Source organism: Kitasatospora sp. NPDC034533, from assembly GCF_055575155.1.
In genome coordinates, this window is sequence record NZ_JBVITE010000020.1 from 54,336 (window position 1) to 112,006 (window position 57,671).

Consider the following 57,671-nt stretch of genomic DNA (forward strand, 5'->3'; position numbering starts at 1 on the left):
CGCTCACGTCCTCGATTATCACCCGACGGCCCGGAACGGCGGAGGAGCCGTCCCCTCGGTGGGACGGCTCCCCTCGCGTTCGGTACGGGCTCCGCGTCGTCCGGCGGCGGCGCGGCTTCGTGCGGTACCGGCTCGGCTCGTGCGGTACCGACGCGGCCTCGTTCGCTACCGGCTCGTTCGCTTCCGGCTCAGCCGAGCTTGGTCACGTCGCGGACGGCGCCCTTGTCGGCCGAGGTGGCCATCGCGGCGTAGGCGCGCAGCGCCTGGCTGACCTGGCGGTCGCGGTTCTTCGGCCGGTAGCCGCCCGCGGCCTCCAGGGCGCGGCGGCGCTCGGCCAGCACCTCGTCCGGGACCTCCAGGGAGATCCGGCGGCCGGGGATGTCGATGGCGATGGTGTCGCCGTCCTCGACCAGCGCGATGGTGCCGCCGGAGGCCGCCTCCGGGGAGGCGTGGCCGATGGACAGGCCCGAGGTGCCGCCGGAGAAGCGGCCGTCGGTGACCAGCGCGCAGGCCTTGCCCAGGCCCCGGCCCTTGAGGAAGGAGGTCGGGTAGAGCATCTCCTGCATGCCCGGGCCGCCCTTGGGGCCCTCGTAGCGGATGACGACGACGTCGCCCTCCTTGACCCGCTTGGCGAGGATCGCCTCGACCGCGTCCTCCTGGGACTCGACCACGACGGCCGGGCCGCTGAAGGTCCAGATCGACTCGTCCACGCCCGCGGTCTTCACGATGCAGCCGTCCTCGGCGAGGTTGCCGTACAGCACCGCCAGGCCGCCCTCGACCGAGTAGGCGTGCTCGACGCTGCGGATGCAGCCCTTGGCGGCGTCGGTGTCCAGCGACTCCCAGCGCTCGGACTGGGAGAACGCCTCGGCGGAGCGGACGCAGCCGGGGGCGGCGTGCCACAGCTCGACGGCCTCGGCGGACGGCGAACCGCCGCGCACGTCCCAGGTCTTGAGCCACTCGGCGAGCGAGTCCGCGTGCACGGTGTGGACGTCCTCGTTGAGCAGCCCGCCCCGGTACAGCTCGCCGAGGATGGCCGGGATGCCGCCGGCCCGGTGCACGTCCTCCATGTAGTACGAGCCGTTGGGCGCGACCTTGGACAGGCAGGGCACCTTGCGGGAGATGGCGTCGATGGCCCGCATGTCGAAGTCCAGCTCGGCCTCCTGGGCGGCGGCGAGCAGGTGCAGGATCGTGTTGGTCGAGCCGCCCATGGCGATGTCCAGGGCCATGGCGTTCTCGAAGGCGGCGCGGGTGGCGATCGAGCGCGGCAGCACGGAGTGGTCGTCCTGGCCGTAGTGGCGGTTGGCGATCTCGACGACCGTCTGCCCGGCCTTCTCGTACAGCGCGCGGCGGGCGGTGTGGGTGGCGAGCACCGAGCCGTTGCCGGGCAGCGAGAGGCCGATCGCCTCGGTCAGGCAGTTCATCGAGTTGGCGGTGAACATGCCGGAGCACGAACCGCACGTCGGGCAGGCGTTCTCCTCGATGATCGCGATGTCCTCGTCGGAGACGGACTCGTTGACCGCCTGGGAGATCGCGTCGACCAGGTCGAGCTTGCGCACGGTGCCGTCGACCAGGGTCGCCTTGCCGGCCTCCATCGGGCCGCCGGAGACGAAGACCGTCGGGATGTTCAGGCGCAGGGCGGCCATCAGCATGCCCGGGGTGATCTTGTCGCAGTTGGAGATGCAGATCAGGGCGTCGGCGCAGTGGGCGTTGACCATGTACTCGACCGAGTCGGCGATCAGGTCGCGCGAGGGCAGCGAGTAGAGCATGCCGCCGTGGCCCATCGCGATGCCGTCGTCCACCGCGATGGTGTTGAACTCGCGCGGGATGCCGCCCGCCTGCTTGATCGCCTCGGAGACGATCCGGCCGACCGGCTGGAGGTGGGTGTGGCCGGGGACGAACTCGGTGAAGGAGTTGGCGACCGCGATGATCGGCTTGCCGAAGTCCTCGCGGGCTACGCCGGCGGCCCGGAGAAGCGCCCGGGCGCCTGCCATGTTGCGACCGTGGGTGACCGTACGGGACCTCAGCTCGGGCACTGTGCTCCACTCCTTCGGGGCTCTCGCGGGCACCCCGCTGCTGGAGGGTTCCGGGGGCCGCTGTGGGTACCGAGCCTACGCCCGCCGTCCGGCCGGCGGACGGCCCGTCCGCGATGCGGGCAGCCGGAGGGGTCCCGCCGTCAGCCCGGCTTGACGGCGACGGTGAGGTCGAGGACGTACTGCTCGACCACCCGGCCGTCCGGGAACTCGGCCAGCATCGCCGCCCGCTCGGTGGCCAGCAGCGGTTCGCGGCGCTCGGGCGGCAGCGAGGCGAAGAAGGAGCGGGAGGTGAGGTTGTCGACCACCTGCTCGACGGGCACCTGGCGCTGCCAGCGCAGCACGCCGCGGTGGACGGCCAGCCCGGCGGCGGCGAAGGGGGCGGTCAGCTCGGCGAGCCGGCGGTAGCCGTGGTAGCGGCCGGAGAGCGCGGCGGACAGCCGCTCGTCCCGGGCGCGCACCCAGGGGACGGTCTCGTCGAAGAGGTTCCACCAGGTGGCGAGGGCGCCGCCGGGCCGCAGCACCCGGACCGCCTCGGGGACGGACCGCTCGGGCTGGGTCCAGTGGAAGGCCTGGGCGTAGCTGACGAGGTCGGCGGACCCGTCGTGGAAGGGCAGTTCGTCGCCGCCGCCGCGGACCACCGGGAGGTGCGGCGAGACGGCCCGGAACTGCGCGGCCATCCCGGCCGAGGGCTCGACGGCGACGACCTCCGCGCCCCGGGCGGCCAGCAGCCGGGTGGAGATGCCGGTGCCGGCGCCGACGTCCAGCACCCGGGCGCCGTCGAGCGGGTGGCCCCAGAGCCGTTCCAGCTCGTCGAACAGCTCCTGCGGGTAGCCGGGGCGACCGCGCTCGTACTCGGCGGCCACCGATCCGAAGCTCCCGGCCAGCTCGCGGAAGTGGCGGAGTTCGGAGAGCTTCTGATCCTGCGTCATCTGTCCACCTCGGTAGGGGAGTTCGCCACCGGTTCGGCCCCGGTGGCTCAACCTGCGCGCGCCGGGGTGGCCAGGTGCAGGCGGGTGAAGGCGAGGGCTTCGGCGAGATCGGCTTCGCGTTCCGCGGGGGACGACGAGCGGCGGGTGTTGACCTCCAGCACCACGTGGCCGTCGAAGCCGGTGCGGGCCAGGTGCTCCAGCAGCTCGGCGCAGGGCTGCTTGCCGCGGCCGGGGATCAGGTGCTCGTCCTTGCCGGAGCCGCTGCCGTCGGCCAGGTGGACGTGGGCGAGCCGGTCGCCCATCCGCTCGACCATGGCGAGGGTGTCGATCCGGGAGGTCGCGGCGTGCGAGAGGTCGATGGTGAAGTGCCGGTAGTCCTCGTCGGTGACGTCCCAGCCGGGGGCGTACGCGAGCATCTCGCGGTCCCGGTAGCGCCACGGGTACATGTTCTCGACGGCGAAGCGGACGTCGGTCTCGCCCGCCATCCGGTCGATGCCCTCGACGAACTCCTTGGCGTACTGGCGCTGCCAGCGGAACGGCGGGTGGACGACGACGGCGCTCGCGCCGAGCTTCTCGGCCGCCGCCCGGGCCCGGACCAGTTTGGTCCACGGGTCGGTGGTCCACACCCGCTGGGTGATCAGCAGGCAGGGCGCGTGCACGGCCAGGATGGGCATCCGGTGGGCGTCGGAGAGCCGGCGCAGGGCGTCGACGTCCTGGCTGACCGGGTCGTTCCAGACCATCACCTCGACCCCGTCGTAGCCGAGCTTGGCCGCCAGCTCGAAGGCGACGGCGGTGCTCGCCGGGTACACCGAGGCGGTGGACAGCACCACCTTGGTGTCGGGGATATGCAGGGCCGGGTGCCGGGGCAGCACCAGCCGGTCGGTGGTGCGCAGCAGCGGCGGGCGGGCGGCGTCGCGCTTGGCGGCCTTGACCGAGCGGACGGACTGGACGGCGGCCTTGGCGGCGCCGGCGGCCCGGGCGGTGCGGGTCTCCTTGGCGGTACGGGCTGCCTTGGCGGTACGGGCTGCCTTGGCGGTACGGGTCTCCTTGGCGGTACGGGCTGCCTTGGAGGTAGGTGGCTCCGGGGTGGTGCGGGCCGCCTGGGTGGTGCGGGACTCGCCGGCGGCCGTCCGCTTCGCGGCGGCGCTCTTCTTCGCGGCCGCGGTCTTGGCCGCGCTCTTCGCGGTGGCCGTCCTCGCGGTGCGCTGGGCCGCCTTGACCGCCTTCGCGGCCTGCTTGGCGGCCTGGGCGGCGGTGGCACCCGCGACCGCCTTGCCGAGCCGGCGGCGCGGACCGTCCGACCGCGGCCGCCCGTCCCCGGGAGCGCGGTCCTCCTGCGTTCCGTCCTCGCCCGCTGGTTGCACCACGGGAGACAGCGTAGTTGGAGCGCGCTCCGAACGGGTCGGGACGAGCGGCGCAGTGACCATCGGCACGTTGCCCTGGGGGCGGTCGCGCCCGGGGCGGTCGTCCCGGACCCGGGTACGACTGGCTCCGGCTACGGCGGGCTACCGCCGACTACGGGGTGAGCGCCGGGCGGCGGCGGTCGGCGGCGCCGTCCATGGCGTCCAGGCGGCGCAGGATGATGCCCTCGCGCAGCGCCCACGGGCAGACGTCCAGTTCCTCCAGGCCGAACAGGTCCATCGCGGCGTCGGCGACCAGCGCACCGGCCAGCAGCTGCTTGGCCCGGCCCTCGGAGACACCGGGGATCCGCGCGCGCTCGGCGACCGTCATCCCGGACAGCCGGGGCAGCCACGCGGCCAGCCCACTGCGGGTGAGCCGGCGGTCGGTGTACGGGCCCGCGTCGGCGGGGGCGGCGCCGGTCATCCGGGCCAGCTGCTTGAAGGTCTTGGAGGTGGCGACCGCGTGGCGCGGCGGGCCGAGCCGGGTGATCTCGCCGACCACGGTGGCGAGCTCGGCCCGGATGTGGCGCCTCAGCTGGCGCAGCCCGTCCGGATGGGCGACGTCCCCGGGCAGCCAGCGGGCGGTCAGCCGACCGGCACCCAGCGGCAGCGAGCAGGCGACGTCCGGCTGCTCGTCCAGGCCGCAGGCGATCTCCAGCGAGCCGCCGCCGATGTCCAGGTTGAGCAGCCGGCCCGAGGACCAGCCGAACCAGCGGCGGACGGCCAGGAAGGTGAGCCGGGCCTCGTCCTGCCCGGAGAGCACGCGCAGTTCGACGCCGGTCTCGGCGGCCACCCGGCGCAGCACCTCCTCGCCGTTGGCGGCCTCGCGCACGGCGGAGGTGGCGAACGGGAGGATGTCGACGACGCCCTTGTCCTCGGCGACCCGCAGGGAGGAGGCGACGTGGCCGATCAGCCGCTCGACGCCGGCCTCGCTGATCGCACCCTCCGCGTCCAGCAGCTCGGCCAGCCGCAGCTCGGCCTTGTGCGAGTACGCGGGCAGCGGAGCGGCGCCCGGATGGGCGTCCACCACGAGGAAGTGGACCGTGTTGGAACCTACGTCGAGCACACCGAGTCGCATAAATCTCCACGCTACGCGATGCGTGTCCTGGTGAGAGCGGGTGCGGAGGTATTCGTGCGGGTCCGGAGCCGCTCTCCGGCACCACCGCTGCCGCGCGGGCGGCCGTGGACGGCCGTGGGCGGCGGCCGGCGGCTCCCCGGGGCCGTCAGCTGCCGGGGCTGCTCGCCGTCGGGCGTCCAGACGTACGCCTCGTGCCCGGCCCGGTCTCCGTTCCGGATCTCCGGTCCCGGTCTCCGGTCCCGGTCTCCAGGACGACTCCGCGCTGCGGCGGCAGGTCAGCGGTGCCCTTCGGCGATCGCGCCGCCACGGACTCCGGATCAGCACCATCGGCAGGGGGGGGCGGGCGCGGCGGCGCGGGCCTGACGCGGGTGGTTCGGCGGAGAAGGGGTGGCGGACGACCCGGGCCCCGCTACCGGCGGCCGTCCCGGCGATCCGGGCGATGCCCTCGGGGCGCTGCCACGTGGTCTCCATCGGCAGCGTCTCTGCGGTCACTCCCGCAGCCCGGCGATCACTCCCGCAGTGGCGACGGGCCGGGCGGGGCCGAAGCTCGTGATCAGCACAGCGCAGCCGTCCCGGCGGCAGTCAGGCCGACGACCTCGCCCGTGCCGTCGGCAGCGCGGCCCACACTCTCGCCCTGCCCAGCGCCGGGACGCCGTCCCGGGTGGTGCGCAGGTCGGTCTCCGTCCGGTCGGCGTCGCCCTCGCCCAGGCGGCTCCGGAAAAGCCCGTGGTGTTCTCCGGCGCGCTGCGCGGCCGACCCCGGTGGCCGATCACCACCAGCCGCGCGCAGACCTCCGGTGCGGCGGCCGAGCGCGAGGGCGACGCCAGGCGGGCCGGCAGCGGGCTCGGCCCTCCGGGTTCCCGCGCGGGGCAGTCAGCTTGGCCGACGCGCCGTCACAGGAGACCGTCCCAGAGCTGCTCCACGATGACCGCCCACCAGTTCTCCGGGTCGTCGAAGACCGTGCCGTCCGCCGCCACCAGCGCGCGCTGCAACGCGTCCACCGCCTCGCCCGCCGCCACCGGATCGAGCCCGCGCAGCGAGGGCCACCAGCCGGCGAACACCTCCAGGCAGCTGACGAAGGCGCGCAGGCCCGCGTTGCAGTGGCGGGCGGTCGCGTAGTCCGGGTCGACCGCCCGGACGGCGCCGTCGGCCGGGTCGAGGGCCAGCAGTGACCAGCCGTCCGTCCCCAGCAGCAACTGCCCGGCCAGCGCCAGGCGTTCCCGCTCGGCCACCCTGGTGCCACGGCCCAGCTCGGCCAGGTGCGCGGCGAGCGAGGACAGCGCGGTGCCCTGGCGGGTGCCGTCGGTGACCGCCTCGGCGCCCGGGTGGTGCAGGGCGAAGAACCCCGGCACGGCCACCGGAACGCCCACCGTCAACAGCAACGCGGCGGCGTCGCCGGGCAGTTCGGCACGGGCGACGTCCGCCGGATCGAAGCGCCGCACGCCCGCCGGGCCGAACCGCGCCGTCAGCCGGGCGGCGAGCGCCGCATCGGGCTCCTCGGGCCCGGTCCGCACCGCGCGGGGGAACGGCACCCGGTTGCGGGCCGGACCGTCCGGCGGTGCGGGCAGCGCCCGTACGGCGGCGGCGCGGTGGTCGAAGCGGGGACCGTACGGGAGCTCGAAGTCGATCCGCGCGTACGGCAGTTCGGCGGCCAGCGCGTACGACCAGTAGCCGCCGGGCAGGGCGCTGAGCCGCAGGTCGGTCCGGACGGCCAGCACGTCCTCGGCCGGGACGCCCTGCTCGCGCAGCCACCACCAGCCGCGCAGCGCCGGATGTGGGAGGCCCGCCGCCGAGCGCAGGGCCAGCGAGCGCTGCTCGCCGGTGCCGTCCCGGTAGGTCAGCTCGGCCCGGGCACCACGGCCGGTCGCCGGCGGGCGGGTCGGGTCGTGGCCCCCGGCACCGACGAAGTCCCGGTACAGCGCGACCACTTCGTCCACCGGCACCGAGGGCCACACCGTGAACCGCCCGCTCTCCCGGTCCACCACGGCGCAGGCCGCCCCCACCTCCTCCGGCGCTCGCCGCTCGCCCGTCCGGGGGTCCACCGCCGCCCGGGCGGGCTCCGCCCACACCACCCACCCGAGCTCGAACTCATGGGTGCACACGCGCCGCACCGCCCCGGCCCCCTGCGGCAGGTCCCCGTTGATCCACCGGTGCCCCGCCTCCACCGCCCGCGCCCGATCGATCACCCGGCCACCGCCCCGTTCCGCCCGTTCCCGGCAGGCACCCGTCCCGCCCTGTCCCGGCAGGCACCCGTCCCGCCCTGTCCCGCGACCCTACGCCCCCGGGCGCCACCCTCCGAAGCCCGGTCCGCCTTCGTCTCGTTCGCGCCCGAAGCTCAAGCCGCGCGGCCCGAGTGACCCCTAGGGGAACGGTGGGGTAACCACCTTCCAACCACCCGTGGTGCGCAGCAGATATGACTTATCGTCACGACTTTTCCACAGGCAGTGCCGCCATGTAGCGTGCGCAGCAACGAAACAACCCCCGCCGGTGTTAGCAGCACCGAACGGGGGTCTGACCAGCACGATCGAAAGCAACTCGACCTGTGGCTACCCACGACAATACCGCGATGGCCGCCCCCGGATACGGCAAGCAGTCCGCGCCGGAGCAACTCCCCCGCTCCGCGACCGACTTCGCCCACCTCCCGGTCCGCGAGGCCTACCTCGCCTCGCTCATCGACCACCTCCCCGACGGCGCCGCCATGGACGTCAAGACGCTCGCCGCCCTCCAGCCCCACTACGGGCAGATGGCCTGCCGCACCGCCCTCAACAACCTCTCCACCGCAGGTCACCTGCGCCGCGTCCGCGAGCGCCTCAGCTCCAAGGACTGCCGCTGGGTGTTCCACACCTACTTCTCCCGCACCCCCCGCTCCGACGCCTGGTGGGCTCGCTTCCTCGCCACCGGCGGCACCGGCGACGCGTCAACGCCCGCCGCACCCGATCCCCCGACCGAGCGAACGCCCAACCGCACACCCCTCCCCTCGGCCGCCTACGCCGCCCTCGCCGGCCTCGGCCTCGCCGACCCCCGCCTCGCCCTCTCGGCCGCCGACTGCACCGCCCTCGAACCCCTGGCCGCCGAATGGTTCGCCCGGGGCACCACCACGACGCTCTTCACCGCCGCCCTCACCTGCGGCCTCCCGCCCGACATCCACAGCCCGGCCGCCTTCACCCGCCGCCGCCTGATCGACAAGCTCCCGCCGGAACGCATCACCCCACCCCTCACCCCGCAGACCCGCATCATCGAGTGCACGGCCTGCCGCACCCCCTGCCGCCCCCAAGCCCTCCTCGGCGGCCTCTGCCGCACCTGCCGCGACACCCCCACCACACCCCCACCCCGCACCGGCGCCCTCTCCCCCACCGCCGTACACCGCCACGCCGCCCGAATCCGCGACGCCCTCCGAAGTCACAACACCCCAGCCACACCTGTCCGCTGACACGGCCGCCCACCTCACCAGCCCCAACCAGCCCGGCACCCTCACCCCACCCCCAGCCACCCCCACCGCACACCCCCTCCCACACCAGAAGTCGGCCCCGCCGACTTCCTACGCAGCGCGCACGGAGCCATGCAGCAAGGAGAGGGAAGAACAGCCCTCAAAGGGGCAGAGCCTGCGCACGAGAAGTCGGCCGAGCCGAATTCTCACGCAGCCCCGCCGCACACCCGCCCACAGAGCAGGGCAGGCGACCAAGCCGCACAGGAAGTCGACCCACCCGACTTCCTACGCGAACGGATACCGGCCAACCCAAGATCCACAGACAAAAGGGGAACGGGGCAGAAACCAGCACACAGAAAGTCGGCCGAGCCGACTTCTCACGCGGCCCCTCTGAAAACAACACGGCAAACGACCCACTGCCCGCCTGCCGAGAGGAACCGTGCCACACAGGAAGTCGGCCCGGCCGACTTCCTATGCGAAGGGGGCTGGGCCATGCGCCCCGAGATGAGGACGCGGGCTCAAGGGCCGCACGTAACAGGGGAACAGGGCAGGAATCTGCGCGCAGGAAGTCGGCTGGGCCGACTTTTCGTGCAGAGGCCTGCGCGCGGCAAAGGCCCGCGCGCGAGAAGTCGGCGGGGCCGACTTCTCGTGCGCAGGGGAGTCATGCGGCGGGGGTGAGGTCGAGGGGGCGGCCCTCGGGGGTGAGGGCGATGGCCCAGAGGCCGTGGGTGGCCGGGTGGAGGGGGGTGGGGGCCTGGCGGGCGAGCTGGTGGTCGAGGTAGGTGACGGTGTCCTGGTGGTTGACGGCGTTCCAGGCGTGCGGGCGGCCGTAGGCGTCAAGGGTGAGGAGCACCGCCTGGGAGCCGTGGCCGGCGCGGCGGAGGTCGTCGGCGAGGCGCTCGAAGGCCCGGCCTCCGTCACCCAGGTCCCTGAAGGGCGTGCCGAGTTCACGTTCGGCGCGGTCCCGGCCGCCGCGCTCGCCGGCGTCGCCCTCGGTGGGGATGCGCGGAGCCGCGCAGGTCGGGCGGCCGGTGAAGCACTCGACCGCCGAGAGGGCGATCTCCAGGCTGTTGTTCGCCCGGCCCGGTTCGCGGTAGCCGCCGTCGTTGACCGCCTCCGTCCACCCGCCGGCGGCCGGGTCGGGGTGGCGAACGGGCAGGCCGCCCTCGTCCCGGGGCACCCGGCGTTCCAGCTCGGCCTGGTGCTCCGGGTCGACCGGCGCCAGCCCGCCCGGCAGACCGTACGGACGGCTGTCGGCGATGCTGCGCAGCCGGACCACCGGATCGTCCGGCTGGGCGCCGCGCCGCGCCCGCAGCGCGAGTTGGAGGGCCATCGCGTGGGCGGTCGCGACCGGGACCGCGCCCCAGGCGAGGGTCGGGTCGGCGGGACCCGCCGCGCTCTCCCGCCTCCGGGGCTCCGCCGGGTGCCCTTCGGGCCGGCCGATCACCGGGGTGGTGCCGACGATCGGCGGTGTGGCCGGAGGCGGCGGGGCGCCCTGGACCGGCGGCGGTCCGACGACCGGCTGAGGCGTGCCACCGACCGGAGTCCGGACCCCCGGAGCGCCGGGCCGGGCCTCCGCGCCGGGCTGCGGCCCACCGACACCAGGGCCGCCGGCGCCAGGACCACCGACGGCAGAGCCCCCGACGCCGGGCCCGCCGACGGCAGAACCACCGCCCACGACGCCACCGGCCCCCACGCCGCTGCCGAACGGCGCCGCCACGTTCACCGGTCCGCCTCCGGCGCCCGCCAGCGGCCCGGGCCCGACGACCCCGACCGGACCGGCCGCCTGGTACCCGCCGCCGTACCCCGGCGTGCCGAACTGCCCGGGAATCCCGACCGGCCGGACCGTCACCGGAGTCTCCGACGCCGGCCCGTGCGCGGGAGCACCGACGGACGGCGCGGTGACGACGGGCGCGGCCGGCGCGCTCACCGAGTCCGTCCGCACGGTCACCGATCCACCGCCGCCACCCCCACCGCCGTGCGAGGAAGAGGACGCGGCAGGCGCGGGTGCCTGGAGCGGGTAGTCCCCGTCCGACCAGCCCGCCGCCCCACCGCTCTGGCGGGCCGGCGCGGCGGCGGAGCGCACCGGCGCCCCGTCGTCCCGGGCCGGCGGCGTCCAGTCGGCGCCACCGCCCACCTTGCCCGGCACCGGCGAGCCCCCGGCGGACGCGTACGAAGCCGCGCCCGGGGCCGCGTACGAGGCCACGGACGCCGCCCCCGGCCCTCCCGGCGCACCAGCCGCGACCGCACCCGCCGCGACCGCGGCCTCCGGCCCGCCGACCGCCGCCCCCGGCTCGGCCGGCACGACCGAGGCCACCGTCACCACGCCCGGCGCCTTCGGATCGCCCGGCCCGTCGGCCGTCACCCCCGCAGCCGTCCGGCCGGTGTCCGGCCCGTCCGCCCCCGGCGTCAGCCCGGCGAGCGGCACCCCACGGACGGCCCTGCCGTCCTCGTCGGTGAGCACCGGCCGGCCGTGCTCGTCCAGCCGGACGGCCAGGTCCGCCACCCCGACCACCGGCTTGCCGTCCGGCCCCGGGACGACCAGCAGCCCCGAGGCGTCGGCGACCGGCGTGCCGTCGGCGCGGAGGATGACCGGCTTCCCGTCCGGGCCGAGGACGGGCACGCCGTGCTCGTCCACCTTGACCGCCAGCCCCGGCACGCCGACCAGTTGCCTGCCGTCCTTCCCGGCGAGCAGCACCAGCCCGGAGCCGTCCGCGCCGAGCACGCCCGGTTCGCCGAGGGCGGCGGGCAGCCCGGCGGCGAGCGGGTCGAACGCGCCGGTGCGGTACGAGGCGGCGGTGACCCCCGCCCCCCGGGCGGTGCCGAGCTTCAGCAGGGCGACGGCGGCCGGCTCCTTGAGCACACCGGCCATGGCGTCCTTCATGGCGCGGCCGAGTTCGGCGAGCAGTCCGCCGATCTTCAGCCCGGCGGCCTCGACGGCGACGGCCGCCATGCCCACCGCGACCTGCTCGGTGGCGGTGTTCTTCACCGCGGACGCGAAGCCGCCGACGGCCTTCTCCACTCCGCCGACCACCCCGCTGTCCGCCCGCCCGGCGTCGGCCGCCGCGGCGACCCGGCCCGCCTCCTCCCGGGCCTTGGCCGCCAGCTCCTCGGCCTGCTGGAGGTCGGCGGCCAGCTGCCGCAGGGTCGCGATGATCTCGGCCTTGCAGGTGTCCACGGCCCCGGCGGCCGTGTCGAAGGCCCCGGCGACCAGCCCGACCGCGCTGTGCGCGTCGTCCAGGTGGCCCTTGCCGCCGCCACTGAACCCCAGCCAGTACGCGCCGAAGGCCTCGACCGCGTGGCCGGAGTTGTCGGCCGTGACGCGCCGGACGGACTCGCCGCAGCGGCGGGTGAGCCGGTCCGCCTCCTGGCCGAACCCGCGCCAGACGCCGGCCGCCTTGCGCAGGCCATCCTCGTCGGCCTGCGGCCACTGCCGGCCGGTGCGGGCCAGCACCGGGACCAGTTCCTCGGGCAGTTTCCGGGACACGCGCTTCCCCCTTCGAGCCGGGTCCGTCAGACCGACATGTCCTCGGGGACGACGGGCGCCGCCCCCGGGGTTGCCGACGACGCCGAAGAGACGGCCGACGTCACCGGCGCGGCGCCCGGCCCACCCGGCCGGCCGGGGGCGCCCGGTACCGCCGTCGCCCCGAACCCCTTCGCCGCCGAGGTGTCCGCGTCCGCCGTCCGGGCGGCCATCGTGTGCAGTCCGGCCCCGACCCCGGTCACCCGGTCGGCCAACCCCCGCAGCCCGTCGAGGAGTTCACCGCGCGCCGGACCGTACACGGCGGCGAAGCCGCTGCCCGGCTGGTCCGTCCCCCAGGGGGTGCCGAGCGCGGCGAGGCCCTGCTCCAGAGCCGTGACGGCCTTCGCCAGCTCGCCGCCGATCCTCTCGAACTCCCGCCCCTCGCCGTGCAGTTCCCACGGCTTGAGGACGAACTCCCCCGCCGCCGGGCCGGACGCCCCGGTGCTGCCGCCTGCCATCCCCGTACCTCCCCGTAGCGAACCGGCCGCCATCCTAGGCAGCTCCCGGGCGGCCCCCGCACCGCCCGACGGACCTCTTCACCCCGCCTTCACCCCGCCCGGCCGCGACACCACGAGCCCCGACGGCCGTCCCGCCACCGCGCCACCCCACCCGAAAGCTCTACCCTTGCCGGGTGGCACCAGCTGAAACGTCCAAGAAGAAGGCCAAGGCGAAGCCCGAGGCCTCCCCCGCCCCCATCGACCTCGCGATGCCGACCCTGCGCCGCGAGATCCCGCGCGACGAGGTCCCGCTCGACTTCCCCCGCGCCTGGGTCGAGTTCGCCGACCCCGCCGACGAGGAGCAGGTCTTCCGCTGCGACCTCACCTGGCTGACCTCCCGCTGGTCCTGCGTCTTCGGCCAGGGCTGCCACGGCATCCGCGAGGGCCGCGGCGAGTCGGACGGCTGCTGCACGCTGGGCGCCCACTACTCGGACGAGGACGACGAGAAGCGCGTCCGCTCGCACGCGGCCCGGCTGACCCCCGAGCTGTGGGAGAACTTCGCCGAGGGCACCGACGCCAAGGGCCGGATCGTCGCCGACGGCGGGATCACCATGCTGGACGAGGACGGCGACCGCCAGACCCGCCGGGTCAACGGCGCCTGCATCTTCGTGAACAGCCCGGGCTTCGCGGGCGGCGCCGGCTGCGCCCTGCACGCGCTCGCGCTCAAGGAGGGCCGCGAGCCGCTGGAGACCAAGCCGGACGTCTGCTGGCAGCTGCCGATCCGCCGCACCTACGACTGGATCGACCGCCCCGACGACACCCGCTACCTCCAGGTCTCGATCGGCGAGTACGACCGCCGCGGCTGGGGGCCGGGCGGCCACGACCTGCACTGGTGGTGCACCGGCGCCCCGGCGGCCCACCAGGGCGCGGAGCCGGTGTACGTCAGCTACCGCCCCGAGCTCACCGAGCTGATGGGCGAGGCGGGCTACGAGGTGCTGGCCCGGCTCTGCGAGGAGCGGATCGCCACCAAGGGCGACCGCAAGGTGGCCCCGCACCCGGCCGACCCGGTCAAGAAGGCCGACCCCGGGAAGAAGGCCGACCCGGGCAAGGGCGCCGCCTCGGGCAAGAAGGCCGACCCCGGCAAGAAGGCCAAGGCCCGAAAGGCCTGACCCGCCCCGCCTCGCCCTCCCCGCTCGTCCTACTTGTCGATGTCGCCGACCACGAAGAACATCGACCCGAGGATCGCCACCATGTCCGCGACCAGCGTCCCCGGCAGCAGCTCCGTCAGCGCCTGGATGTTGTTGAAGGAGGCCGAGCGCAGCTTGAGCCGCCACGGCGTCTTGTCGCCGCGCGAGACCAGGTAGTAGCCGTTGATCCCGAGCGGGTTCTCGGTCCACGCGTAGGTGCTGCCCTCGGGTGCCTTGAGCACCTTGGGCAGCCGCTGGTTGACCGGGCCGGGCGGCAGCTCGGCGAGCTTGTCGAGGCAGGCGTCGGCGAGGTCCAGCGAGTTGAGGGTCTGCTCCAGCAGGCACTCGAAGCGGGCCAGGCAGTCGCCCTCCTCGCGGGTGACCACGGTGAGCACCCGGCGCAGCTCCTCGGTGCCGTACGCGAGGTAGGGCTCGTCCCGGCGCAGGTCGAGGTCGAGGCCGCTGGCGCGGGCGATCGGGCCGCTGACGCCGTACGCCTCGGCCTGCGCCCGGGTGAGGACGCCGACGCCGGCGGTGCGGGCGCGGAAGATCTCGTTGCCGAGGACGAGGTCCTCGAAGACCGGCAGCTGGGAGCGCACGGTGGCGACGGCGGTGCGGACCCGGCCGAGCCAGCCGGCCGGGAGGTCCTCCTTGAGGCCGCCGACCCGGTTGAACATGTAGTGCATCCGGCCGCCGGAGGCCTCCTCCAGCACGTGCTGGAGGTCCTCGCGGCCGTTGAAGGCGTGGAAGACCGGGGTGATCCCGCCCAGCTCCAGCGGGTACGAGCCGAGGAACATCAGGTGGTTGAGCACCCGGTTGAGCTCGGCGAGCAGGGTGCGGACCCACACCGCCCGCTCCGGGACCTCCATGCCGAGCATCCGCTCGACGGCCATCACGACACCGAGCTCGTTGGAGAAGGCGGAGAGCCAGTCGTGCCGGTTCGCCAGCATGATGATCTGCCGGTAGTCACGGGCCTCGAACAGCTTCTCCGCGCCCCGGTGCATGTAGCCGATCACCGGTTCGGCGGTGACGATGCGCTCACCGTCCAGCAGCAGCCGCAGCCGCAGCACGCCGTGCGTGGCCGGGTGCTGCGGGCCGATGTTGAGCACCATGTCGGTGGTGCCCGCCGTGCTGGTGAAGTTCTCGGCGCCCGCTCCGATGCCGACCGTGGTCTCCCTCATGGCCCCACAGTCTCCCATCCCGGCAGGTCCGCCAAGCCCACGGCCCTTCCCCCCGTCCCGAGGGGCGGCATCCGGACGGCCTGGAGCAGCCACCCGAAGGCGCCCAGCCCGGACGGGTCGGTCAGCTCGGCCGCCTCCCCCGCCTCGCTCAGCGCCCGCAGGTACCCCACCGGGTCGCTGGAGGCGAGCGCGAGCGCCGGGCGCGCGCCACTCACGCCGAGCGCGCGCAGCGCCTCCCGCTGCGTCGTCCACAGGCTGTGGAGACCGGGCACGGCGATCGAGTCCAGTGCCACGTGCGTGGTGACGTCGCAGGAGCCGTCCGGCACCGGCACGACCTCCCGGCCGTCCCGGAAGCCGGTGCGGGTGCCGAACGGCGGACGCCGGTCCGCCGTGTGCCCGTAGTCGACGGCGACGGCCAGCCCGCGCTCCAGCCCGGCCACGGCCCATGCCCAGGCGGTGTCCCGGGGGCCGCCGAACTCCACGCGCTCGCCGGGCCGTTCGGCCGGCCACCAGCGGGCGGCCCAGGCCGAGTCCGCCGCCGAGACCGGCCCGCCGAGGCGCTCCTCGCCGGTCACGGTGTCCACCTCGACGTAGCGCAGCACCCCGTCCTCGTCCACCTCCCCGGTGTCCAGCGGCACGTTGTCCAGCCACTCGTTGGCGAACAGCAGCCCGGTGACGCCGCGCGGCGGCTCGTCCGTCCACAGGACTGTGGACGGAAGACCGGCCGGCCGGTCGGCGATCTCCACGCCGTACGGACGCAGCCGCGCCAGCACCGGCGCGGGCAGCTCGGCCAGGACGCCGGTGAGCAGTTCGCCCCGCCCGGCCCCGACGTCGACCAGGGCCAGCTCCTCCGGACGGCCGAGGGCCTCGTCCACCTCCAGCAGCAGCCGGGCCACCGCGCGGGCGAACCCGGGCGAGGCGTGCACCGAGGTGCGGAAGTGCCCGGCCGGGCCCTCCGGCCTGCGGTAGAAGCCGCGCTCGGGGTCGTACAGGGCCCGTTCCACGGCCGGCGCCCACCGCATCCACGTCATGGGGCGGGACGCTACCCGGCCGCAGGGGCCGCTCCCAACCGGCGCCCGCCTCGGGGGCGCCCCTCCCAGGTGGGTGAGGTTCCTCTCCGACCTACGGAGTAGTACGGATCGCCCTACCGGCGGACATGGGCATGCGAAGCGACTGCCTACGCTGGAGACGTGCATCGACTCAACGCCTGGCTCCGCCGTCACCCCATGGTGGTCGACGCCGCCTGGGCGGCGATCGTGCTGTTCTTCGGCCTGGTGCCGGACGGCGGCCCCACGGGGGGCGGCTGGCGCACGGGCGCCTCGATCGTGATCGCGGTGCTGCTGCCGCTGCTGATGGTCTTCCGGCGCCGCCACCCCGACGTCACCGTGCCCGCCGCGACCGCCATCGGCGTCGGCCAGGTGCTCGCGGACGTCGAACCGGGCGGCTCCGCGATCGCCTACCTGGTCTTCGCCTACACCGGCGCCGCGTTCGGCCGGAAGTGGACCTCCCGGCTGGCGCTGGCGGCCGGCCTGTCCGCCGGGCCGCTGGTCTTCTGGCAGATGGAGCCGGTGCGGACGGTCGTCGACGCGGCGAACGACATCCACACCCGCCCGTACGGCTTCGGCGAGGCGGCGATGCTCACGCTGCTGATGAGCACGCCGTTCATCCTCTGCTGGGCCTGGGGCCGGCTCACCCGGGTCCGCCGCGCCTACCTCACCGAACTCGAAGACCGCGCCGCCCGACTCGAACGCGAACGCGACGCCCAAGCCAAAGTCGCCGTCGCCGCCGAACGCGCCCGCATCGCCCGCGAACTCCACGACGTCGTCGCCCACAACGTCTCCGTCATGATCGTCCAAGCCGACGGCGCCGCCTACGTCCTCGACAACTCCCCCCACCAAGCCAAAGAAGCACTCGCCACCATCGCCTCCACCGGCCGCCAGGCACTCGTCGAAATGCGCCGCCTCCTCGGCGTCCTGCGCACCGCCGACACCACCACCGAGGAATACGTCCCCCAACCCGGCGTCGAAGAACTCCCCGAACTCCTCGAACAAGTCCGCACCGCCGGACTCGACGTCGACTACGCCACCTCCGGCCACCCCCGCGAACTCCCCCGCGGCGTCGAACTCACCGTCTACCGCATCGTCCAGGAAGCCCTCACCAACGTCCGCAAACACGGCGGCCCCCACGCCCACGCCCGCGTCGCCGTCGACTTCGGCGAACGCGAACTCGCCGTCCTCGTCGAAGACGACGGACGCGGCACCACCACCGACCAGCTCACCGGCGGCGCCGACGGCCTCGGCCACGGCCTCATCGGCATGCGCGAACGCGTCGGCATGGTCAGCGGCAGCCTCGACGTCGGCCCCCGCCCCGGCGGCGGCTTCCGCATCCGCGCCGTCCTCCCCCTCAAGACGGCCCACTAGTCACGGCCCAGGCACGGCCTGGCCCCGTCCACCCCCGTCCAAGGGAGTCCCACCTTGACCATCCGCGTGATGCTCGTCGACGACCAGGAACTGCTGCGCACCGGTTTCCGGATGATCCTCCAGTCACAGGGCGACATCGAGATCACCGCCGAGGCGGGCGACGGCGCGCAGGCCCTGGAGAAGCTGCGGCACACCGAGGTGGACGTGATCCTGATGGACGTCCGGATGCCGCGGCTGGACGGCGTGCAGGCGACCCGCCGGATCTGCCTGGCGGAGGACGGCAGCCCGCTCCCGGACGCCCCGCACGTGCTCATCCTCACCACCTTCGACCTGGACGAGTACGCCTTCGCCGCGCTCAAGGCCGGCGCCAGCGGCTTCCTGCTCAAGGACGTCCCGCCGACCGAGCTGGTGGCCGCGATCCGCGCGGTGCACGGCGGGGACGCGGTGGTCGCCCCGACCACCACGCGCCGGATGATCGACCGCTTCGCCGAGGTGCTGCCCACCCCGCACAGCGCGCCCGGCTCGGACGTCATCGGCCCGCTGACCGAGCGCGAGCGGGAGGTGTTCCTGCTGGTCGCCCAGGGGCTGTCGAACGGCGAGATCGCGGCCCGGCTGGTGCTCTCCGAGGCCACCGTGAAGACCCACGTCGGCCGGATCCTGGCCAAGCTCGGCCTGCGCGACCGGGTGCAGGCGGTGGTGCTGGCGTACGAGGCCGGGCTGATCCGGGCCGGGGCCTCCGACTGACCCCGCCCGTACACTGGGGCGGTACGTCCGGTACCCACAGGTGGACCGGAACGGTCATTCAGGACAAGGGTGGGCGCGTGAGCGAGCGCAGCGAGCGAACCATCGAGAGGCGCGCGTGGGCGAATGCCCCTGCCGAGCGCAGCGAGGCGGGCGCATGAGTTCGTCCGACTTCGCCGACTTCGCCGGCCTCGCCCCGCTCGGCGATCCCAGCGACCCCGGGAACCGCCCGGCCCGGCTGGCCGTCGGGGTGGTCGGCACCGGCCGGGTCGGCCCCGCGCTGGGCGCCGCCCTCCAACTCGCCGGGCACACCGTGGTCGCCGCCTCCGGGGTGTCCACCGCCTCCCGCCGCCGCGCCGAGGCGCTGCTGCCGGGCGTGCGGATCGTCACCCCGCCGCAGGTGCTGGCCGCCGCGGACCTGGTGCTGCTGACCGTCCCGGACGACGCGCTGGCCGACCTGGTGGCCGGGCTGGCCGCCACCGGCGCGGTCCGCCCCGGCCAGCTGCTGGTGCACACCTCCGGCGCGCACGGCGTCGCCGTCCTGGAGCCCGCCACCCGGGCCGGGGCGCTGCCGCTGGCCCTGCACCCGGCGATGACCTTCACCGGCACCTCGGTGGACCTGGCCCGGCTGGCCGGCTGCCCGTTCGGCGTGACCGCCCCCGAGGAGCTGCGGCCGGTCGCCGAGGCCCTGGTGGTGGAGATGGGCGGCGAGCCCGAGTGGGTGCCCGAGGAGGTCCGCCCGCTCTACCACACCGCCCTCGCGCACGGCGCGAACCACCTGGTCACCCTGGTCGCTCAGGCGATGGAGCTGCTCCGCACGGCCGGCGTCGCCGAGCCCGGCCGGATGCTCGGCCCGCTGCTGGGCGCCGCCCTGGACAACAGCCTGCGCTCCGGCGACGCGGCCCTCACCGGCCCGGTCGCCCGGGGCGACCAGGGCACCGTACGGCGCCACCTGGCGCAGCTCAGTACGGTGTCCCCGGACATCCCGGCGGCCTACCGGGCGATGGCCCGCGCCACCGCGCAGCGGGCGCTCGCCAACGGGACGATCGACGAAACGTCGGCGGCTGCGCTGCTGGACGTACTGAACGAGGAGAAGCGGTAGATGGCACGCGGTAAGCAGTCGAACAAGCCCCAGCGGACGCCGAAGGTCCACCGGGCCGTCCTGACCCGCACGGTGGACGACTTCGAGGCCGCGTTCTGGCCGGACGAGCAGCCGGTCGACAACGCCGTCGTGATGACCATGGGCGCGCTGCACGAGGGCCACGCCGCGCTGATCCGGGCCGCCCGCAAGCAGGTCGGCCGGGACGGCCGGGTCGCCGTGACGGTCTTCGTCAACCCGCTCCAGTTCGGCCCGACCGAGGACCTGGAGCGCTACCCGCGCACCCTCGACGCCGACGTGAAGCTGGCCGAGGAGAACGGCGCCGACGTGGTCTTCGCGCCGTCCGTCGAGGAGGTCTACCCGAACGGCGAGCCGCAGGTGCGCATCGTGGCCGGCCCGATGGGCGAGCGCTACGAGGGCGCCACCCGGCCCGGCCACTTCGACGGCGTGCTGACGGTGGTCGCCAAGCTGCTGCACATCACCGACCCGGACTTCGCCTTCTTCGGCGAGAAGGACGCCCAGCAGCTGGCGATCATCCGGCGGATGGTCGCCGACCTGGACTTCGACGTCGAGATCGTCGGTGTGCCGACCGTCCGCGAGGAGGACGGCCTGGCGCTGTCCTCGCGCAACCGCTACCTCTCGGCGGAGGAGCGCGAGCGCGCGCTCGCCCTGTCCAGGGCCCTGTTCGCCGGCCGGGACGCCGGCGCGAAGGGCCCGAAGGCCGTCCGCGAGGCCGCCTCGGCCGCCCTGGACGGCGCCGAGGGCATCACCCTGGACTACCTCGCCCTGATCGACCCGCACGACTTCTCCGAGGCGGCGGACGACTTCCAGGGCGAGGCCGTGCTGGCCGTCGCCGCGAAGGTGGGCGCGACCCGCCTGATCGACAACGTCCACGTCATCGTCCGCTGAAGCACCGGCCGCAGGAACACCGGCCGCTGAAGCACCGGCGCCGGAACCCCCGGCCGCCGGAACCCGGCAAGACCCCCTTCAGGCATGCACTCACAGGAGGCGTGACCCGCAATGCTCCGCACCATGCTCAAGTCCAAGATCCACCGGGCCACCGTGACCCAGGCCGACCTGCACTACGTCGGCTCCGTCACGGTGGACGAGGACCTGCTCGACGCCGCCGACCTGCTCCCCGGCGAGCTGGTCCACATCGTCGACATCGACAACGGCGCCCGGCTGGAGACCTACACCATCGCCGGCCCGCGAGGCTCCGGCGTGATCGGCATCAACGGCGCCGCCGCCCGGCTGGTCCACCCGGGCGACCTGGTCATACTCATCGCCTACGGGCAGATGGACACGGCCGAGGCCAAGGCCTACGAGCCGAAGATCGTCTTCGTGGACGGGCAGAACCGGATCACCTCCCTGGGCGGGAACCCTGCCGAAGCACCCGAGGGCAGCGGACTGCTGCGCGGGGACGCGGCGTACCGTGACGGCAACGGCGCGGCCGACGCCGCCTCGCGCTGAAGGAGCCCACCCCCATGTCCAAGCACCGCCTCACCGCCCCGGCCCCCGGCTGGACCGCCACCACCGACGTGGTCGTGGTCGGCTCCGGCATCGCCGGCCTCACCGTCGCCCTCAACGTCCGCAAGGCCGGCCTGCGGGCCATGGTGGTCACCAAGGCGGTGTTGGACGAGGGCTCCACCCGCTGGGCCCAGGGCGGCATAGCCGCCGCCCTGGGCGAGGGGGACACCCCGGAGCAGCACCTGGACGACACCCTGGTGGCCGGCGCCGGCATCTGCGACGAGGAGGCCGTCCGCACCCTGGTCACCGAGGGCCCGGACGCCGTCCGCCGGCTGATCGCGGTCGGCGCCGCCTTCGACCGCGACGAGGACGGCGAGATCCTCCTCACCCGCGAGGGCGGCCACCACCGCCACCGGATCGTGCACGCCGGCGGGGACGCCACCGGCGCGGAGGTCTCCCGCGCCCTGGTCGCCGCCGTCCGCAGCGACCCTGACCTCGAACTGATCGAGCACGCGCTCGTCCTCGACCTGCTGACGGACGCCGAAGGCCACGCCGCCGGCCTCACCCTGCACGTGATGGGCGAGGGCCAGCGCGACGGCGTCGGCGCCGTCCGGGCCCGCGCGGTGGTGCTCGCCACCGGCGGCCTGGGCCAGGTCTTCTCCGCCACCACCAACCCGGCCGTCTCCACCGGCGACGGCGTGGCCCTGGCCCTGCGGGCCGGCGCCGAGGCCGCCGACCTGGAGTTCGTCCAGTTCCACCCGACCGTGCTCTGGCTCGGCCCGGACGCCGCGGGCCAGCAGCCGCTGGTCTCCGAGGCCGTGCGCGGCGAGGGCGCCCACCTGGTGGACGCCGACGGCGTGCGCTTCATGGTCGGGCAGCACGAGCTGGCCGAACTCGCCCCGCGCGACATCGTCGCCAAGGCGATCACCCGGCGCATGCAGGAGCGGGACACCGACCACATGTACCTGGACGGGCGGCACTTCGGCGCCGAGATGTGGGAGCACCGCTTCCCCACCATCCTGGCCTCCTGCCGCTCCCACGGCATCGACCCGGTCACCGAGCCGATCCCGATCGCCCCGGCCTCGCACCACGCCGCCGGCGGCGTCCGCACCGACCGGCACGGCCGCACCTCCGTCCCCGGCCTGTACGCCTGCGGCGAGGTCGCCTGCACCGGTGTGCACGGCGCCAACCGGCTGGCCTCCAACTCCCTGCTGGAGGGCCTGGTCTTCGCCGAGCGGATCGCCGCCGACCTGGCCGCGCGCCACGCGGCGGGCGAACTGCCCGAGCGCACCGTCGACGTCTCCGCCGCGCGGGCCGCCCGGCCGGTGCCGCTGCCGGCCTCCGAGGCGCGCGCCGAGATCCAGCGGCTGATGTCGCGCGGCGCGGGCGTCCTGCGCTCGGCCGCCTCGCTGGCCGACGCCGCGGCCGGACTGACGCTGCTCGCCGAGCAGGCCCGCTGCCACGTGGCCGAGGATAAGCCGGCCGACCCCCGGGTGGAGACCTGGGAGGCCGCCAACCTGCTGCTGGTCGCCACCGCCCTGGTCGCGGCCGCCGCGCAGCGCGAGGAGACCCGTGGCGGCCACTGGCGGGAGGACTTCCCCGACCGGGACGACGCCCACTGGCGGCGCCACCTGATCACGACCCTGGCCGCCTCCGGCGACCCCGTCAGCACCCCCGAGGAGCAGTAGGACCATGACCCACGCGCACGAGGAACTCCCCCTGGCCGACCAGAGCGGCGGCTGCGGCGACGGCTGTGCCTGCGGGGACGGCGAGGGCTACGAGACCGGCCTGGACCCGCAGCTCGCCGAGCTGCTGGAGGAGGCCGGGCTGGACCCGATCGAGGTCGAGGACATCGCCACCCTGGCGCTGGCCGAGGACCTGGCCGGCGGCGAGGACGTCACCTCGGTGGCGACCGTGCCCGCCGAGGCCGTCGCGACCGCCGACTTCACCGCCCGCCGGGCCGGCGTGGTGGCCGGGCTGCGGGTCGCCGAGGCCGTCGTCTCGCTGGTCTGCGAGGAGGAGTTCGAGGTCGAGCGGCACGTCGAGGACGGCGACCGGGTGGCGGCCGGCCAGGTGCTGCTCTCGGTCCGCTCCCGCACCCGCGACCTGCTGACCGCCGAGCGCAGCGCGCTCAACCTGCTCTGCCACCTGTCCGGCATCGCGACCGCGACCCGCGCCTGGGCGGACGCCCTGGAGGGCACCGGCGCGGTGGTCCGGGACACCCGCAAGACCACCCCGGGCCTGCGCGCGCTGGAGAAGTTCGCGGTGCGCTGCGGCGGCGGCGCCAACCACCGGATGGCGCTCTCGGACGCCGCGCTGGTGAAGGACAACCACGTGGTCGCGGCCGGCGGCGTGGCCGAGGCCTTCCGGGCCGTCCGGGCCGCGTACCCGGAGCTGCCGGTCGAGGTCGAGGTGGACTCCCTGGAGCAGATCCCGCCGGTGCTGGAGGCCGGGGCGGACCTGATCCTGCTGGACAACTTCACCGTCGACCAGCTGAAGGAGGCCGTCGCGCTGGTGGCCGGCCGGGCGAAGCTGGAGGCCTCCGGCGGACTGACCCTGGCCGACGCGCGCGAGGTCGCCCAGACTGGTGTCGACTACCTGGCCGTGGGCGCGCTCACCCACTCCTCGCCGGTCCTGGACATCGGCCTGGACCTGCGCGCCTGACCGTCAGGTCGAGCACAGACCCGTCCCGACTCGCAGAAAGCGGCCCATGCTCCTCACCATCGACGTCGGCAACACCCAGACCACGCTCGGCCTGTTCGACGGCGAGGACGTGGTGGAACACTGGCGGATCTCCACCGATCCGCGCCGCACGGCCGATGAACTGGCCGTGCTGCTCCAGGGGTTGATGGGGAACCACACCGCGGTCCGGGAGGCCGTGGTGGAGGGGCTGGCGATCTGCTCCTCCGTCCCCGCCGTGCTCCACGAGCTCCGCGAGGTGACCCGCCGCTACTACGGCGACGTCCCCGCGGTGATCGTGGAGCCCGGCGTGAAGACCGGGGTGCACGTCCTGATGGACAACCCCAAGGAGGTCGGCGCGGACCGGATCGTCAACGCGCTGGCCGCCAACCACCTGTACGGCGGCCCGTGCATCGTGGTCGACTTCGGCACCGCCACCACCTTCGACGCCGTCAACGCCCGCGGCGACTACGTCGGCGGCGCGATCGCCCCCGGCATCGAGATCTCGGTCGAGGCGCTCGGCGTCCGCGGCGCCCAGCTGCGCAAGATCGAGCTGGCCCGCCCGCGCAACGTGATCGGGAAGAACACCGTCGAGGGCATGCAGTCCGGCATCCTCTACGGCTTCGCCGGGCAGGTCGACGGCCTGGTCGAGCGGATGGCCCGGGAGCTGGCCAAGGACCCGGACGACGTCCAGGTGATCGCCACCGGCGGCCTCGCGCCCCTGGTCCTCGGCGAGGCCACCACCATCGACGTGCACGAGCCCTGGCTGACCCTGATCGGCCTGCGCCTGGTGTACGAGCGCAACCGGCCCGCCGTCGGCTGAGCGGCGTTCAGCGGCCGGGGGGCGGGAAGGCCGGCAGGGTGACCGGGCCGGTCGGCAGGGCGCCTCCCGTGGGGCCATCGACCACCACCGTCCCCCCCGGCAAGCCCTGCCCCGGCACGGCGGGCGTCGGGCCGGTCGGCAGGGCGGACGAGGCGGTCGGGGGGACCGGCTTCCACGACCCCTCGACGAACACGCCGCCGCCCGCGCTCCTGGTCTCGCCCGGCGCGACGGTCACCATCGCCCTCCCCTCCGGCAATGCCTCCACGACCTGCTTCCAGCGCGGGTCCTTCACCACGGCGGCGAGCTGGTCCGGCGTCAGCGGCGGGTCGGTGCGGGTGATCGGAGCGCTCCGGTCCTGCGGGTTGCGGTTCCACTCCTCAAGCAGCATCTGGTAGCCGTGCCCGGTCAGCAGGGCGGACCACATCTTCGAGCCGACCGGTTCTCCGTCCCGGGTGGCGGCCTGGTAGAGGCGCAGGCGACCTCCGTCCGGGAGGTCCGTCTCGGTGCAGGCGTCACCGCCGGTCGCCACGGACGGGCAGCTCTCGGCCGCCCCTCCGAAGCGCATGATCCAGAACAGGTACTGCACCTGGCCGTGGCCGTCGTCCAGCTGCAGCCGCAGCTGCGGGGTGCCGCTCTCGGTGCCCCTGGCCTCGCCCACCTCCACGGCGCCCTGCGGCAGCAGCTCGGTGAGCATCTTCAGGAACTCCGGGCCGCTGACCGGGGCGGCGGCGCTCGGCGATCCGCCCGGCGACGCGCCGGCCGCCACCGTGCCGGGCCCGGGCGGCAGGCCGCCGACCGCGGCCGTGCCCGCCCCGACCAGGGCCAGCGCGAGGGCGGTGCCCGCCACCGCTCCGGCCCGCCGCCGGCGGCGCAGTCGGCGGCCGTGCGACCAGCCGGTGTCGACCAGCCGGGCGGCCTCGGTGTCGAAGGCCCCGCCGGCCGCGGCGATGGCCTCGGTGAAGGCCCGCTCGAACCGCTCGTCGGGCCCGTCGTGTTCTGTGGACATGCTGAACCAGCCTCTCTGCCAAGTGGGTCGGAATGTCGTGCGCGGCGCCGGCTCAGCGCTCGGCGAGTTCCCCGATGCCGTCGCCGAGGACGGCCCGGATCCGGCCGAGGGCGCGGAACGCCTGGATCCGGACGGCCCCCGGGGTGCTGCGCAGGATCCCGGCGGTCTCCTCGACGCTGTGGTCCTCCCAGTAGCGCAGCACCAGCACCGCCCGGTCGCGCGGCGCGAGCCGGCCGAGCGCGTCCAGCAGGGTCAGCCGCAGTTCCGGGTCGCCCTGCGGGGCCGCGCCGTCCGGCACCGCGTCGACCGGCCGCTCGCCGCTGGAGCGGCGGCCTCGGTGCGACAGGAAGGCCCGCACCAGCACGGTGTGGGCGTACCCCGCCGGGTTGTCGATCCGGGGCTTGGAGGCGAACCAGGAGGTGCGGTGCCACTGGACGTAGACCCGCCCCAGGGTCTCCTGCACCAGGTCCTCGGCGAGGTGGGTGTCCCCGCCGGTGAGCAGGCAGGCGGACCGGTAGAGCGGGCGGGCCCGGGAGGCCGCGAAGGCCTGGAAGTCCTCGTCCCGCCGACGGCCCCGGGCCGCCTTCTCCTGACCGTCCGATCGCATCCTGCCCGGCCCCCTCGCTCGCTCTCCCCTGACACCTGGATGACCAGGTGCGCCCGGGGCGGCGTTACGGGCGGAGGCGAAACGCTTCTTCGCCGAGCCGGAACGCGAGTGGTTCGGCCGCGACGCTACCGACAAATCGGATATTCCTCACGTAGTGTCAGCCCATGCCTACGCCACACGGATCGCGCGGCGGCATGGCCTTCAGCGCCGACGAAGTCCGCGTGCTGCGCCGCGCCCTCGCCCAAGCCCTGCACCCCGCCGTCCCCGTCCACCTCCAGGGGCCCGACCGGCCGGCCTTCGCCGGAGCGGGCGCCGAACTCTGGGCGGAGGACGTCCAGGACGCGCTGCGCCTGACCGAGGCGATCGACGAGGCCGTCCAGGAGGGCGGCCGCCTGCGCGCCTTCCTGCTCGACGACCTCGGACGCTACCGCTCCGCCCTGCCCGGCAGCGCCCCCGGCTACCTGGACCGGCTGGAGGAGGCGGTGTCCGACGGCTACCTGCCCGGGCCGGAGGACCTCACCGCCCTGCGCGGGCTGAGCCGCCAGCCCTGCGGCCACGGCGAGCGGGCCCGCCGCTCCCGGCTGGCCGGGCGCTGCCACGCGCTGGCCGAGGCCGCCGTGCGCGAGCGGCTCGCCCTCACCAGCGCCCAGCACCGCCACCTGGTGGCCGTACCGAGCCCCGCCGCACCGCCGAACAGTCACCTCAACCCTGTAGGAGGACGGACCACCATGAGCAGCACCGACTCCCGCCCGGAGCAGCCCGCCCCCGCGCAGAACCCGCCCCGCCCGCACCGGATGCCCACCCCCGCCGAGCTGTTCGGCCGCCGCCCCAAGCCCCCGGCCCGCCCCGCTCCGCCGGCCGAGCCGGGCCCGGAGGACGTCGAGCTCGCCACCGGCACCGGCTGAGCCGCCCGTGCCCGTTCCGGGGGAGGCCGCGCCGGCGGCCTCCCCCGGCGCCGTCCCGGCGTCATCCCGGCGCGGAGCACCGTGTGTGGCTGGCTACCCTTGTGGGGTGAGCGATCAGAGCCTTGTTCCCGCGTCCGACGACCTTCCCGAGCAGATGCGCGTCCGGCGCGAGAAGCTGGACCGGCTCCGGGCGGCCGGTGTCGACCCGTACCCGGTCGGATTCCCCCGCACCACCACCATCGCGGACCTGCGTGCCAAGCACCCCGACCTGGAGCCGGACACCGCGACCGGCGAGCGGGTCGGCGTCACCGGCCGCGTGATCCTCTCCCGCACCGGCGGCAAGCTCTGCTTCGCCACCCTGCGCGACGGCACCGGCGACCTCCAGGTGATGTTCTCCCTGGACAAGCTGGGCGCCGAGCGGCTGGCGGCCTGGAAGGCCGACATCGACCTCGGCGACCAGGTCGGCGTCGAGGGCGAGGTGATCACCTCCAAGCGCGGCGAGCTGTCCGTGATGGTGGACCGCTGGGAGCTCACCGCCAAGTGCCTGCGCCCGCTGCCGGACAAGCACAAGGGCCTGACCGACCCGGAGGCCCGGGTCCGCCAGCGCTACGTGGACCTGATCGTCAACCCCGAGGCCCGCGAGATCCTGCACCTGCGCAGCAAGGTCGTCCGCTCGATCCGCCGCACCTACGAGGACAACGGCTACATCGAGGTCGAGACCCCGATGCTCCAGCCGGTGCACGGCGGCGCCAACGCGCGCCCGTTCAAGACGCACATCAACGCGTACGACATCGACCTCTACATGCGCATCGCCCCCGAGCTGTACCTCAAGCGGCTGGTGGTCGGCGGCGCCGAGAAGGTCTTCGAGATCAACCGCAACTTCCGCAACGAGGGCGCGGACTCCACCCACAACCCGGAGTTCACCTCGCTGGAGTCGTACGAGGCCTACGGCGACTACGACACCCAGGCCGCGCTGATCCGCGAGACGATCATCAACGCGGCGCGGGACGCGCTGGGCACCACCGTGATCAAGGGCGTGGACGCGCACGGCGTCGAGCACGAGATCGACCTGGCCGAGCCGTGGGAGGAGGTCCGGGTCTACCCGGGCATCTCCGCCCGCCTGGGCACCGAGGTCACCCCTGAGACCGGCGTCGAGGAGCTGCGCGCGCTGGCCACCGAGCACGGCATCCCGTTCGAGAAGGAGTGGGGCCACGGCCAGATCGTGCTGGAGATGGTCGAGCGCCTGCTGGAGGAGAACGCCGTCCGGCCGACCTTCATCAAGGACTACCCGACCGAGGTCTCCCCGCTGACCCGCCAGCACCGCTCGCAGCCCGGCGTGGCCGAGAAGTGGGACCTGGTGATCTTCGGGACCGAGATCGGCACCGCCTACTCCGAGCTGGTCGACCCGGTCGAGCAGCGCGCCCGCCTCACCGCCCAGTCGCTGCTGGCGGCCGGCGGCGACGTCGAGGCGATGCAGGTGGACGAGGACTTCCTGCGCGCCCTGGAGTACGCGATGCCCCCGACCGGCGGCCTCGGCCTCGGCGTGGACCGCCTGATCATGCTGCTGACCGGCAAGAACATCCGGGAGACGGTGCTCTTCCCGCTGGTGAAGCCGGAGCCGAAGGCTTCCGCCGCGACGGCGGAGAAGACCGAGGAGGAGTGACCTGATGGACTACGTCAGCGCGATCGTGCCACCGCTGGTCATGGCGATCGGCTTCGGGTTCCTGGTGCGGGCCATCGTCCGCAGCCAGGGCGGGGCCCAGCGCGCCAAGGAAGACCTCGACTGACCCGCCGCCGTTCCGTACGACCACCGCGCCGCCATTCCCGATTCCCGGGGGTGGCGGCGCGCCGGTTTGGCGCACTTCACAAGATTTGCCCCATTCACTCCCTATCCTGGCCGCACTATGGTCCGGCAACTCGGCGAACTTGAGAACGCCATCATGACCCGGGTCTGGCAGTGGAACCGACCGGTGACGGTTCGCGAGGTTCTCCTGGATCTGCGGTCGGAACGCGAAATCGCGTACACCACGGTGATGACCGTCCTGGACAAGCTCCACAGAAAGGGCTGGCTGCGCCGCGAGCGGGTCGGCCGGGCCTATCGATATGAACCCGTCTCCTCGCGCGAGGCGTACACGGCCGCTCTGATGAACGACGCCTGGGCCACCAGTGACAATCCGGCGGCGGCCCTGGTGCACTTCTTCGGCCTGATGTCGCCCGAGCAACGCGAAGCGCTCCGGGACGCGTTGCGGGTGGCCGCGCTGTTCCCGTCCGATCCGGCCGCCCCGGATTCCGCGGACCCGGGATCCGATACCGGCGGGACGGAACCGGGATCGGCGCGATAACGTCCCGACCATGGAGGTCACCATCCGCCGGGCGCGGACCACGGACGTTCGGGCAGTACGCAGGCTCATCGACGACTACGCGCGGCACGGCATTCTGCTGGACAAGCCCACAGTCACACTGTTCGAATCCGTCCAGGAGTTCTGGGTCGCGGAACGCGACGACGATGGCACGGTGGTGGCCTGCGGCGCGCTGCACGTGATGTGGGAGGACCTCGCCGAGGTCCGCACGCTCGCGGTGGATCCGGCCGTCCGCGGCTCCGGGATCGGGCACCTGCTGCTGGAGAAGCTGGTGCAGACGGCACGGTGGCTGGGCGTCCGTCGGATTTTCTGCTTGACGTTCGAGGTCGCCTTCTTCGCGAAACACGGTTTCGTCGAGATCGGCGAGCTCCAGGAAACCGATGATGGTACGACAGACCCGGCGGCGATCGCTACGGATGTCTATGAAGAACTCCTCCGCTCGTACGATGAAGGCGTCGCCGAGTTCCTCGACCTGGAGCGCGTGAAGCCCAACACTCTGGGCAACTCGCGCATGCTGCTGCACCTCTGAGCCGCTCCATCGGGGTCAAGGGTTTGTGTTTTCCGGAGAAAGGCGCTTTCCTTTCCTTAGGCAATGGGTCGTTTAGCGGAAAGGGAAGCCCGTGGCACAGAGGGTGCAGGTCATTCTTGAAGACGATCTCGACGGCGGTTCGGCGGACGAGACGGTGACGTTCGCGCTCGACGGCGTTGCCTACGAGATCGACCTGAAGAGCGCCAACGCGGACAAGCTCCGCGGTCTGCTGGCGCCGTACGTGGAGAAGGGGCGCAAGCAGAGCGGCCGGCTCGCCGGCGCCCGCCGCCCGGGCCGCGGCGGTGCGGCGCGTCCGTCCGGCGGTGCGCCGGACACCGCCAAGATCCGCGCCTGGGCCAAGGAGCAGGGCATGGACGTCAACGACCGCGGCCGGGTGCCGAGCAACGTCCGCGAGGCGTACGAGCAGGCCAACGCGTCCTGATCCCGGCGCCGCAGGCCCGCCGGAGCGGATGCGGGGCCCCGGCGGCCGGACACGGCGCCGCGCTGACACGCACGGGGCGCGGAGGAGGCTCCTCCGCGCCCCGCGGCGCGCGCCCCGGCCCGGGAACGGGCCTCCGTCCGGGCCGGCCTCCGAGCCGCCGGAACGGGCCGCCGGAACAGGCCGCCGCCCTGGCCCTGGCCGGGCCGCCGCTCGGGCGGCGGAACAATCACCGGCTGTGCAACGCTGTAAGGGCGAAGCGGTAACGCCGACACCACCGGGTCGGCCCACCGGCCACTCGGCCACCGTCCAACCGCCGCCGCCACGGCCCGACTTCTCGCCAGGCGAACACCGCCACCGCGGAAACTGCGCGAGAACCACCCCGACACCGGGTATGAATGCAGGTGGACGGGTTCTTCGGCCCGTCCAGGGGCAGTACGTGCGACCGGCCGGCCGGTTCCGGCCGCGCCCCGGCGGCACGTGTTCGCCGATGGCGTAGCGGAATCCGGTGCATCCGGCCCACCTGTGGGAACACCGATTCCCAGCATCAGGTTGGGATTGGTGTCGGCTGGTCGCGCAGCATCTCGCTCCTCTACCGGGGAGTGAATCCGTGGGCCGCGCCGCTGAGCGGGACTAGCATGCGGAAGGACAGGGCGGGGACGGACCCCGAACTGCCCGACCGCTCTGAGGAGCGATAAACGATGTTCGAGAGGTTCACCGACCGCGCGCGGCGGGTTGTCGTCCTGGCTCAGGAAGAAGCCCGGATGCTCAACCACAACTACATCGGCACCGAGCACATCCTCCTGGGTCTGATCCACGAGGGCGAGGGCGTCGCCGCCAAGGCCCTGGAGAGCCTCGGGATTTCTCTTGAGGCCGTTCGCCAGCAGGTCGAGGAGATCATCGGCCAGGGCCAGCAGGCCCCGTCCGGTCACATTCCCTTCACCCCCCGGGCGAAGAAGGTCCTGGAGCTGTCGCTCCGCGAGGCCCTTCAGCTCGGCCACAACTACATCGGCACCGAGCACATCCTGCTCGGCCTGATCCGCGAGGGCGAGGGCGTCGCCGCCCAGGTCCTGGTGAAGCTGGGCGCCGACCTCAACCGGGTGCGCCAGCAGGTCATCCAGCTGCTCTCCGGCTACCAGACCGGCGGCGGCAAGGAGTCGGCGACGGCCGGCGGGCCCGCCGAGGGCACCCCGTCGACCTCGCTGGTCCTGGACCAGTTCGGCCGCAACCTCACCCAGGCCGCCCGCGAGGCCAAGCTCGACCCGGTCATCGGGCGCGAGAAGGAGATCGAGCGGGTCATGCAGGTGCTGTCCCGCCGCACCAAGAACAACCCGGTGCTGATCGGTGAGCCCGGCGTCGGCAAGACCGCCGTGGTCGAGGGCCTGGCGCAGGCGATCGTCAAGGGCGAGGTCCCGGAGACGCTCAAGGACAAGCAGCTCTACACGCTGGACCTCGGCGCCCTGGTGGCCGGCTCGCGCTACCGCGGCGACTTCGAGGAGCGCCTGAAGAAGGTGCTCAAGGAGATCCGCACCCGCGGCGACATCATCCTGTTCATCGACGAGCTGCACACCCTGGTCGGCGCGGGCGCCGCCGAGGGCGCCATCGACGCCGCCAGCATCCTCAAGCCGATGCTGGCCCGCGGCGAGCTCCAGACCATCGGTGCCACCACGCTGGACGAGTACCGCAAGCACCTGGAGAAGGACGCCGCGCTGGAGCGCCGCTTCCAGCCGATCCAGGTCGCGGAGCCGTCGCTGCCCCACACCATCGAGATCCTCAAGGGTCTGCGCGACCGCTACGAGGCCCACCACCGGGTCTCCATCACGGACGCCGCCCTGGTCGCCGCCGCCACCCTGGCCGACCGGTACATCTCGGACCGCTTCCTGCCGGACAAGGCGATCGACCTGATCGACGAGGCCGGTTCCCGGATGCGCATCCGCCGGATGACCGCGCCGCCGGACCTGCGCGAGTTCGACGAGAAGATCGCCGACGTGCGCCGCGAGAAGGAGAGCGCGATCGACGCGCAGGACTTCGAGAAGGCCGCGTCCCTGCGCGACGACGAGAAGCAGCTCCTCCAGGCCAAGGCCAAGCGCGAGAAGGAGTGGAAGGCCGGCGACATGGACGTCGTCGCGGAGGTCAACGAGGAGCTCATCGCCGAGGTCCTGGCCACCGCCACCGGCATCCCGGTCTTCAAGCTGACCGAGGAGGAGACGTCCCGCCTGCTGCGCATGGAGGACGAGCTGCACAAGCGCGTCATCGGCCAGAAGGACGCCATCAAGGCGCTCTCCCAGGCCATCCGGCGCACCCGTGCGGGCCTCAAGGACCCGAAGCGCCCCGGCGGTTCGTTCATCTTCGCCGGTCCGTCCGGCGTCGGTAAGACCGAGCTGTCCAAGACGCTGGCGGAGTTCCTGTTCGGCGACGAGGACGCGCTGATCGCGCTCGACATGTCCGAGTTCTCCGAGAAGCACACCGTCTCCCGGCTGTTCGGCTCCCCGCCCGGATACGTGGGCTACGAGGAGGGCGGCCAGCTGACGGAGAAGGTCCGCCGCAAGCCGTTCTCGGTCGTCCTCTTCGACGAGGTCGAGAAGGCCCACCCGGACATCTTCAACTCGCTGCTGCAGATCCTGGAGGACGGTCGCCTGACCGACTCCCAGGGCCGCGTGGTCGACTTCAAGAACACCGTCATCATCATGACGACCAACCTCGGCACCCGGGACATCTCGAAGGGCTTCAACCTCGGCTTCGCGGCCGCGGGTGACACCCAGACCGGGTACGAGCGGATGAAGGCGAAGGTCGGCGAGGAGCTCAAGCAGCACTTCCGCCCCGAGTTCCTGAACCGCGTCGACGACATCGTGGTGTTCCACCAGCTGTCCGAGGACGACATCATCCAGATCGTCGACCTCATGATCGCCAAGGTGGACGAGCGGCTCAAGGACAAGGACATGGGCCTGGAGCTCAGCGTCGAGGCCAAGAAGCTGCTGGCCAAGCGCGGCTACGACCCGATCCTGGGTGCCCGTCCGCTGCGCCGCACCATCCAGCGCGACATCGAGGACCACCTCTCCGAGAAGATCCTCTTCGGTGAGCTGCGGGCCGGCCACATCGTCGTCGTCGACGTCGAGGGCGAGGGCAAGGACGCCAAGTTCACCTTCCGCGGCGAGGAGAAGTCGGCCGTCGCGGACACCCCGGCCGCGGTCGCCTCGTCCGGTCCGGACCTGACGAAGTAGCCAACTTTTAACAGACAACTTCACAGCCACCGAGCCCCCGGCGTTCGCGCCGGGGGCTCGGCGCGTCCCGGCCCGGACCGAGCCGGAACGGTATCGACCGAGACGGCTGGCCTCCGCTCTGGAAGGTGCGGGTGCGCCCCGTTTCTCAGTAACGTTTAACCACCATACGGTTGACAGATGGTCAGCTGATGGGAAGTCGCGGAGGATAGCGCCGTGACCATGTCACGGTCAAGATCTATCTTTTCCGTGCACGCTTGTATCAAATGACGTCCACCTGTCTTTCATTTTGGTTTGCCGGGCTTTGGCCAAGAGCTGGCCCCGGTCGGGGAGGACGTCACAACGTTGAAGAACATCAGGAGAACCGCTGCGGCCGCCACGGCCACGGCGGTCATAGTCACGCTCGGCGCGGGCCTGTTCCCGAGCAGCGCCGTCGCCGCCGGCGGCACGGCCCCGGTCCTGCGGGACCCGGCCGACGCGGCCGTCCAGGCCAACACCGAGCACAACATCCCGGGCCCGCTGACCGCGAAGGTGACGGCCGAGCAGAAGGCCGCCACCGAGCAGCTGCTCAACGGCACCGCCCAGGTCGAGAAGCACAACGGCAGCACCAGCGTGAAGCTCGGCAAGGACAAGTACGTCGAGCTCGCCCGCGAGCGCACGGACAAGATCTTCACCATCCTCGTCGACTTCGGTGACCAGGTGGACAACACCACCAAGACGCCGGACGGCAGGATCAAGTACGGCGGCGAGCCCGGCCCGAAGCACAACGAGATCGAGAAGCCGGACCCGGCCACCAACAACTCGACCGCCTGGCAGGCCGACTACAACCAGCAGCACTTCCAGGACCTGTACTTCAGCAAGGACAAGCCCTCGCTGAAGACCTACTACGAGAAGCAGTCCTCGGGCCGCTACTCGGTCGACGGCGTGGTCTCGGACTGGGTGCGGGTGCCGTGGAACGAGGCCCGCTACGGCTCCGACTACTGCGGCTCCAACGTCTGCGCCAGCGCCCAGGACCTGATCCGCGACGCCGTGGACATCTGGTACAAGGACCAGCAGGCCAAGGGTCAGACCGAGGCGCAGATCAAGGCGACCCTGGCCCAGTACGACCAGTGGGACCGCTACGGCTCGCACCACGACGGGAACTTCAACCAGCCCGACGGGTACATCGACCACTTCCAGATCGTGCACGCCGGCGAGGACAAGTCCGCCGGTGGCGGCAAGCAGGGCAACAAGGCCCTGTGGGCGCACCGCTCGTACGTCTACGGCAACCTCCAGGGCACGGCCGGCCCCGACGGCAACAAGCTCGGTGGCGTCCAGATCGGCAACAGCGGCGTGTGGATCGGCGACTACACGATGCAGCCGGAGAACGGCGGCCTCGGCGTCTTCGCCCACGAGTACGGCCACGACCTCGGTCTGCCGGACCTCTACGACACCGCCGGCAAGGGCATCGACAACTCGGTCGGCTTCTGGTCGCTGATGTCCTCCGGCTCCTGGCTCGGTGAGGGCAAGGACAGCATCGGCGACATGCCGAACGACCTCGACGGCTGGAGCAAGTACCAGCTCGGCTGGCTGAAGGTCGACCGCGCCAAGGCCGGCAAGGAGTCGACCCACCACATCGGCCCGGCGGAGTACAACAGCAACCTGCCGCAGGGCCTGATCGTCGACCTGCCGAAGAAGAGCATCACCACCGAGATCAACAAGCCGTTCGGCGGCACCAGCGAGTGGTGGAGCGGCAGCGCCGACAACCTGAACGTCACGCTCACCCGTGACATCGACCTGACCGGCAAGGCCAAGGCCGGCATCGACGCCAAGGCCTGGTTCGAGCTGGAGCAGGACTTCGACTACGCGTTCGGCGAGGTCTCCACCGACGGCGGCAAGACCTGGACCGTCGTCGACGGCACCTGGAACGGCGCCCCGCTGCCCCGCGAGAACGGCCGTCCGGCCATCAGCGGCCAGGTGGCCGCCTGGGGCGACCTGTCCTTCAACCTGGACGCCTTCGCCGGCCAGAAGATCAAGTTCCGCTACCACAACACCACCGACGGCGGCCTCCACTACCGCGGCCTGACGCTGGACAACATCGCGGTCGTCGCCGACGGCGCCACCGTCTTCAGCGACGACGTCGAGAAGGGTGACAACGGCTGGTCGGCCGACGGCTTCACCCGCTTCGGCGGCTCGTACACCAAGGACTACGCGCAGTACTACATCGCGGAGAACCGGCAGTACGTCTCCTTCGACCAGACCCTGAAGACCGGTCCGTACAACTTCGGCTTCGCCGACCGGCCGAACTGGGTCGAGCACTACCCGTACCAGCCCGGCCTGCTGATCTGGTACTGGGACGAGTCGCAGGCCGACAACAACGTCAGCATCCACCCGGGCCACGGCCTGGTGCTGCCGGTCGACTCGCACCCGGCCCCGCTGAAGTGGACCGACGGCACCCTGATGCGTCCGCGCATGCAGGGCTACGACTCCACCTTCGGCTCCCGCCGCACCTCCGGTCTGACCCTGCACAAGGCCGGCGTCGAGACCGTCATCCCGAAGGCCAAGGGCGTCGACGAGTTCAACGACCTGAAGTCCTGGTGGAACAAGGACAACCCGTACAGCGGTGTCGACGTCCCGAAGACCGGGACCAGCATCGAGGTCGAGAACGAGTCCTCGAACTACCTGGAGACCTGGATCCGGGTCCGCCCGGTCGACAACTGATCGCCACCCATGGCGATCGGCCTGTGACCAGGCAGCTCTGACAACTTCACGTCCGGCCCGTCCCCGCACCGCGCGGGGGCGGGCCGGACGCCTTTCCGCGTCAGTGGTACTGGTCACAGGCTCCCGGCACGGTACGACCGGTGGTAGTAGCCGGGCGGGGGCGGCCGGCCGGGTGCCGGGGAGCTGCCGTGGACGATCGGATCTCATGATCGTTACTCCGTCGGTTTGAATATCCGGCGCCACGCTGACTACACGCCGTAGTACGTCACGCCGTTTGGGAGTCCGCTCGGTGACCGTTAAACCTGAGTGGTCCCCCGCTCAGCACGCGCCCGAACGGGCTCCGCGTGCTGCCCTCGTACGACCGTGAGGTACGGCAAGCGATGTCCACCGTCCCGTCCGTGGGGCCGGCCCTGCGCCGGCTCGCCGCGCGCGCCGCCGCCCGGGCCGCGGCCTGGCAGCCCAGGATCGGCCATGCCGTCCGCACCCATGCCGCTCCGCTGCGCGCGCTCGGGGCGCCTCGGCACACCACGCTGCCGGGCAGCCGTCAGCGGGCCGAGCACGACCACGCGCTGGCCTCGGCCGGGGCGGCGGCGGTGCTGCTCGCCGGCGTGCTGCTGGTGGTCACGCCCACCACCGCCTCGGCGCAGACCGTGCGGCCCACCACTCCGGGCAGCTCGGCCTTCACGGTGCCGCGGGCGGAGGTGCCCAGCGCGGGGCTGGTCCAGGTGTCCGGCCCCAGCCCGTACAAGCTGCCCGAGGAAGGCGACTCGGCGCAGGCGTTCGTGGGGGTGGCGGCCAACCTGCTGCCGCTGGAGGCGCCGGAGCCGGAAGGCGCCGCCGAACCGGCTCCGGAGACGGAAGCCGATCCCGGGTCCGGCCCCGAGTCCGGCGGTGGGCCGGAGGCCGGTTCCGAGGCCGCTCCCGGGACCGCGCCCGCGCCGGATCCCGAGTGGTCGGCGCCGGTGCCGAACGCTCCGACCAGCAACCCGTACGGGGTGGCCAACCGCGGGTACGCGGCCGGCTACCACACCGGGGTGGACTTCGCCGTCTCCCGGGGCACCCCGCTGCTGGCGGTCGGCAACGCGACCGTGGTGTCGGCCGGCTGGGACGGCGCGTACGGCAAGGAGGTCGTGCTGCGGCTGGCGGACGGGCACTTCGCGCAGTACGCCCACATGTCCTCGGTGACCGTCTCGGCGGGGCAGCGGGTGTCGGCGGGCGAGCGGATCGGGCTGTCCGGGAGCACCGGCAACTCGACCGGCCCGCACCTCCACTTCGAGATCCGCACCAGCAACCGCTACGGCGCGGTGGTCAACCCGATCGCGTACCTCGCGGGGCACGGCGTCTCGGACTTCTGAGCCGCCCGGCGCCGCCGGGCCCGGGCGTCCACCGGCTAGCGCCGGTGGACGGCTCGCTCAGGCACCGGTCCCGGCGGCCGGCTCGGTCAGGAGGCTCCGGCCTCGGCGGCCGGCCGCTGGATCCGGCTGCAGATCTCCAGCGCGACCTCCCGGGCCACCTCGATCGCGTCGTCCAGGGTGGGCGCCGGCTCCAGCGGCTCCCCCCAGACGTTCTGCTCGGGGTGGCCGCAGTGCCCGCCCTCCTTGACCAGGAACAGCGCCGAGTGGATGGAGAACAGGGCCATCGCGGCGCGCAGCCGGTCCTGGAAGTCCGCGTTCGGCCCGTTCACCAGCTGCATCATGGTGATGATGCGCTCCTTGAAGGCCAGCCCGGCCCGGGATTCGCGCAGCGCCGGCTGGTTCTCGTGGAAGAAGCGCAGCAGCGGGGCCCGCTCGACCATGCCGTCCGCGAAGCGGCGGACCAGCTCGTCGCGCATCTCCGGGCTCCAGGCCTGCTCGCGGCCCCACGCGATGGTCTCGTCGATCGGCGCGGCCATCCGGTCGACGATGCCCAGGACGATGTCGTCCTTGGTCTTGAAGTGGTAGTAGAGCGCGGCCTTGGTGACGCCGAGCCGGTCGGCGATCTCGCGCAGCGAGGTCTGCTCGTAGCCCTGCTCCGAGAAGAGCTCCAATGACACCTCGATGATGCGAGCCCTGGTGTCGCTGCGGGGGCTGTGCGGAGTGGCCATGGCCTGCCTCATGACTGCGTCGATGGACTGCGCGGACCCCGAGGTGGTGCCCGCCCCGGGCACATTCTCCCTGCCCAGGGGACCGGTCGGGAAACTGGCTTGACGACCGGCTAGGAAACAACCTACCGTGCCGACGGTCTGATTAACTAGCCGGGCGACAAGTAAGTGAGCCGCCGCACGGCGCGAGGCTCCGTCCGAACCACCCTCCGGGAGACCCCACCCCATGTCACAGTCCAAGACCGCCGGCCCGGAGCCGGAGGCCAAGGCGGCCGAGGAGGAGCAGCCGCGGTCCCCCCGCGAGATCCGCCTCGTGATGGTCGGCCTGGTCGTCACCATGCTGCTGGCCATGCTCGACAACCTGATCGTCGGCACCGCCATGCCGACCATCGTCGGCGACCTCGGCGGTGCCAAGCACCTGTCCTGGGTGGTCACCGCGTACACCCTGGCCACCGCCGCCTCCACCCCGATCTGGGGCAAGCTCGGCGACATGTACGGCCGCAAGGGCACCTTCCTGACCTCGATCGTGATCTTCCTGGTGGGCTCGGCGCTGTCCGGCCTGTCGCAGAACATGAACGAGCTGATCGGCTTCCGCGCCGTCCAGGGCCTGGGCGCCGGCGGTCTGATGGTCGGCGTCATGTCGATCATGGGCGCCCTCGTCCCGCCGCGTGACCGCGGCAAGTACCAGGGCATGTTCGCCGCCGTGATGGCCCTCGCCACCATCGGCGGCCCGCTGGTCGGCGGCTTCATCACCGACCACCTGAGCTGGCACTGGACCTTCTACATCAACCTGCCGCTCGGCCTGGTCGCGCTCGCGGTGGTCGTCGTCACGCTGAAGCTGCCGAAGGTCCGCAGCACCGCCAAGGTCGACTACCTGGGCGCCGTCCTGCTCACCGTCGGCATCACCTCGCTGGTGCTGATCACCACCTGGGGCGGCCAGCAGTACGCCTGGGGATCCAAGGAGATCCTCGGCCTGGCCGCGCTCTCGGCCGCCTCGCTGATCGCCTTCTGCTACGTGGAGCAGCGGGTCGAGGAGCCGATGCTCCCGCTGAGCCTGTTCCGGAACCTGAACTTCACCCTGGTCTCGATCATCGGGTTCATCGTCGGCTTCGTGATGTTCGGCTCGACCGTCTTCCTGCCGCTCTACCAGCAGATCGTCCAGGGCGCCTCGGCCACCAACTCCGGGCTGCTGCTGATGCCGATGATGTTCGGCATGCTGGTGATCTCGCTGGTGGTCGGCCAGGCCGTCACCAAGACCGGCAAGTACCGGATCTACCCGATCATCGGCACCTTCGTGATGGCCGGCGGCCTGATCCTGCTCTCCACCATGGGCACCGGGACCACCCGCTTCACCTCCGCCTGCTGGATGGTCGTGCTGGGCGCCGGCATGGGCTTCCTGATGCAGATCACCATGCTGGTGGCGCAGAACAGCGTCGAGCTCAAGGACATGGGCGTGGCCAGCTCCACCGCCACCCTGTTCCGCACCATCGGCGGTTCCTTCGGTGTCGCGCTGTTCGGCGCCCTGTTCAACAACCGGGTCGCCGACACCATGAAGGACCGGCTCGGCGAGCAGGCCGTCGCCGGTGGCGGCATGAAGGACCCGAGCGAGGTGAGCCCGGCCGTCCTGCGCCAGCTGGACCCGGCCGTCCAGGACGCCTACCACCACGCGGTGTCCAACGGCATGCACACCGTCTTCCTGTGGGGCGCCGGTGTGGCCGTGATCGCGATCGCCGCGGCGGTGTTCCTGCGCGAGGTGCCGCTGCGCGGGACCGGCAAGGACGAGAAGCCGGCCGAGGCCTCGCTGGAGGCTGCGGCCGTCTGACCGGACCGCTCCGCACGGCGCCCCCGGAAGGTCTTCCTCCCGGGGGCGCCGTCGTCGGGAGTCGCGGGGGCTCGTGCTGCGGGGCGGGCCGGCCGCCGCGCTGTCGCTACTGCGGCAGCCGGTAGACGCCCTGCTCGACCGGCTCGACCAGGCCGTCCGCGACCAGGCCGTCCAGGGCCCGGGCCCGCTGCACCGCGTCCGGCCAGACGGCGTCCAGCCGGGCCTGCGGCACCGTCCCGTGCGCCTCGCGCAGCACCGCGAGCAGCTTGCCGCGCACCTGGCGGTCCGTCCCCTCGTAGGACTGGCCGCGCCGGGCCGGGCCCTCGTACGGCGGGCGGCCGGCCCGTTGCCAGGCGCAGCTGGTGAACAGCGGGCACTCCCCGCACTCCGGGCCGCGCGCGGTGCAGACCAGCGCGCCCAGCTCCATCACGCCGACCGCCCAGGTGGCGGCCGTCTCGGCGTCGTCCGGCAGCAGGGCGGTGGCGGTGCGGCGCTCGGCGGCGGTGGTGGCCTGGGCGGGGAACTCGACGCCGGTCACCGCGCGGGCGAAGACCCGGCGGACGTTGGTGTCCAGCACCACGTGCCGCTGGCGGAAGGCGAAGGAGGCGACGGCGGCGGCGGTGTACTCCCCCACCCCCGGCAGCGACAGCAGGGTGGCGTGGTCGTCCGGGACCTCGCCGTCGTGCTCCTCGGTGATCGCCACCGCGGCCGCGTGCAAGCGCAGCGCCCGGCGCGGGTAGCCCAGTCGGCCCCACATCCGGACCGCCTCGCCGGGCGCCTCGGCGGCCAGGTCGGCCGGGGTCGGCCAGCGGGTGAGCCAGGCCTCCCAGGCGGGCAGCACGCGCTTGACCGGGGTCTGCTGGAGCATGAACTCGCTCACCATGACCGCCCAGGGGGTCGCGTCGGGGGCGCGCCAGGGCAGGTCCCGCTTGCTCGCCTCGTACCAGTCCAGGACGGTCGAGTGGAACAGCGGCAGGGGCATCGGCGGCCGGGCGGCGTCGGTGGCGGAGGCGGTGATGGCAGTCATGGCCCTTCGATCCTGCCATGCCCGCCCGCCCCCGCCGAAGTGGAGCGGACCACTTCGGATCTTCCGTGGCTTTCCGAAAATCGTCCGGTTGGGGCTCGCCCGAACGGATCAAATGGCGGATCATGTGAAGGAAGGGGCGACTGTGCGGTGTTGGTGAGTCAATCGCCACACACAGTCTCGTAGAGTTTGATCGTGCCTTCTCTGCGTCAACCCGTCGGACCACTGCCGGCCTCGATCTACTGGCGTCGGCGCGTCGTCGTGCTCGTCGCCGTCGCGGCGGTCGTCGCGCTGATCGCCTGGCTGATGATCGATCAGGGCGGGGGCGGTGACGGCGGCTCACAGGGCAAGGCCGCACAGGCCGTTCCGTCCACGCCTCCGCCCCAGGCGCCGAACCAGACGCCGGCCCAGACCATCACGCCCGGCGCCTCGCCGAGCGGCCCCGCGGCGCCTCCGGGCGGCGGCACCGGGGGCGGTCCGGTGGCGGGCGGCGGCGGCACCGAGGTCAACCTCAGCGGCGGCACCGGCACCGGCGGCGCCAACCCGGCCCCCGGCGGGGCTGCCCCGGCGGGCGGCGGCGGTGGTGGCGGTACGGGCGGTACGGGCGGTTCGGGCGGTTCAGGCGGCGGTGCTCCGGCGGTGAACACCCCGGAGATCATGGCGCTGCCGGTCTGCGCCTCCTCGCAGGTGGCGCTGGAGCTGGCCGGCACCCAGAACTCGTACCAGCCCAAGGACAAGCCGCGGCTGGCCCTGACGGTCAAGAACTCCGCCGGCACCAACTGCCGGGTGGACCTGGGCCGCACCGCCTCCGTGATCACGGTGAGCGGCAGCAGCAACGACCGGGTCTGGTCCTCCGGCGACTGCCCGGCCGACAAGGGCAGCATCTGGGTGCAGCTCGGGGCGAACGGCAGCCAGACCGAGACCTTCACCTGGGACCGCAGCCGCAGCAAGCCGCAGTGCGCGACCGCCGACCAGACGCCGCCGCCCAGCGGGACGTACGTGGTGCTCGCGGAGCTCACCGGGCTCGCCGGGGACAAGGTCTCGGCGCGGGCCTCGATCCGGCTGGACAGCTGAGAACCAGTCAACTTCCTCCCCCGGAGCCCCGGCCGCCGCGCGGCCGGGGCTCCGGCGTGTGCGCTCGCGTGGCGCCGGAGGTGCGGCTTCGCGTGTGCGGCTTCAGGGGCAGGGCTGTGGCTTCGGGAGTGCGGCTTCGGGGCTGCGGCTTCGGGTTGTGCGACGGCCCCCGGGAGAAAGGTTTCTCCCGGGGGCCGTCAGTGAGTTCGGGCGTCCGTACGGCCGCGCGGCCGATCAGACGTAGCGCTCCAGGATGGAGGATTCGGCCAGCCGGGACAGCCCCTCGCGGACCGAGCGGGCGCGGGTCTCACCGACGCCCTCGACGGTCTGGAGGTCGTCGATGCTCGCGGCGAGCAGCTTCTGGAGGCCGCCGAAGTGCTCGACCAGGCGCTCTATGACCGTGTTGGGCAGGCGCGGGATCTTCGCCAGCAGGCGGTAGCCGCGCGGCGAGACGGCGGAGTCCAGCGACTCCGGCGAGCCGGAGTAGCCGAGCGCCTTGGCGACGGTCTGGAGGTCCAGCAGCTCGGCGTGGGTGAGCGCCTCCAGATCGGCCAGCACCTCGGTGACCGTCCGGCCCTTCTTGGCGGCCCGCTCCGGGAAGTAGTCCCGGGCGACCAGCTCGCGCTCCGGCTCCACGCCCGCGATCAGCTCGTCCAGCTGGAGCGACAGCAGCCGGCCGTCGATGCCGAGCTCCAGCACGTAGCCGGCGATCTCGGTGGCGATCAGCCGGACCATCTCCAGGCGCTGGGCCACGGCGGTGACGTCCCGGACCGTCACCAGGTCCTCGATCTCCAGCGCGGAGAGCGTGCCGGCCACCTCGTCCAGACGCAGCTTGTAGCGCTCCAGGGTGGCCAGCGCCTGGTTGGCGCGGGACAGCACGGTGGTGGAGTCCTCCAGCACCCGGCGGGTGCCGTTGACGTACATCGCGATCAGCCGCATCGAGTGCGAGACCGCGACCACCGGGTAGCCGGTCTGCCGGTTGACGCGCTCGGCGGTGCGGTGACGGGTGCCGGTCTCGTCGGTGGGGATGGTCGAGTCCGGCATCAGGTGCACGCCGGCCCGGACGATCTTGGTGATGTCCTTGTCGAGCACCACCGCGCCGTCGAGCTTGCACAGCTCCCGCAGCCGGGTGGCGCTGAACTCGACGTCCAGGACGAAGCCGCCGGTGCACAGGGACTCGACGGTCTTGTCGAAGCCCAGCACGATCAGGCCGCCGGTGTTGGCCCGCAGGACCCGCTCCAGGCCGTCACGAAGCGCGGTACCGGGCGCGATGGCGGTGAGGGAGGCCCGCAGCAGGGCCTCCTCGCGGGAGGCCTTGTCCGCCCCCCGGTCGCTGGCTGCCACGTGACTCCTCCGGTCGACCCCTGCCGCGCGCCTCGCGCCGTGCGCCGCTCCGCGGTCTGTTGCTCTGTCGCTCAGTACCGCTCGGTACTGCCTTCTGGCCAATGAGACTGGGGAAAGTCTAACTGTGTGTGGCTTCGGCAGGGCTTGGGTCAGCGCAGTTCGTCGGAGTCGAGCGGCTCCCAGCCGTCCATCAGCTCCTCCGGATACGCCACCGGGTGGTTCGCGGCCCGGGCGGAGCGGGGCGCGGGCGGCGCCGACGGTGCCTCACCCCGGGCCCCGGCACGGGACTCCGCGCGGGACTCGGTGCGGGCCCCTTCGGTGCGGGCCCCTTCGGTACGGGCCTCGGTGCGCGGTTTCGCGGCGGCGCGGCGGCGGCCCGGAATGGCCCGCAGCGCCTCGCCGATGTCGGCCACCTCGACCACCTTCATGCCCGGCGGCACCTTGCCCGGGTCCGGCGGGACCAGGGCGTGGGTGAAGCCCAGCCGGTGCGCCTCGGCGAGCCGCCGCTGCACGCCCGTCACCCGCCTCACCTCGCCCGCCAGGCCGACCTCGCCGATCGCCACCAGGTTGCTGGGCAGCGGGGTGTCCGTGGAGGAGCTGGCCACCGCGAGCGCGACCGCGAGGTCGGCGGAGGGCTCCGTCAGCTTCACCCCGCCGACCGTCGCGGTGTAGATGTCCTGCTTGCCGAGCTTCACCCCGCCGTGCCGCTCGACCACGGCCAGGATCATCGCGATCCGGGGGGACTCCAGGCCCGACGTGGTGCGGCGCGGGGAGGGGATCTGCGAATCCACCATCAGCGCCTGCACCTCGGCCACCAGCGGGCGCTTGCCCTCCAGGGTGACGGTGAGGCAGGTGCCCGGGACGGGCTTGTCACGCCTGGTCAGGAAGAGACCGGACGGGTCGGCGAGGCCGACGATGCCCTCGTCGTGGAGCTCGAAGCAGCCCACCTCGTCGGTGGCGCCGTAGCGGTTCTTGACCCCGCGGATCAGGCGCAGCCGGGCGTGTCGGTCGCCCTCGAAGCTGAGCACCACGTCCACCAGGTGCTCCAGCAGGCGCGGGCCGGCGATCTGGCCGTCCTTGGTGACGTGGCCGACCAGCAGGGTGGCCATGCCGCGCTCCTTGGACGCCCGGATCAGCGCGCCCGCCACCTCGCGGACCTGGGCCGGGCCGCCGGGGGCGCCGTCCAGCTCGGCGGAGGCGATGGTCTGCACCGAGTCCAGGATCAGCAGGCCGGGGTTGACCGCCTCGATGTGCCCGAGCACGGCGCCGAGGTCCTGCTCGGCGGCGAGGTAGAGGTGCTCGGAGAGGGCGTTGATCCGGTCCGCGCGCAGCCGGACCTGGCCGGCCGACTCCTCGCCCGTCACGTAGAGCGTGCGGTGCCGCGCGGTGGCCGCCTTGGCCGCGACGTCCAGCAGCAGGGTGGACTTGCCGACGCCGGGCTCGCCGGCCAGCAGCACCACCGCGCCGGGCACCAGGCCTCCGCCGAGCACCCGGTCCAGCTCCGGGACGCCCGTCGACCGGGCCGTCGCCACCTGGCCGTCCACCTGGGCGATCGGGCGGGCCGGGGCGCTGACCGGGCCGGCGGCGGTGGTCCGGATCGGGACCGCGCCGTACTCCTCGACCGTGCCCCAGGCGTTGCACTCCGGGCAGCGGCCGACCCACTTGGGCAGCTGGTTGCCGCACTCGGTGCAGCGGTACGCCGGGCGCGGCTTGGCGGTGGTCTTGGAACGCGGAGGCATGCGGCCCACCGTAGCGCCTGGGTGTGACAGCGGCGGTCCGCCGGCGGGCTCGCCGTGCGTCCACACAGATGGGCGATGTTGTTACCCGAAAGAAGTACATAACGGGGGAATGGGCGGGGTCAGCCGTCTGCGGTCTCTACCGTCGGACGGGTGACAACGCGAACTGTGGGCCTGACCGGGAGGGCCGGAAGAGCCGGGGTGGTCGGGGCGGCTGGGACGGCCAGGGCTACGGCCGAGGCTGCCGAGGTGCGGGCCGGGGCCGTGCTCGCGGTGTACGAGCGGCAGGCGGACGGGCTCTTCACCTACTGCCTCTCGGTGCTCTGCGAGCACGACGCGGCCGCCGAAGCCCTGTGCGAGGTCCGTGAGCTGGCGCGGCGGCACGGCGACCGGCTGACCGAGCCGGGGCTGCTGCGGGCCTGGCTGTTCTCGCTGGCCCGGTACTGCTGCCTGCGGCGGCTCGCGGGCGGCGGGGAGGCCGCGCCGGGTGCCGGGACCTGCGCCGAGGGCGAGGCCGGGCGAGGGCCCAGGGCGGCTGCGGGCGAGGCCGAGGCGGCCCGGCGGCGGCGCGAGCTGTCCTCGCTCGCCTGGCCGGAGGCGGCCGGTACCGACCCGGAGCAGCGGGAGGCGCTGGAGCTGTCCGTCCGGCACCGGCTGACGCCGTTGGAGGTGGCGGCGGTGCTGGGCCTGCCGTTCGAGCGGACCCGTGAGCTGCTGGCCGGGGCCGAGGCCGAGGTCGCCCGGACCAGGGCGGCGCTGCTGGTGCTCGGCGTCGGCAGCTGTCCGGAGCTGGACCGGCTGGGCGGGGCGGGGGCGGAGTCCTGGCGGAGCTGGGTGCTCGGCCCGGCGCTGCGGCGGGAGCTGGTGCAGCACGTGGTGGACTGCCCGACCTGCCGGGGGACGGCGGAGCGGGTGGCCGCGAGCGAGGCGGGGGAGGGTACGGCGGGGGTGGCGGGGCTTTCGCTGCTGCGGGCTCCGGGGGCGGCTGTTGGCGGGGCGGCTGTTGATGGGGCGGCTGTTGAGGGGGTGGCTGCTCCGGGGGTGGAGTCGGGGTTGCGGTTCGACCAGGGCGGCTTTCCTCGGCACCGGGCGCCGGACGTGGGGCGGGGGCTGGCGGTGCGCCGGCGGGTGGTGACCACCGGGGTGCTCGCGGCGGTCCTGGCCGCGCCGGTGATCGCGCTCTGGGCCGGGCACCGGGGCGATGGGGGCGCGAGGTCGGCGGCGGTGTCGGCGGTGCGGGTGGACGAGGCCGGACGGTCGGCCGGGCAGCGGCCGGCGGTGGGTGGACCGGCGGGGCCGGGGGCTTCCGGTATGCCGGGGATGGAGCTGGCGGGCGGCGCCGGCGGGGTCGGTGTTGGCGGGAGCGGTGCAGAAACGTTGCTTCCCGGCCTGCCCCGGCTGACCGTTCAGGGCGCGGTGGTCCCGGTCCCGGTCCACGGCGCGACCCCGCTCACCAGTCCGGACCTGGTCGCCGCACCCGCCCCGGCCCCGGCGGTCGACCGCACCTCCACGCCGGGCACCGGCGAGCCCGCCCCGGCCGGACTGCTCACCGTCGAGGCCGCCGAGTACGGCAGCCGGACCATCCTCACCCTCACCAACTCCGGTGGAGCGGAGATCCGTTGGCGCGCGGTGACGGACGCCGGCTGGCTCCGGCTCAGCCGTGACTCCGGCACCCTGGCGCCCGGCCAGCGGATCACCGTGATCGTCACCGTGGACGAGGACCAGGCGCCGACCACCCACTGGACCGCCCGGATCGCACTGCCGCCCTCACAGGCGGTGGTCACCCTGGAGGGCGGACCGCACAACCGCGGCGGCTCCGGCTCCTCCCCCGCCACCCCTCCGCCGTCCGCGACACCGACGCCTCCCGCCACCCCCTCCCCCACGGCGCCCGCATCCCCCTCTCCCTCCCCCTCGGACACCCCCACCACCGCGCCCAGCCCGGATGCCACACCACACCCCACAAGCACGCCGACGGCATCCCCGTCCGATCACTGACCCGGCCCGGAGCAAGCCTGCGTGAGAAGTCGACCCGGCCGACTTCTCATGCAGCGGCATGCGGCCAAGCACGCGGACCAACCACCGGATCCCCTGCAAAGCCCCGGCAGCGGATGCACAGGAAGTCGGCCCGGCCGACTTTTCGCGCAGGGAAGAACGTGAGTTAACGCGCGTAGAAACGCCCAGCAGGGGCCATCGACAGGCGAGACACCCGCGAGAAGTCGACCCCGCCGACTTCTCGCGCGCAGGGGCGAGCAGGCATCAGTCAGGCACGCAGACCGCGAAACCAACGAACCAGCGCACAGGAAGTCGACTGGCCCGACTTCTGGTGCATGGCGTGCGAGGAACGATCGGCACGCGCATGGAAGCGCCGAGCAGGGCTTCCGAAAGGCGAGGGCGCACAGAAAGTCGGATCCGCCGACTTCTCGTGCAGGGCCACGGCCGAACGCCAACCGCCCAGACAGCCAAGCCGCCACGCCACCCTCGCCGGCGACCAACCGGCCGCGCGCGAGAAGTCGGCCGGGCCGACTTCTCGCGCAAGGCTTCGGCGAGTCGACGCGCGTAGATTCACGGCGGCGGAGGGGTCGGACATGGAAAGTCGACCGGGCCGATTTCTCGCGCAGGGTGGGCTGGTGGCAATGGAGTGCATGGGCCACTGGCCGGGCTTCCCTGCGTGAAAACGGCAGCGGGCGCACAGGAAGTCGGTGTGGCCGACTTCCTGTGCAGAAGGGTGGCGGGCGAGGAAAAATCAACGCGCGTAGAGGCGGCCGGGCGGGGGCTTACGGAAAAGGTGAGGTGCATGGGAAGTCGGACCCGTCGACTTTCAACGCGCGAGGGCCATCGGATGGGTGAAGCGGGCGGGCATCGGGCGGATACTCAGGCCCGTTGCCGGGTGCCACCCGCCCGGCGAATCGGCAGGGGTGCACAGGAAGTCGGCCCGGCCGACTTTTCGCGCGGGGCAGGCCGAAAGCAACCCACGCACCGGAGGAGAGCCTCGGGGGCTGCGCAGGAAGTCGACTCGGCCGACTTTTCGCGCGGGGCAGGCCGAAAGCAACCCACGCGCCGGAGGAGAGCCCCGGGGGTTGCGCAGGAAGTCGGCTGGGCCGACTTCCTGTGTGCGGGGTGGGCTGGTCAGGTGCGGTGGATCGGGGGGATTTGGTAGGTCCCGTCGAGAACCGGGGGTTCGGGTTGGTAGATGCGGAGGATGGGGCGGAACTCGCCGGGTGGGGTGGGGAGCCAGTTGGCGGCGGCGTCCGGGTCCTCGGGCTGGTCGTGCTGGAGGATCAGGGTGAGGGAGCCGTCGTCGCCGTGGACCAGGCCGGGGGTGCGGTCACCGATCGAGTAGCGGTCGATCGGGTTCTCCACCAGGCAGTAGTCCGGAACGGAGTACATCGTGATGGACCAGAACGCCCCGGCCGGGGGCGGCTGGTCGAAGTGCAGGGTGTAGCTGTTGGCGCCGCTGAGGGGCCGGCCGTCCGAGTCGTCGTAGGTCATCGCGTACGAGGCCTCGTAGGCGTGGTTGCCCCAGAGGCCCGCGCGGGCGGCGGCGGCCCGGCTGAGGTAGGCGGCACGGCGGTCCGGGATGCGCCACTCGGGGTCGTCCAGGGTGCCGGGGCCCAGGTGGTCGGTGTTGTAGTCGAAGAGGTGGAGCGTGCTGCGCCATTCGCCGAGCGGGTGGTCCTCGGGCGGGCGGGTGGCGGCCTCGACCCGTTCGCGGCCGGCGGCCAGGCCCTTGGCCAGCGCCAGCGTCCACTCCGGGGCCGCCGCCCGGTACGGCGAGGCGCCGTCGTCCAGCAGGCCGAGCGCGGCGAAGCGGCGCTGGTACTCGATGTCCGCGGTGGCGGGCGGGTAGGCCTGCATCCAGACCCGCAGGCGTTCGAAGAAGGCCAGCCGCTCGGGTACCCCGTCGTCCGGCTCGGGCAGTCCGGCGACCAGGCCCCCGGCCTCCAGCGGCTCCAGCTCCAGGGCGGCCTGGAGGGCCCGCACCCGGGGCAGGTCGTCCGGGCCGAGGCAGGCGAAGCGGCCGACGAGGGTGCCGACGGTGGTGGGCAGCTCGATCACCCGGGACGGGTCCGACGGGGTGCCATGCCAGCCGGGCGGGACGATCAGCCAGGTCTGCGCCTCGGTGCCGGTGGCCCGGCGGCCGAGGTAGGCGATGTTGTCCGTCCAGGCGTCGATGACCTGGAGCACGTAGTAGGCGCCCGCGGTGTCGGGGACGCGCAGCACCTGCGGGCCCTCCGAGAGGTCGAGCTGGGCCATCGAGTAGATCGTGTCGTTGTTGACGGAGACGAAGTCGTCGGCCGGGCCGGCCAGCCGGGTGGCGTGGCCGAACCGGTTGAACGGCGCCGCCGGCAGGGTGCCCAGGCCGCCCTTGGTGAAGCGCTCGACCATGGTGAGGCCGGCGACCAGCGGGTAGCCGTAGACGTACGCGTCGGCGGCCAGGGCCTCCAGCTCGGACTGGTTCATCACGGGTCCTTACGTACGGAGCGGGCGAGGTGCGGAGCGGGCGAGGTGGGGACCGGGTGCGCGACCGGTCAGCGGGGATCGAGCGGCGGAAGCGGTGGGAGCCCGCCGCCGCCGGGGGCGGCGCGGCCCGGGGCGTAGTACCGGAGCACCACCGTGAACGGGCCGTCCGGGGCGGGCAGCCAGTTGGCGGAGTGCTCGGCGTCGGCGGGCCGCTTGTGCTGGACGTAGAGGGTGAGCCCGCCGTCCGGATCGTGGACCAGACCGGGGGTGTGGTCGCCGATCGCGTAGCGGTCGAGGGGGTTGTCGACCAGACGGTGCTCCGGGAGCGCGTACATGGTGGCGGACCAGGCGGAGCCGGCCGGGGGCAGCGCGTCCGGGGCGAAGCGGATCAGGTGGTCGCGGTCGCTCGCGTTCGGCGGGCGCCGGCCGGTGCTGTCCTCCTCCCAGCGCACCTGCCGGACCTCCTCGGCGGGCAGTCCGTGGAGGTCGACCGCGGCGCCGACGGCCTGCCGCAGGAAGTCCCCGCCGATCTGCGCACGGGTGCCGAACAGCCCGCTGGAGTCGGAGAGTTCGGCGACGGCGCGGTCCAGCCGGGCCCGTCCGTCGGCGAGGCCGCGCTCGATCTCCGCGCGCACCTCCAGCGGGAGCGCGGCGGGCTCGAACTCGCCGCGGCCGTCGACACCGAGGTCGGTGAGGCGGCCGCGCAGCCCGGCCTCGGCGGGCGGCAGCGGGACGGGGCCGTCCAGCGGGAAGAAGCCGAGCAGGAAGTCGAGGAAGGCGAGGAACTCGACGGTGTCCGCCACCTCCTCGCGCCAGACCGGCCAGAGCGGTTCCGGGGCGGGCGCCGGCGCGGGCGTGCCGGCGTACTCGTGCAGCGGGCGCAGCCGGTACCGCTCCTGGACGGCGGCGAGTTCGGCGATCTCGGCGGGGCTGTTCCCGGTCAGCCGGGTGCGGCCGAGGATGCCGACCAGCCGGGTGGCGGTGCGGATCACCCCGCGGATGCCGGGCGGGGGCTCGCCGTGCCAGTCGGGCCCGGCCACCAGGTGGTCGCCGGGCTCGGGGCCGGTGGTCCGGGTGCCGATGAAACCGGCGTACACGGTGTCGAGTTCGTGGACCGGCAGGACGTGGTACCGGTCCTCGGCGGGCACCGAGACCACCCAGGGCTCGGCGCGCAGGTCCAGCCAGGCCCGGGAGCGGGGGGTGTCCCCGGGCTCGTCGGTGCGGAGGGGGCCGCCGGGGTCGGCGGGGGTGGGCGGCCGCGGCTGGTGGCGGAAGACGCCGAAGCCGCCGACGTACCCCGGGTCCGCGTCGTCCAGGGCCTGGGCGTAGAGGGCGCGGTAGTTCCGCAGCATCGGGTAGCCGCGGATCCAGGCCTCGGCGGCGGTCGCGCGGACGGTGGCCGGGTCCACGAGTGCCGGGTTGACCATGCTGTCGCTCTCCCACTGCGGGTCCGCTTGATTCGTGAGGAATCGGTATCAATCGGTACGAAGGGGATGCTATGTGGGGCCGGGTGGGGCGGCACGTCGGGTCGGCTGCGGCCGGGCCACCTCTGCGCCCGGGTTCCGCTCTCTGCTGAGCGCTAATCCGGGCATGCCGGTGGGACCGCCGAGGCAGGGTCATCGGTATGAAGATCCTCCTGCTTGGTGGCTCGTCCTTCCTCGGACGGGCCTACGCCGCCGACGCGCTCGCCCGGGGCCACCGGGTGACCACCTTCAACCGCGGCCGCAGCGCCGCCGACCTGCCCGGGGTCGAGGCCGTCCGGGGCGAGCGCGACAGCGCCGACGACCTCGCCCGGCTGGTCGACGGCCGCCGCTGGGACGCCGTCGTCGACACCTCCGCCCAGCAGCCCGCCCAGGCCGCGCTCAGCGCCCGGCTGCTGCGCGAGCGGGCCGACCACTACACCATCGTCTCCTCGGTGCACGCCTTCGCCGACTGGCCCGCCCGGGTGATCGACGAGGACTCCGCCCTGCACCCCTGCCCCGCCGACACCCCGCCCGGCCAGCCGCCCGGCAACGCCCTCAAGGCCGGCTGCGAACGCGCCGTGCTCGCCGGGTTCGGCGCCGAGCGCACGCTGGTGCTCAACAGCGGGCTGCTCATCGGGCCGCACGAGAACGGCGGCCGGCTGCCCTGGTGGCTGGAGCGGATGGCACGCGGCGGACGGGTGCTCGCCCCGGGAGACCCCCAGCGGACCATGCAGGTGATCGACGTCCGGGACTTCGCCGCCTTCGGCCTGGACCTGCTGACGGCCGGGACGACGGGGCGCTTCGTCACCACGGCGCCGCCCGGGCGACTCCGCTTCGGCGAGTGGCTGGAGACCTGCCGGGCCGTCGCGGGCACCGCGGACACCGAGCTGGTCTGGGTCGAGGACGGGCCGCTGCTCGCCGAGGGCCCCGACCAGGTCGGCCCGTGGACCGAACTTCCCTTCTGGGCACCGGACCTGCCCGACTTCGCGGGCGTCTGGCTGGCCGACACCGCCCGCGCCGAGGCGGCCGGCCTGCGCTGCCGGCCGTTCGCCGAGACGGCGCGGGACACCTGGGAGTGGCTGCGCACGCGCGGGCCGGCCGAGGACACCGACGCGGCCGGACGCAAGGGGGCACCGGACGCTCCGGTACGGAACGGCATCGAACCGGCCAAGGAGCAGCGGTTGTTGGCGGCCTTCGGCTGAGCGCGCGGCCCGGTCGGGCGGCAGGAGCGGGAAGCCGGACGGACCGGCTTCCCGCCCCCGGGAACGCCCTCAGGAGGACACCGCTCGTGCGGCCCGGCCGCTCAGTGCGTCCGGCGCGTCACCAGCTCGGCGAGCGCCAGCAGTTCGTCCGCCGCGGCCGGCTCGGGCACGGCGGCGGCCAGCTGCGCCATCGCCCCGGCCATCCGCTCGCAGGACTCGCCCTGCGCCCAGCCGCGCCCGCCGGCCTCCTCGACCGCCGCCGCGCACTGTGCCAACTCCTCGGCGCTGAGCGGCCGTTCGAGCGCGTAAAGCTCGGCGAGCCGCTTGCCCGCGACGGTGCCGGAACCCAGCGCCGCGACCACCGGCAGGGACTTCTTCCGGGCGGCCAGGTCCGCGCCGACCGGCTTGCCGGTCACCGCTGGGTCCCCCCAGATGCCGATCAGGTCGTCGATCAGCTGGAAGGCCAGGCCGATCTCCCGGCCGAAGCCGTCCAGCGCCCGGGCGGCCTCCTCGGAGGCGCCCCCGTACAGGGCGCCCGTCGCACAGGCGGCTCCGAGCAGGGCGCCGGTCTTGGCCTCCGCCATCGCCAGGCACTCGGCCAGCGAGACGTCGTCGCGCTGCTCGAAGGCGCAGTCGATCTGCTGCCCCTCGCAGAGTTCGACCACGCAGTCGGTGAGCCGGCGGATCGAGCCCTGGGCGGCCCCGTGGGTGTCCTCGGCGAGCAGGCGCAGCGCGAGGGAGTGCATGGCGTCCCCGGCCAGGATGGCCTCGGTGGTGCCGAACACCCGCCAGGCGGTGGGCCGGTGGCGCCGGGTGTCGTCCCGGTCGATGACGTCGTCGTGGAGCAGGGTGAAGTTGTGCACCAGCTCCACCGCGGCGGCAGCGGCGACGGCCTCGTCGGGCTTGCCGCCCAGCGCCTGGGTGGCGGCGAGGACCATGGCCGGCCGGATCGCCTTGCCGGCGGAGGCCTCGACGGGGGTGCCGTCCGCCTCCCACCAGCCGAAGTGGTAGCCGGCCACCTTGCGCATGGTGCCGGGCAGCGAGTCGACGGCGGCCCGCAGCACCGGGTCGACCAGCGCGCGGGCCCGGGCGAGGATGTCCGCCGCCTCGTGCCCCTCTTTGTGGTCCCGCTCCAGCGTGGGACTGGTCATGGGTGTCTCCCCCTGTCGGCGCCTGTCGTGGGACGGCCCGCCGTCGCGGCGGACCGGGGTTGCCCTGCGGTGTCGGGCACGGTCGCGGGCGTGCGTCATGCACGGTCGCGGGCGGCCGCGTACGTACGCCATGCGCGGCCGCGCGGCGCACGGCCGCAAGCCGTCAGTACCGCGCGATGTCCACGTTCTCCAGGACGCCGACCGCGTCCGGAACCAGGATCGCCGCGGAGTAGTAGGCGCTCACCAGGTACGAAATGATGGCCTTCTCGTCGATTCCCATGAACCGCACCGAAAGGCCCGGCTGGTATTCGTCCGGAATTCCGGTCTGGTGCAGCCCGATGACACCCTGGTTGTCCTCGCCGATTCGCATGGCGAGGATCGAACTGGTGCTCCCGACGATCGGGATCTTGTTGCACGGGAAGACCGGGACGCCGCGCCAGGCCATGATCTGCTTGCCCTCGACCTCGACCGTGCCCGGGTAGAGGCCGCGCTTGTTGAGCTCCCGGCCGAAGGCGGCGATGGCCTTGGGGTGGGCCAGGAACATCCGGGTGCCGCGGCGGCGGCTGAGCAACTCGTCCATGTCGTCCGGAGTGGGCGGGCCGGAGTAGGTCTGGAACCGCTGGTCGTACGCGGCGTTCTCCAGCAGGCCGAACTCCGGGTTGTTGATGAGCTCGTGCTCCTGGCGCTCGCGCAGGGCCTCGATGGTCAGCCGGAGCTGGTGCTCGGTCTGGTTCATCGGCTCGTTGTAGAGGTCGGCGACGCGGGTGTGCACCTTGAGGATGGTCTGCGCGACGCTCAGCTCGTACTCGCGCGGCTTGAGCTCGTAGTCCACGAAGGCGCCGGGCAGCTCGTGCTCGCCGTGGTGCCCGGAGGAGAGGTCGATCGCGGCCTCGCCGTGCTTGTTCTGCGCCTGCTGGAAGCCGTTCAGGTACTCGATGACCTGGAGTTGCAGCGCCTCGGAGCGGTCGTGCAGCTCCTGAAAGGCCGGCCAGGAGAGGGACATGACGGTGCCGGAGGTCGCGGCGCGGACGGTGTACGGCCAGTCCCCGCCGTCCTGCCGGACCGCCTCGTCGCCGAGGTGGTCGCCGTCGGCGAGGGTGCCGACCACCGTCTCCTCGCCGTACTTGCCGGTGCCCAGCCGGTCGAGCTTGCCGTGCGCGATCAGGAACACCTCGGTGATCGGCGCCCCGGCCCGGACCAGGACGTCACCCGGGCTGAACTCCCGCTGCACGAAGCGCCCGGCCAGCTCCTCCAGCACGGCCTCGTCCCGGAAACCGCGCAGCACCGGCACCTCGGCCAGCGTCGGCGCGACGATCCGCACCTCGGAGCCGGTCTTGACGAAGCTCACCCGGCCCCGGCCGACCGAGTGGCGCAGGCGGCGGTTCACCCGGTAGGTGCCGCCGGAGACCTGCACCCAGGGCAGCCTCCTGAGCAGCCAGCGCGGGCTGATGCCCTGCATCTGCGGCGCGGACTTGGTGGTCGTCGCGAGGTTCCGCGCGCCGGCCGTGCTCAGACTCTGCTGCTGCCGGATCTCCGAACGCGCACCTGGCGCGGGAATACCGGCATTGGTTTCGGTCGACATGAGGGGAGCCCTTCGCATACCCGATGAAGTGTCGCCTTGCACATGCGTGTTGCAGCTTCATACTGGGCCCATTCGAGGGCGGCCCGCAATCACTCGTTCGAGTGGTTCAGAATGGCCCAACAAATAGTACGAATAGATCACCAGATCGATATCCGTTCGACTATTTATTCGAACATATCGCGGTGCGGAATCCCATCCTCCCCCATGGACACCCGGCCCGCGCCGCCCTTCGACACGATCCGCACCTCGCGCCCCGCCGTCCGACCGGTTCGAACAGGTCGCTAGGGTTTTCTGACCTTTCGTCAACTCTCCTCCTGGGAGGGCCGCATGAGCGCACCCGTACGCGTCTGGCTGAACCGCACCTACGCCGAGAACGTCTTCTTCATCGAACAGCTGCGCGCCGCGCCGCGCCCGGTCGTCGTCCACGCGACCCACGGCGACCCGGACTCGCCCGTGCTCGCCGCCGCCGACCACGGCACCCCGGAGCCGGTCGACCTGTCCGCGGCCGACTACGTCCGCTACGCGCTGGACTACTGCGCCCGGCACGCCGTCGACGTCTTCGTCCCGCAACTGCACCAGCTCGCCATCGCCCTCGCCCGGCCGGAGTTCGAGGCGATCGGCACCGCGCTGCTCTGCCCGCCGGCCACCGCGATAGCGGCCTTCACCAGCAAGGCCGACGGCTACGCGGCGATCGCCGGGGCCGGACTGCCCACCCCGCCCTGGTGGCGGGTGCGCACCCCCGGCGAGCTGTGGGACGCCGTCGAGCGGATCGAGGGCGACGGGCACACCGCCTGCCTCAAGCCCACCTCCGGCGCCGGCGGCGCGGGCTTCCGGGTGCTCACCCGGGAGCCTTACGGCGCACGGCGGTTGGCGGGCTGGGACCACCGGGTGCAGGTCGAGCAGGTGGCCGCCGCCCTGGCCGGGGGCGGCGCGGGGGGCTCGGGCAGTACGGGCGGTGCGGGCGGTGCGGGTGGTTCGGGCGGCGCGGGCAGTGCGAGTGGCTCGGGCGGTGAGCCGGTGGACCTGCTGGTGATGCCCTACCTGGACGGGCCGGAGGTCTCGGTGGACTGCCTGGCCGACCGGGACGGCGATCCGCTCACCGTGGTCGGGCGCACCAAGCAGGGCCGCCGCCGGGGCTTCACCACCGAGGAGTGCTACCTGGAGCCGGTCCGGCGGCTGGTCCGGGCGACGGGGATGGCGTACCTGTCCAATGTGCAGTTCCGCCGGTTCGAGGACCGGCCGGTGGTCATCGACGTCAACACCCGGCCCGCCGCCGGGCTCCACCAACTGCGGCTGTGCGGCCTCAACCTGCCGTGGGACGCGGTGCGGCTGGCACTCGGGGAGCGGCCGGAGGGGGCGGACGGCGCGGGCGCGGGGCCGGACGTGCGCGGCATCGAGTACACGCTGGTGCCCGGCATCCAGCCGGTGCCGCCGCGCCGGGCACCCGGGCGGGTGTCCCTGGTCCGAGCCCGGGCGTGACGGGCGGCGAGGGGCCGGGAGCCTGGGGTCGGGGGTCGGGGCGGCGGGTGCTGAGCGGGCGGCCGGCGGCGGGTACGGGCGGCGTCGCTACAGCGGGCCGTTCCAGTCGAGGGTCGGCTCCAGCACGCCCTCCAGGGTGAGCAGCCAGCGCTTCACGTCGATCCCGACCTGGCCGCCGCCGAAGCCGCCGATCCCGTCCGCCGCCACCACCCGGTGGCACGGCACCAGCAGGGGGACGGGGTTGGCGGCCATCATCTGCCCGACCGTGCGAGCGGCCAGTCCCGGCTCCGCGACGTCCTCGAACACCCCGCTGCGGGCCGCCAGTTCGCCGTAGGTGATGGTCCGGCCGTACGGCACCTCGCGCCAGAGCGTCTGGAGCACGGCGCGGTGCGGTCCCGAGCTGAGGCTCCAGTCGATCGGCAGGCCCAACTCGCGTGTGCGGCCCGCCAGATAGGCGCCGATCCGCTCGGTGACGGCGGTGGCCTTCGCCTCGTCGGTGCACGGCGGCAGCTCACCGTCGCGACCGCGGTAACCGGCCGCCGCCACGCCGAGCGGGGTCACCGCCACGTGCATCGGACCGCTGGGCAGCGGCGTGGGCACCGTCAGCCAGGACATCGACCAGGACTGCGACACGATCGGGCCCCCACCCTCCGCCGGACCGGCCGCCGGCCACCCCGGCACCCGGGAGGCGTCCCCGCCCCGCGCGCCATCGTACGGCGGGCGGTCGGCGGGCAGCGGCGGGCGGTCGTACGGCGGGCGGTCGGCGGGAAGCGGCGGGTAGTCGACGGGAAGCGGCGGGCGGTCGACGGGAAGCGGCGGGCGGTCGGCACCGCGCGTACGGGCGGCTCCGGCCGGAGTCAGAGCTGCCCCTTCAACCCGCGGGCGAGCGAGGCGCACCAGTGCACCAGCTCGGCGCGGTCCGGGCCGCGCCCCTCGCACAGCACGGCGAGCTGCGCGTCGCTGATCCGCTCCGGCCCCGGGATCTCCAGCAGGTACGCCAGATCCGCCAGTACGGTGGCGAGCCGCTCGGCGTCCATGTGGTCCACGGTCGCCGCGGACTCGTGG

Annotated in this window: 45 protein-coding genes (2 of these 45 cut by a window edge); 23 read left to right on the plus strand and 22 right to left on the minus strand. The window is 73.4% G+C overall.

Annotated features, from left to right (window positions below):
- The 6 genes from ACZ55U_RS16950 to ACZ55U_RS16975 all read right to left on the minus strand — a co-directional run.
- On the minus strand, positions 1-7 hold the beginning of the coding sequence (locus tag ACZ55U_RS16950) for a hypothetical protein (RefSeq protein ID WP_465526901.1). Its footprint begins 524 nt before the window's first position; the window shows 7 of its 531 coding nt (coding positions 1-7); it begins with the start codon at positions 5-7; its stop codon lies off the left edge, out of view.
- A gap of 181 nt (positions 8-188) precedes the next feature.
- Positions 189-2,033, minus strand: coding sequence for a dihydroxy-acid dehydratase (gene ilvD / locus ACZ55U_RS16955; RefSeq protein WP_465526902.1), 1,845 nt, complete (start codon positions 2,031-2,033; stop codon positions 189-191).
- A gap of 140 nt (positions 2,034-2,173) precedes the next feature.
- A complete protein-coding gene (locus ACZ55U_RS16960; protein ID WP_465526903.1) occupies positions 2,174-2,962 on the minus strand; it encodes a class I SAM-dependent methyltransferase in 789 nt (262 codons plus the stop codon).
- Positions 2,963-3,009: 47 nt separating this feature from the next.
- On the minus strand, positions 3,010-3,837 hold the full coding sequence (locus ACZ55U_RS16965) for a sugar phosphate isomerase/epimerase family protein (RefSeq protein ID WP_465526950.1): 828 nt from the start codon (positions 3,835-3,837) through the stop codon (positions 3,010-3,012).
- A gap of 640 nt (positions 3,838-4,477) precedes the next feature.
- Positions 4,478-5,440 carry a Ppx/GppA family phosphatase gene (locus ACZ55U_RS16970; protein ID WP_465526904.1) on the minus strand — a complete coding sequence of 321 codons (963 nt, stop codon included), beginning with the start codon at positions 5,438-5,440 and terminating at the stop codon, positions 4,478-4,480.
- 893 nt (positions 5,441-6,333) lie between these two features.
- A complete protein-coding gene (locus ACZ55U_RS16975; protein ID WP_465526905.1) occupies positions 6,334-7,542 on the minus strand; it encodes an SUKH-4 family immunity protein in 1,209 nt (402 codons plus the stop codon).
- 464 nt (positions 7,543-8,006) lie between these two features.
- Here ACZ55U_RS16975 and ACZ55U_RS16980 point away from each other — a divergent pair, with 464 nt between their 5' ends.
- Positions 8,007-8,870, plus strand: coding sequence for a hypothetical protein (locus ACZ55U_RS16980; protein ID WP_465526906.1), 864 nt, complete (start codon positions 8,007-8,009; stop codon positions 8,868-8,870).
- A gap of 658 nt (positions 8,871-9,528) precedes the next feature.
- Here ACZ55U_RS16980 and ACZ55U_RS16985 read toward each other — a convergent pair.
- Positions 9,529-12,354, minus strand: coding sequence for a toxin glutamine deamidase domain-containing protein (locus ACZ55U_RS16985; protein ID WP_465526907.1), 2,826 nt, complete (start codon positions 12,352-12,354; stop codon positions 9,529-9,531).
- A gap of 26 nt (positions 12,355-12,380) precedes the next feature.
- Positions 12,381-12,848, minus strand: coding sequence for a hypothetical protein (locus ACZ55U_RS16990; protein WP_465526908.1), 468 nt, complete (start codon positions 12,846-12,848; stop codon positions 12,381-12,383).
- Between the two features lie 248 nt (positions 12,849-13,096).
- Here ACZ55U_RS16990 and ACZ55U_RS16995 point away from each other — a divergent pair, with 248 nt between their 5' ends.
- Positions 13,097-13,996 carry a DUF3109 family protein gene (locus ACZ55U_RS16995; protein ID WP_465526951.1) on the plus strand — a complete coding sequence of 300 codons (900 nt, stop codon included), beginning with the start codon at positions 13,097-13,099 and terminating at the stop codon, positions 13,994-13,996.
- Between the two features lie 29 nt (positions 13,997-14,025).
- Here the strand turns inward: ACZ55U_RS16995 and ACZ55U_RS17000 are convergent, their stop codons facing one another.
- Both ACZ55U_RS17000 and ACZ55U_RS17005 read right to left on the minus strand, forming a co-directional pair.
- A complete protein-coding gene (locus ACZ55U_RS17000; protein ID WP_465526909.1) occupies positions 14,026-15,195 on the minus strand; it encodes an NADH-quinone oxidoreductase subunit D in 1,170 nt (389 codons plus the stop codon).
- A complete protein-coding gene (locus tag ACZ55U_RS17005; protein WP_465526910.1) occupies positions 15,192-16,226 on the minus strand; it encodes an SAM-dependent methyltransferase in 1,035 nt (344 codons plus the stop codon). Before ACZ55U_RS17005 ends, ACZ55U_RS17000 begins: the two co-directional genes overlap by 4 nt.
- A 159-nt stretch (positions 16,227-16,385) precedes the next feature.
- Between ACZ55U_RS17005 and ACZ55U_RS17010 the strand changes: the two genes are divergently transcribed.
- From ACZ55U_RS17010 to ACZ55U_RS17045, 8 genes are all read left to right on the plus strand, one after another.
- Entirely contained in the window at positions 16,386-17,615 is a 1,230-nt protein-coding gene (locus tag ACZ55U_RS17010) for a sensor histidine kinase (RefSeq protein WP_465526911.1), read from the plus strand.
- Between the two features lie 54 nt (positions 17,616-17,669).
- The gene (locus ACZ55U_RS17015) at positions 17,670-18,359 is read left to right on the plus strand and encodes a response regulator (RefSeq protein ID WP_465526912.1); all 690 of its coding nucleotides are present in this window, start codon (positions 17,670-17,672) and stop codon (positions 18,357-18,359) included.
- A 154-nt stretch (positions 18,360-18,513) separates the two neighbouring features.
- Complete coding sequence (locus tag ACZ55U_RS17020; RefSeq protein WP_465526913.1) at positions 18,514-19,458, plus strand: Rossmann-like and DUF2520 domain-containing protein; 945 nt, start codon at positions 18,514-18,516, stop codon at positions 19,456-19,458.
- Positions 19,459-20,364, plus strand: a complete 906-nt coding sequence (panC, locus tag ACZ55U_RS17025) for a pantoate--beta-alanine ligase (RefSeq protein WP_465526914.1) — start codon at positions 19,459-19,461, stop codon at positions 20,362-20,364.
- 111 nt (positions 20,365-20,475) lie between these two features.
- Positions 20,476-20,925 (plus strand): aspartate 1-decarboxylase, encoded by a 450-nt coding sequence (panD, locus tag ACZ55U_RS17030; RefSeq protein WP_465526915.1) that lies wholly within the window; start codon positions 20,476-20,478, stop codon positions 20,923-20,925.
- 14 nt (positions 20,926-20,939) lie between these two features.
- Entirely contained in the window at positions 20,940-22,610 is a 1,671-nt protein-coding gene (locus ACZ55U_RS17035; protein ID WP_465526916.1) for an L-aspartate oxidase, read from the plus strand.
- A gap of 4 nt (positions 22,611-22,614) precedes the next feature.
- Positions 22,615-23,586, plus strand: a complete 972-nt coding sequence (gene nadC, locus ACZ55U_RS17040) for a carboxylating nicotinate-nucleotide diphosphorylase (RefSeq protein WP_465526917.1) — start codon at positions 22,615-22,617, stop codon at positions 23,584-23,586.
- Between the two features lie 46 nt (positions 23,587-23,632).
- Positions 23,633-24,424, plus strand: a complete 792-nt coding sequence (locus tag ACZ55U_RS17045) for a type III pantothenate kinase (RefSeq protein ID WP_465526918.1) — start codon at positions 23,633-23,635, stop codon at positions 24,422-24,424.
- Between the two features lie 7 nt (positions 24,425-24,431).
- Here ACZ55U_RS17045 and ACZ55U_RS17050 read toward each other — a convergent pair whose 3' ends face one another.
- Together ACZ55U_RS17050 and ACZ55U_RS17055 are read right to left on the minus strand one after the other, a co-directional pair.
- A complete protein-coding gene (locus ACZ55U_RS17050) occupies positions 24,432-25,430 on the minus strand; it encodes a hypothetical protein (protein WP_465526919.1) in 999 nt (332 codons plus the stop codon).
- A 52-nt stretch (positions 25,431-25,482) separates the two neighbouring features.
- Complete coding sequence (locus ACZ55U_RS17055) at positions 25,483-26,037, minus strand: SigE family RNA polymerase sigma factor (RefSeq protein WP_465526920.1); 555 nt, start codon at positions 26,035-26,037, stop codon at positions 25,483-25,485.
- 164 nt (positions 26,038-26,201) lie between these two features.
- Here ACZ55U_RS17055 and ACZ55U_RS17060 point away from each other — a divergent pair, with 164 nt between their 5' ends.
- The 8 genes from ACZ55U_RS17060 to ACZ55U_RS17095 all read left to right on the plus strand — a co-directional run bounded on the left by ACZ55U_RS17060 (position 26,202) and on the right by ACZ55U_RS17095 (position 37,543).
- A complete protein-coding gene (locus ACZ55U_RS17060) occupies positions 26,202-26,942 on the plus strand; it encodes a hypothetical protein (RefSeq protein ID WP_465526921.1) in 741 nt (246 codons plus the stop codon).
- 106 nt (positions 26,943-27,048) lie between these two features.
- Positions 27,049-28,605, plus strand: a complete 1,557-nt coding sequence (gene lysX, locus ACZ55U_RS17065) for a bifunctional lysylphosphatidylglycerol synthetase/lysine--tRNA ligase LysX (protein ID WP_465526922.1) — start codon at positions 27,049-27,051, stop codon at positions 28,603-28,605.
- 241 nt (positions 28,606-28,846) lie between these two features.
- Complete coding sequence (locus ACZ55U_RS17070) at positions 28,847-29,284, plus strand: BlaI/MecI/CopY family transcriptional regulator (RefSeq protein ID WP_465526923.1); 438 nt, start codon at positions 28,847-28,849, stop codon at positions 29,282-29,284.
- A 10-nt stretch (positions 29,285-29,294) separates the two neighbouring features.
- The gene (locus ACZ55U_RS17075) at positions 29,295-29,831 is read left to right on the plus strand and encodes an amino-acid N-acetyltransferase (protein WP_465526924.1); all 537 of its coding nucleotides are present in this window, start codon (positions 29,295-29,297) and stop codon (positions 29,829-29,831) included.
- Positions 29,832-29,922: 91 nt separating this feature from the next.
- Positions 29,923-30,273, plus strand: a complete 351-nt coding sequence (locus ACZ55U_RS17080) for a histone-like nucleoid-structuring protein Lsr2 (protein WP_380732954.1) — start codon at positions 29,923-29,925, stop codon at positions 30,271-30,273.
- 698 nt (positions 30,274-30,971) lie between these two features.
- On the plus strand, positions 30,972-33,491 hold the full coding sequence (locus ACZ55U_RS17085) for an ATP-dependent Clp protease ATP-binding subunit (RefSeq protein ID WP_465526925.1): 2,520 nt from the start codon (positions 30,972-30,974) through the stop codon (positions 33,489-33,491).
- A gap of 342 nt (positions 33,492-33,833) precedes the next feature.
- On the plus strand, positions 33,834-36,188 hold the full coding sequence (locus ACZ55U_RS17090; RefSeq protein ID WP_465526926.1) for an immune inhibitor A domain-containing protein: 2,355 nt from the start codon (positions 33,834-33,836) through the stop codon (positions 36,186-36,188).
- Positions 36,189-36,568: 380 nt separating this feature from the next.
- Positions 36,569-37,543 (plus strand): M23 family metallopeptidase, encoded by a 975-nt coding sequence (locus tag ACZ55U_RS17095; RefSeq protein ID WP_465526927.1) that lies wholly within the window; start codon positions 36,569-36,571, stop codon positions 37,541-37,543.
- A gap of 86 nt (positions 37,544-37,629) precedes the next feature.
- On the opposite strand, the gene ACZ55U_RS17100 is transcribed toward ACZ55U_RS17095, so the two are convergent.
- The gene (locus ACZ55U_RS17100; RefSeq protein WP_465526928.1) at positions 37,630-38,271 is read right to left on the minus strand and encodes a TetR/AcrR family transcriptional regulator; all 642 of its coding nucleotides are present in this window, start codon (positions 38,269-38,271) and stop codon (positions 37,630-37,632) included.
- A gap of 223 nt (positions 38,272-38,494) precedes the next feature.
- Between ACZ55U_RS17100 and ACZ55U_RS17105 the strand changes: the two genes are divergently transcribed.
- A complete protein-coding gene (locus tag ACZ55U_RS17105; protein WP_465526929.1) occupies positions 38,495-40,090 on the plus strand; it encodes an MDR family MFS transporter in 1,596 nt (531 codons plus the stop codon).
- Between the two features lie 106 nt (positions 40,091-40,196).
- Here ACZ55U_RS17105 and ACZ55U_RS17110 read toward each other — a convergent pair whose 3' ends face one another.
- The gene (locus ACZ55U_RS17110) at positions 40,197-41,117 is read right to left on the minus strand and encodes an HhH-GPD family protein (RefSeq protein ID WP_465526930.1); all 921 of its coding nucleotides are present in this window, start codon (positions 41,115-41,117) and stop codon (positions 40,197-40,199) included.
- Positions 41,118-41,309: 192 nt separating this feature from the next.
- Here ACZ55U_RS17110 and ACZ55U_RS17115 point away from each other — a divergent pair, with 192 nt between their 5' ends.
- Entirely contained in the window at positions 41,310-42,188 is an 879-nt protein-coding gene (locus tag ACZ55U_RS17115; RefSeq protein ID WP_465526931.1) for a hypothetical protein, read from the plus strand.
- Positions 42,189-42,422: 234 nt separating this feature from the next.
- Here ACZ55U_RS17115 and disA read toward each other — a convergent pair whose 3' ends face one another.
- Both disA and radA read right to left on the minus strand, forming a co-directional pair.
- Positions 42,423-43,481 carry a DNA integrity scanning diadenylate cyclase DisA gene (gene disA / locus ACZ55U_RS17120; RefSeq protein ID WP_188306273.1) on the minus strand — a complete coding sequence of 353 codons (1,059 nt, stop codon included), beginning with the start codon at positions 43,479-43,481 and terminating at the stop codon, positions 42,423-42,425.
- A gap of 200 nt (positions 43,482-43,681) precedes the next feature.
- Positions 43,682-45,271: a DNA repair protein RadA gene (gene radA / locus ACZ55U_RS17125; protein WP_465526932.1), complete on the minus strand. Its 1,590-nt coding sequence runs from the start codon at positions 45,269-45,271 to the stop codon at positions 43,682-43,684.
- Between the two features lie 150 nt (positions 45,272-45,421).
- Between radA and ACZ55U_RS17130 the strand changes: the two genes are divergently transcribed.
- A complete protein-coding gene (locus ACZ55U_RS17130; protein ID WP_465526933.1) occupies positions 45,422-47,263 on the plus strand; it encodes a BACON domain-containing protein in 1,842 nt (613 codons plus the stop codon).
- Positions 47,264-48,394: 1,131 nt separating this feature from the next.
- Here the strand turns inward: ACZ55U_RS17130 and ACZ55U_RS17135 are convergent.
- Together ACZ55U_RS17135 and ACZ55U_RS17140 are read right to left on the minus strand one after the other, a co-directional pair.
- Positions 48,395-49,729, minus strand: a complete 1,335-nt coding sequence (locus ACZ55U_RS17135) for a DUF1254 domain-containing protein (protein WP_465526934.1) — start codon at positions 49,727-49,729, stop codon at positions 48,395-48,397.
- Positions 49,730-49,797: 68 nt separating this feature from the next.
- Positions 49,798-51,156 carry a DUF1254 domain-containing protein gene (locus tag ACZ55U_RS17140; RefSeq protein WP_465526935.1) on the minus strand — a complete coding sequence of 453 codons (1,359 nt, stop codon included), beginning with the start codon at positions 51,154-51,156 and terminating at the stop codon, positions 49,798-49,800.
- 197 nt (positions 51,157-51,353) lie between these two features.
- Between ACZ55U_RS17140 and ACZ55U_RS17145 the strand changes: the two genes are divergently transcribed.
- On the plus strand, positions 51,354-52,394 hold the full coding sequence (locus ACZ55U_RS17145) for an NAD-dependent epimerase/dehydratase family protein (protein WP_465526936.1): 1,041 nt from the start codon (positions 51,354-51,356) through the stop codon (positions 52,392-52,394).
- Between the two features lie 101 nt (positions 52,395-52,495).
- Here ACZ55U_RS17145 and ACZ55U_RS17150 read toward each other — a convergent pair whose 3' ends face one another.
- Both ACZ55U_RS17150 and ACZ55U_RS17155 read right to left on the minus strand, forming a co-directional pair.
- A complete protein-coding gene (locus tag ACZ55U_RS17150) occupies positions 52,496-53,545 on the minus strand; it encodes a family 2 encapsulin nanocompartment cargo protein polyprenyl transferase (RefSeq protein WP_465526937.1) in 1,050 nt (349 codons plus the stop codon).
- A gap of 163 nt (positions 53,546-53,708) precedes the next feature.
- Positions 53,709-55,127 carry a family 2B encapsulin nanocompartment shell protein gene (locus tag ACZ55U_RS17155; RefSeq protein WP_465526938.1) on the minus strand — a complete coding sequence of 473 codons (1,419 nt, stop codon included), beginning with the start codon at positions 55,125-55,127 and terminating at the stop codon, positions 53,709-53,711.
- A gap of 327 nt (positions 55,128-55,454) precedes the next feature.
- On the opposite strand from ACZ55U_RS17155, the gene ACZ55U_RS17160 reads away from it, so the two are divergent.
- Entirely contained in the window at positions 55,455-56,606 is a 1,152-nt protein-coding gene (locus ACZ55U_RS17160; RefSeq protein ID WP_465526939.1) for an ATP-grasp domain-containing protein, read from the plus strand.
- 87 nt (positions 56,607-56,693) lie between these two features.
- On the opposite strand, the gene ACZ55U_RS17165 is transcribed toward ACZ55U_RS17160, so the two are convergent.
- The gene (locus ACZ55U_RS17165; RefSeq protein WP_465526940.1) at positions 56,694-57,239 is read right to left on the minus strand and encodes a methylated-DNA--[protein]-cysteine S-methyltransferase; all 546 of its coding nucleotides are present in this window, start codon (positions 57,237-57,239) and stop codon (positions 56,694-56,696) included.
- 224 nt (positions 57,240-57,463) lie between these two features.
- Positions 57,464-57,671 carry the 3' portion of a hypothetical protein gene (locus tag ACZ55U_RS17170; RefSeq protein ID WP_465526941.1) on the minus strand. 26 nt of this gene lie beyond the right edge of the window, so only the last 208 of its 234 coding nucleotides appear in the window; its start codon lies off the right edge, out of view; its stop codon occupies positions 57,464-57,466.

Bases quoted from the DNA above. Each gene is read 5' to 3' on its own strand.
- ACZ55U_RS16995 (WP_465526951.1), top strand. From the start codon at position 13,097: ATGCCGACCCTGCGCCGCGAGATCCCGCGCGACGAGGTCCCGCTCGAC.
- ACZ55U_RS16990 (WP_465526908.1), bottom strand. From the start codon at position 12,848: ATGGCAGGCGGCAGCACCGGGGCGTCCGGCCCGGCGGCGGGGGAGTTC.
- ACZ55U_RS17100 (WP_465526928.1), bottom strand. From the start codon at position 38,271: ATGGCCACTCCGCACAGCCCCCGCAGCGACACCAGGGCTCGCATCATC.
- nadC (WP_465526917.1), top strand. From the start codon at position 22,615: ATGACCCACGCGCACGAGGAACTCCCCCTGGCCGACCAGAGCGGCGGC.
- ACZ55U_RS17000 (WP_465526909.1), bottom strand. From the start codon at position 15,195: ATGAGGGAGACCACGGTCGGCATCGGAGCGGGCGCCGAGAACTTCACC.
- ACZ55U_RS17110 (WP_465526930.1), bottom strand. From the start codon at position 41,117: ATGACTGCCATCACCGCCTCCGCCACCGACGCCGCCCGGCCGCCGATG.
- ACZ55U_RS17035 (WP_465526916.1), top strand. From the start codon at position 20,940: ATGTCCAAGCACCGCCTCACCGCCCCGGCCCCCGGCTGGACCGCCACC.
- ACZ55U_RS17095 (WP_465526927.1), top strand. From the start codon at position 36,569: ATGTCCACCGTCCCGTCCGTGGGGCCGGCCCTGCGCCGGCTCGCCGCG.
- ACZ55U_RS17060 (WP_465526921.1), top strand. From the start codon at position 26,202: ATGCCTACGCCACACGGATCGCGCGGCGGCATGGCCTTCAGCGCCGAC.
- ACZ55U_RS17160 (WP_465526939.1), top strand. From the start codon at position 55,455: ATGAGCGCACCCGTACGCGTCTGGCTGAACCGCACCTACGCCGAGAAC.
- ACZ55U_RS17070 (WP_465526923.1), top strand. From the start codon at position 28,847: ATGGTCCGGCAACTCGGCGAACTTGAGAACGCCATCATGACCCGGGTC.
- ACZ55U_RS17045 (WP_465526918.1), top strand. From the start codon at position 23,633: ATGCTCCTCACCATCGACGTCGGCAACACCCAGACCACGCTCGGCCTG.
- ACZ55U_RS17140 (WP_465526935.1), bottom strand. From the start codon at position 51,156: ATGGTCAACCCGGCACTCGTGGACCCGGCCACCGTCCGCGCGACCGCC.
- ACZ55U_RS17075 (WP_465526924.1), top strand. From the start codon at position 29,295: ATGGAGGTCACCATCCGCCGGGCGCGGACCACGGACGTTCGGGCAGTA.
- ACZ55U_RS17155 (WP_465526938.1), bottom strand. From the start codon at position 55,127: ATGTCGACCGAAACCAATGCCGGTATTCCCGCGCCAGGTGCGCGTTCG.
- ACZ55U_RS16980 (WP_465526906.1), top strand. From the start codon at position 8,007: ATGGCCGCCCCCGGATACGGCAAGCAGTCCGCGCCGGAGCAACTCCCC.
- panD (WP_465526915.1), top strand. From the start codon at position 20,476: ATGCTCCGCACCATGCTCAAGTCCAAGATCCACCGGGCCACCGTGACC.
- ACZ55U_RS17085 (WP_465526925.1), top strand. From the start codon at position 30,972: ATGTTCGAGAGGTTCACCGACCGCGCGCGGCGGGTTGTCGTCCTGGCT.
- ACZ55U_RS17135 (WP_465526934.1), bottom strand. From the start codon at position 49,729: ATGAACCAGTCCGAGCTGGAGGCCCTGGCCGCCGACGCGTACGTCTAC.
- panC (WP_465526914.1), top strand. From the start codon at position 19,459: ATGGCACGCGGTAAGCAGTCGAACAAGCCCCAGCGGACGCCGAAGGTC.
- ACZ55U_RS17105 (WP_465526929.1), top strand. From the start codon at position 38,495: ATGTCACAGTCCAAGACCGCCGGCCCGGAGCCGGAGGCCAAGGCGGCC.
- ACZ55U_RS17150 (WP_465526937.1), bottom strand. From the start codon at position 53,545: ATGACCAGTCCCACGCTGGAGCGGGACCACAAAGAGGGGCACGAGGCG.
- ACZ55U_RS17020 (WP_465526913.1), top strand. From the start codon at position 18,514: ATGAGTTCGTCCGACTTCGCCGACTTCGCCGGCCTCGCCCCGCTCGGC.
- ACZ55U_RS16960 (WP_465526903.1), bottom strand. From the start codon at position 2,962: ATGACGCAGGATCAGAAGCTCTCCGAACTCCGCCACTTCCGCGAGCTG.
- radA (WP_465526932.1), bottom strand. From the start codon at position 45,271: ATGCCTCCGCGTTCCAAGACCACCGCCAAGCCGCGCCCGGCGTACCGC.
- ACZ55U_RS17050 (WP_465526919.1), bottom strand. From the start codon at position 25,430: ATGTCCACAGAACACGACGGGCCCGACGAGCGGTTCGAGCGGGCCTTC.
- ACZ55U_RS17055 (WP_465526920.1), bottom strand. From the start codon at position 26,037: ATGCGATCGGACGGTCAGGAGAAGGCGGCCCGGGGCCGTCGGCGGGAC.
- ACZ55U_RS17145 (WP_465526936.1), top strand. From the start codon at position 51,354: ATGAAGATCCTCCTGCTTGGTGGCTCGTCCTTCCTCGGACGGGCCTAC.
- ACZ55U_RS17005 (WP_465526910.1), bottom strand. From the start codon at position 16,226: ATGACGTGGATGCGGTGGGCGCCGGCCGTGGAACGGGCCCTGTACGAC.
- ACZ55U_RS16970 (WP_465526904.1), bottom strand. From the start codon at position 5,440: ATGCGACTCGGTGTGCTCGACGTAGGTTCCAACACGGTCCACTTCCTC.